Genomic DNA, 57,671 nt, shown 5'->3' on the forward strand with positions numbered 1-57,671 from the left:
GAAAGCAACGGAGAACCCGCCCGAAGGCGGCCGGATCAGCGCTCCTGCTGACGGATGGCGTTGTCCGAACGCCTTTGCGGCCTGGGCGCCGGTTCCGAACGTTCCATCCGGGACGGCGCGGACCGTTCCATGCGCTGCGGGCGCTCGGCCGTCCGCGGCGCCGATGGCGACGGCGCCACGCGCGGCTGCCGGTATCCACCCTCGCCCACGCGCGGCTGGCCCGGGGCGGGTACGCCCTGCGGGGACTGCTGCGGGATCTGCGGGTGCGAACCCCTTTCATGCCAGCGCCCCGTCGGGTCGCGCCACGGCGGCGGACGATTGCCACCGCCACCGCCGGGCGGCTTGGGCGTGTCGGGACGCGGCGGGCGCGGATGGGAGGGATAGTAGGGGTAGTACGGGCCGCGGTACCCGTAGTACGGATAGCTCGAGTAGCCGCCGTAGCGATAAGGGCCGTAGTAGCCGTAGCCGCTGTAGACGCCCCCGCCCCCGTAATAGCCGCCGTACGGGTCGTAGTACTGGGTACTCGGTCGGCCGTGGTAGTAACCGCCCGGCGCGGTGTCGCCTACGTAGTCGTAGGTCGCGCAGCCGCCCAGCGCCAGGCTGGCGAAAGCGACTGCGGTCAGATAGATGCGCTTCATGGCGGAACCCCCGTTACTCTGTGATCGCAGCATCGGCCCGCCGCTTTGAATCCGTGCTTAACCCTGCCTGTCGCCGTCGCCACGGCTCAGCCCCCGGAAAGCTTGGCCGGCCTGCCCGCCGGGGTCGTCGCCGACCTGATGCGTTAACCTTTCCCCATGCCGATGCCCCCGCCTACCTTCGACGACATCCTCGCCGCCGCCGCCCGCATCGCGCCCCACGCCCACCCCACCCCCGTGCTGCGATCGAACACCCTCGATGCCCTGGCCGGCTGCCGGCTGTATTTCAAGGCCGAACCGCTGCAGCGGGGGGGTGCGTTCAAGTTTCGGGGCGCCTGCAACGCCGTCTGGGCTCTGGATGAAGCCGAGGCCGCCCGGGGCGTGGTCACGCATTCCTCCGGCAACCACGGTGCGGCGCTCGCATTGGCCGCGCGTACCCGCGGTATCCCGTGCCACGTGGTCGTGCCCGAGGGGGCCAACGCCGCGAAGCTGGCCAACATCGCCCGCTATGGCGCCCAGATCCACACCTGCGCCCCCACGATCGCGGCGCGCGAGGCCACCGCCGACCGCGTGCAGGCCGATACCGGCGCCGTCCTCATCCATCCCTACACCCATCCGCACGTGATCGCGGGCCAAGGGACGGCGGCGCTGGAGCTGCTCAACGCCCACCGCCACATCGAAGCCGTCGTGGCGCCGGTGGGCGGCGGTGGCTTGCTGTCCGGTACGGCGATCGCGGCCGCGGCGTCCACACCGGGATGCCGCGTCCATGGCGCCGAGCCCACCGGCGCCGCCGACACCGCCGCGTCGCTGGCAGCCGGCACGCGCAAGATCGATTTCGTACCCGACACGGTGTGCGACGGGCTCCGCGGCACGCTGGGCGAACCCAACTTCGCGGTGTTGCAGGCTCATGGCGTGACCGTGCATACGGTTCCCGACGATGAGACCCTGGCGGCCATGCGGCTGATATGGCAATGCCTGAAACTGCTGGTGGAACCGTCGTCGGCGATCGCGCTGGCGGCGATCCTGCGCCATCGCGCGCTGTTCGCGGGCCAGGATGTCGGTGTGGTGCTCTCGGGCGGCAACGTCGACCTGGATGCGCTGCCTTGGGCGGTGGCCGCATGAACGCGCGTCGCGGGAAATCCAGGCGTGGCGTGCTGGGCTGGGCATGGCGCCTGCTGCTGCTGGTGCTGGTGTGGCTGGCCGGCGTCGCCGCCTACATCATCTGGGTGGGGCAGCGCGACGACGCCGAGCGCGCGGACGCGATCATCGTGCTGGGCGCGGCGGCCTACGACGCGAAACCGTCCCCGGTGTTCGAGGAACGCATCCGCCACGGCATCGATCTGTACAACCGGGGCCTGGCGCCGAAGCTGATCTTCACCGGCGGTTATGGCGGCAAGGGAGCGCGCTTCTCGGAATCCCAGGTGGCCCGCCGCTATGCGTTGCGCCAGGGCGTGCCGGACAAGGCGATCCTCATCGAATCGCTGTCGCGCAACACGCACGACAACCTGCGCCAGGCATCGCAGGTGATGCAGCAGCACAACCTGCACAAGGTCATCGTCGTCAGCGATCCGCTGCACATGGCGCGCGCGCTCCGCATCAGCAAGGAACTCGGCATCCGCGCGGTGGGTTCGCCCACGCCGACCAGCCGCTTCCGCACGTTCGCGACGCGCTGGCGCTTCCTGCTGCAGGAAGTCTATTTCTTCCATCGCGACCGCCTGCCGCGCTGAACGCGTGGCGTATGATGGCCGCGTTCGCCCTGTCACCCCGGACTCCCCCATGAAGATCGACGGCACGCGCAAGCAGGACCGCGCCACCGAACTGGTGCTGACCTACTACGCCGCGTTCAACCGGGGAGACTGGGAAGGCATGCTGGCCATGCTCACCGACGACGTGGTGCACGACCTCAACCAGGGCGCGCGCGAAACCGGCAAGGAGGCGTTCGCGGCATTCCTCGGCCGGATGAACGCGAGCTACCGCGAACAGCTGCGCAACATCGTGGTGCTGGCCACCCAGGACGGTAATCGCGCCGCCGCCGAGTACATCGTGCATGGCGAGTACCTGCATACCGACGAAGGCCTGCCGCCCGCGAGCGGCCAGACCTATGCATTGCCGGGCGGCGCGTTCTTCGACATCCGCGACGACGGGATCGCCCGCGTCACCAACTACTACAACCTGCAGGACTGGATCGCGCAGATTTCGCGCTGATCGAGCCGGTTCACTCGCCCCGTCGACGGATGGGAATCCGCGACAGCGGTACCGCCGCGATGTCCTCGCCCTGCCCGCGGATCGGTGCGCCGGGCGGCGGCGCCCACGCGTGGGCATACAGCACTTCCCAGGTACTCGGCAGCGTGCCGTCGTCCCGACGCAGCGGTTCGTAGGCGGCCGCGGCCGCGGCGAAGCGCGAGCGTCCGGTCAGCGTGTGCCGACGACGATGCAACGCATTCGTCGCGCCCATCGCGCGCAGCTCGCGCATCAGGCTGGGCAGGTCGTCGTAGGTCAGGGTGAAGCGGTCGCGGTCCAGTACGGGATCGCGGAACCCCGCCATCACCAGCGCGTCGCCGAACTGGGCGATGGGCGGGAACGGGCTCACGTGCGGCGAGGCGTCGCCCTGCGCGAACGCGTCGCGCAGTTCCTGCAGGGTTTCCGGGCCGAAGGTGGAACACACCAGCAGCCCGCCGGGCTTCAACACACGGCGGAAGTTGGCGAACGCCGCCGGCAGGTCGTCGACCCACTGCAGGCTCAGGTTGCAGAACAGCACGTCGACGCTCGCCTCCGCGATCGGCAGCGCGCGCAGGTCCGCGCAGACGCGCGCGAAGGGCTTCCACCACCCGGCCTGCTTCTTCGCCTCGCGCAGCATCGGCAGGGCCAGGTCCAGCGCGATCACCCGCGCCTTGGGCCAACGCTTGCGCATCGCAGCGGCGGCATGCGCAGGCCCACAGCCGACATCCAGCACGACGGCGGGTTCGGCGCCCTCCGGACCCGTGCGCAGCGCGAAGTAATCCAGCGATTCCATCAATCGCTTTTCCACTTCGTGCTGCAGGGCCGCCGCCGCGTCGTAACCGGCCGCAGAGCGCGAGAACGCGCGGCGGATGTGGCGTTGATCGAATGTACTCACGCGGCCGCCTCCAGCTCGGGCAGGAAGGCCTCCAGCGCATCGACAACGAGATCGGCGTGACCGAGGAACGGCGCGTGGCCACCGCCGGCGATCTCGACGTAGCGTCCGCCGGGCGTCAGTGCCGATGCGGCACGCATGGCCTTCGCCGGGACCAGCAGGTCGCGACGGCCGGCGATCCACACGCTGGGCACGCGGATCGCGGGCAGGTTCGCGCGCAGGTCGCTCTGCTCCAGCAGGCGCAGGCCTGCCTGCAGGGCCGATGGCGTGGGTTCGCCACGCGCGTACAGGTCGCGCTTGAGGCTGCGCAGTTCGCTGCGTGCGTGCTCCGAGCCCATCGTGTCCAGCGCCAGGAAACGTTCCAGCGTGCCGGCATAGTCGTTGCGCAGGTCGTCGCCGAACTGGGCGAACACATGCGCCTCGACCGCGTGCGGCCAGTCGTCGGCGCGCACGAAGCGCGGCGTGGCCGCGATCATCGCCAGGCCGCGCATCTGCGACGAACGCGCGGCCGCCTCCAGCGCGAACAGCCCGCCCAGCGACCAGGCCAGCCAGGCGGCGGGCGGCGTGCGTGCGAGCACCGCATCGACGGTCGCATCGAGCGATAGCGCGACATCGCTGTCGCGGCTATGGCCATGGCCCGGCAGGTCGACCAGATGCAAGGTGTAGCGGGAGGACAGGCGTTGCACCAGCGGCGCGAACACGCCGCCATGCAGGGCCCAGCCATGCAGCAGCACCAGGGAGGGGCCGCTGCCGGTGGTTTCGATATGCATGCGCGTATTGTCGCCGATCACGCACGGCGAGGCGCATCCCGGGCGGGAGACGCGCGCGCTAGGCGACGGCGCCGTGCACGCGCTGCACGGCGTCCCACGACCGCGCCAGCGTGGCGACCAGCGCGTCCACATCCTGCGGCGAATGGAGCGCGGACAGGGTGACGCGCAGGCGCGCCTTGCCGTCCGGCACTGTCGGCGGGCGGATCGCCGGCACCAGGTAGCCGGCGCTGTCCAACGCGGCGGACAGGGCCAGCGCATTGCCGTCGCTGCCGCACAGGACCGGCTGGATCGGCGATTCGGAGGCCATCAGCTGCAGGCCGGCACGTTGCGCGCCGATGCGGAACCGGTCGACCAGCATCTGCAGCTTCTCGCGGCGCCATTGGTCCTTGCGCGCGTGCCTGACCGCGACCCGCGTCGCGGCCGCCAGCGCGGGCGGCATCGCGGTGGTGTAGATGTACGGCCGCGCGGTTTCCGCGAGGTGCTGGATGAGCGTCTCTTCGCCCACGACCACTGCGCCGTACCCGCCGAGCGCCTTGCCCAGCGTGACCAGCTGCAAGGGCACGTCGGCCACGCCCATGCGCGCCTCGGCCACGCTGCCACGGCCCTCCGGCCCGCGCACGCCCACGCCATGGGCGTCATCGACGAAGAACAGCGCCTGCTGCATGCGTGCGACCAGACTCAGTGCGCGCAAGGGCGCGGTGTCGCCGTCCATGCTGAAGACACCGTCCGTGGCCAGCATCGCGGCGCCATCCGGTTGCAGTTTCAGCTGACGGAGTGCGCCTTCCGGATCGAGGTGCGGGTACCGGCGCAGCTTCGCGCCCGCCAGCCGAGTCGCATCGAGCAGGCTGGCGTGGTTCAGGCGGTCCTGGACGCACACGTCGCCGTCCTCGAGCAGGGCCTGCTGCACGGCCAGGTTCGCGAGGAAGCCGCTGCCGAACAACAGCGCGCGGGGGTAGCCGAGCCAATCGGCGATCTCGCGCTCCAGGCCTTCGTGCGCCGCATGGTGGCCGCTGACCAGGTGGGAAGCGCCCGCCCCCGCCCCGTCCCGGCCTGCCGCGTCCTGCAGGGCGGTGGTGACTTCGAACTGCTGGGCCAGGCCGAGGTAATCGTTGCTGCTGAATTCGGTGAGCCAGCGGCCGTCGACCTCCACCCGCACGCCGTCGCGGCGGTGGATGGTGCGCCGCGCGCGCTGGCGCGACAGCGCGACGCGTTGCTGGCGCTGGGCGAGGATGCGGTCGTGCAGGTCGAGACGGGTCATGGGGTCGGCACCGGAACTGGGGAACGTCGATGGACGCCCCCGGGACGCGGCGACGGCGACGCGCCGGGACGCGATGCCCGCGCCGGCGTGATGGCCTTCGTCCTGCCCCCTGGTGCGCCCCGACTACGCCGCCTGGCCGCAGGACGGCGCAGGACGGGTGATGTCGGCATGCACCGTACCGCTGCCGGCGGCTTCCATTCTGTGATGGTCGTGCACGTTTTCCACCTGCACCGCCATCGGCCGCAGGCCCAGCCGGGCGAACAGGGCCTGGTCGCGCTCGGTGTCCGGGTTGCCGGTGGTCAGCAGCTTCTCGCCGTAGAAGATCGAATTGGCGCCGGCCATGAAGCACAGCGCCTGCAGCTCGTCGCTCATCGCCTCCCGGCCCGCCGACAGCCGCACCATCGAGGCCGGCATGGTGATGCGCGCGACGGCGATCGTGCGGACGAATTCGAACGGATCCAGCGCGACCGTGCCGTGCAGCGGCGTGCCGGCCACCTGCACCAGCTGGTTGATCGGCACCGAGTCGGGGTGCGCCGGCAGGTTGGCCAACGCCTGCAGCAGGCCCGCGCGCTGATCGCGCGACTCGCCCATGCCGACGATGCCGCCGCAGCAGGTCTTCATGCCGGCATCGCGCACGTGCGCCAGCGTGTCCAGGCGGTCCTGGTACTCGCGGGTGTGGATGATGTCACCGTAGAACTCGGGCGCCGTATCCAGGTTGTGGTTGTAGTAGTCCAGGCCGGCATCCCTCAGCGCATGCGCTTGGTCGCCGCTCAGCATGCCCAGCGTCGCGCAGGTCTCCAGGCCCAACGCCTTCACGCCGCGGATCATCTCGGCGACCTTCGGGATGTCGCGGTCCTTCGGCGACCGCCACGCCGCGCCCATGCAGAAGCGCGAGGCGCCCGCCGCCTTGGCCTGTGCGGCCTTCGCCAGCACCTGCTCCGTGTCCATCAGCTTCTGGGCCGTCACGCCGGTGTCGTAGCGCTGCGCCTGCGGGCAGTAGGCGCAGTCCTCGGGACAGCCGCCGGTCTTCACCGACAGCAGCGTGGACACCTGCACTTCGGCCGGATCGAAATGGGCCCGGTGCACGCCGGCGGCCCGATGCAGCAGCTCGGGAAACGGCAGGTCGAACAGGGCCAGCAGCTCGTCGCGCCGCCAGTCGTGACGCAGACTGGGGGGCGGACTGGAAATGTGCAAAGACATCGCGGACTCGCGCGGATAGAGTCGGGGAAGTCTGGAAACCACGGACGGAGCTGTCAACCGCATGGATGCCGGTTTAGTTGACAGGTGGCGCATGGCCTGCCGATGGCTGCTGCCACCCCTGTAGGATCCGGGAAAAGGTGAGACTCGTTGGTGCAAAAAGCGAGACCGTTTCGCCGAAAAGACGAGATTTTTCGGGAGCTTTCAGCTGCGCAAACGTGCGCAAAATAGCCGGAGTTATGCACATTAGGCGTCTATTTCGCCGATCTTGACTCACTAGGCACCCTCCCCGCCACCTGAATCGACGTGTTGCTGGCAAGGCCGCTACCCGTGCTGCCAAAGCAGGGCATCGGGCTGGTTACATGGGCGGCCACCAAAGCCCATGCATACAGGCCGCAGCCAATACGCCCCCTACGAGCGAGCGCGCCGGACCGCTCGCGCGCCGACTTGCCGCGGGGGCCAGGGCGCTCAGCGGGTACGCTCCTCCCACGGCTGCCAGGCACTCATGCCGCGCGGCAATACCAGCAGAGTTAGCGTCGTGTCGTACTCAGTCGCGGAAATTTTCATCTCACGAACTGACAGCTGTTTCGGTGCGTGAGGAAACCATGTCGCCGCCGCAACCTCCATGCCAGCACGGTCATCGCTGATGGAGTCGTTAGCGGCTAAAGATCCTGCGGGGACTTCAACCAATTGCTTACGAGACCGGAAAAATGCTCCATTCCTTGCTGCCGCGGTGCTCGAGAATGCCCACTTCATAAAGCCATCGCGATGGACAATGAGAACGGCAGCCAAGTCCGTATGCTTCAACCATCGCAGCGTGACCGCTGTTAGCGAAACGCCGTACCTTGCGGCGCACGCACCCAATCCCTGGAAATCCGCGCACCCGCTCATCTGCTCGCGAAAATCGTTGAGCGGCATCAGCAACGTTGCTGCAAATGCATCTGCCTGTGCCTCAACCGTGACCTCGTCTGTGTCACGGTTTACAACATCGTCCTCTGCACAGCTGAACTGATCACGCTGCTGGCGATGAAGAACGTAGTGCCCCAGCTCGTGAGCTTGAGTGAACCGAATTCGGCCGGGCGACCTGATAGCTTCGTTGTATAGCAAACACCACTTGCTCTTTTCATCGTTAGCGAAAAGAGCGCCCTCAAACCCCGGTATGCGAGCCGCTTTCACCTCAGTGATAGGGTCCTTCCAACCCAACTGGTTGGCAGCGTCCTGAGCCAGCTCGCCCACATCCACAGGAAATCTCCGTGTGCCGTGGAACTGGGCAAACAGATCAAGAACATGAGTGAACTTGTATGCCGCCTTTGACGGCGTCAGCTCCACAGTCATCAAGGGCTCTTCTTGAACGACTCCATGATCTGGCGCATTACAGCTTTGCCGCTTGCATCAAGATCCTTGTAGTTACGAAAGAAGGCTTCGTCCACATGCGCTTCTGCAGGCGTTGTCACTTCGTCTTCAAGAAAGTAGGCGACCGGTTGGCCAAGGATCTTAGCGAGCGCATCGAGCTTCTCCGCAGAGGGCTTAGGAGCGGGACGATTTTCCAGCTCCCATAGGTAGCTCTTGCTCATTCCGGCCCCTGAGGCCAGCTCATCTAACGTCAACCCTCGCTCCTTTCGAAGCGCGCGGATCTTGTCGCCCAGTTTCGTGCTCATAACATTGTTAATATTTCGTTACATTCCCCGGTACCACTATACCGAACTTTCTGTTTGACAACACCGAACCAGCGGGGCACACTCAATCCCGTTCGTCAGACCGAACAAAAGTTGCCGGGGTCATGTTAGAAATCTGGCACTCCGTCACGCAGAGTGCTAGGCTGTTAAGCAAACGATAAGGGCCCGGCACTGTGGCCGAGCCCCTGATATAGAAGTTCACGCTCTTTCAAAACACAAGATCTTGAGGCCGACTCGTAATCGGCCGAATCCCAAAATCACACCTGCAAGGTATTCAGCTTGGTGTGGTCTTGCGGGGAAGAGCGGCTACCCGCCAGGGCAGACGAAGAATTATGTTTGCTCAAATCCTAGTCTGTCAACAGCCGCGCTAATTCCCTGTGAGTTCCTGGTTGGATACCTCCTGCCATGAGGATTCACGACGATGTCTTCCCAGACACCGACAACTCCCCATCGCCCTGGTTACAGGCTGATCTACCGGCCTGTCATTACCCTGAAGAACGGCAAGAAATTGCATGCCGCTTCCAAGGGTTTGAAGGCCTGGCCGATCTGGGTGCGCGATGACGGCAAGTAAGGCCGTTTAGTGCAATGGCTGGGTAGCAGCAATGCTACCCAGCCAGCGAGGTGAGGTGCCGACACTCGTCATGACTCCATACACTCTTCATCACCACAAGGAACCGCAATGGCTACTAATCCGCCGAAGGGAGACGGGCACCGCAACGGCGCTGTCCGCGAACGCTCCCAAACCCAGACTCCGTCTGGTCACTTCGTGAAACGCGACACCAACTCCGGGCGCTTCATGGACGTCAAATCAGATGGAAAGCCCTTCAAGGGTGTGCGCAAAGAAAAATAGCTGAGTGCTAGCTATGAGGAGGGGGCCATGCGGCCCCCTCTTTTTTTGCGCCGCAATAGCGCTCGTGGCTGCAGCCACTCATCTGCCCCGCAGGAGCATAGGCGCAGATCATGCTTCCGGAACGGAACCTACCCATCGAGCGCTCGAGTGCGCACTTATCGCGTAGTTGGCTAACATCAAATGCTGTTACTCGCATTGCTTCCAAGATAGGTGTGATCTTCGCAGCTGTTGCATTGTCTGCAGGACTTGCTAGATTTGGTCATGTGAACACTTCTTACCGCCCGCTCCGAATACCTGGCTGATCAGCAACTGATCAGCCCCTGTAGCTCAATGGTTAGAGCAGCGGTTTTATAACCCGTCAGCGCCAGATAAGCGGCTTGTGCCGGTTCGAGTCCGGCCAGGGGCACCATATCTGTTACCCCTGCCCCATAGTTCGGGCAGAACAGGTGATGTGGCCGAAGAAGTACGAGCCAAGCTGACGTCATGACCTATCTCTTCCTAGACACCGAATGGGCGGACCCGACAGGGTCCGAGCTAGTGAGCTTGGCGCTCGTCAGCGAGGACGGCATCCATAGGTTCTACGCCGAGCGTGATCCCCTGCCGGATGTGGCAACCGACTTTGTGCGGTCGGTGGTCTATCCCCTGCTGGAACGGGGTCAGTGGTGCATGCCCGACCAAGCGATGACAACGGGACTACGCGCCTTCTTGGCGGCTGTTGCCGACCCCATTGTGGTGGCTGACTACCCCAACGACTTGGCACTTCTGCAGTACGTGGTAGCGGGCTTCGATCTCCCAGACGATCAAGCTGCAGCATGTGGACCGATCCCTAAGCCCGTGATAACGAGAATGCTCAAGGAAGGTGCCATGGGCATGCTGATTGAAGACTACTTCGCAGGTCACCCCGATGCTGCGGCTCGGCGCCATCATGCACTCATTGATGCAGAGGCCCTGCGCATGGCCTGGCTGGTCGTTACGGGGCGTGTTTCTACACCGCCTTGGGCGACGACCATGCTCCGCCATAAGGCCCAACCTTAGATGATCCGGCTCTTCCTCGACTCCGAATGGGCCAACGACGCGCTGCGTGAACTCGTCAGCCTGGCTCTAGTCAGTGAGGACGGCGAGCATGTCTTCTACGCGGAGCGAGATCCGCTACCTGGCATGCCTTCCAGCTTCGTACGCGAGAGTGTTTACCCGCTCCTCGACCGTGGGGAAGCGGCGATGAAGGACAGCGCCATGACGCACGCGCTTCGGAGCTTTCTGGAACCCCTAGGTGACTGCGAGGTCTTCGCAGACGCACCGCTCGACTTCTCGATGCTCAGCCGGGTATGGAAGGGACGTGACCGGACATCGCCCGAACCGCCATTCCGCACGAGGCTTGCACGCGAAGGGAACCTGATGCCGAGCGTCGAGCGCTATTTTGAGCTCAATCCCGACCATAGGGCGCTTCGACACCATGCTCTCGTAGACGCCATGGCACTTCGATCAGCTTGGATCGTGGAGAACTACAGCCTTGATGGCGATGTGGGCAGCGCCACCTCATATGACCCCTGCTATGACGAATGGCTCCTCGCAAAGGTCGGGGCGGCGCGGGCAGATCCGCGGTCGTCCATCCCTCACGAGACCGTCATGGAGAAGCTCAGAAAGCGCCTCGAGGCCATGAAAGCTGAGCGAGATGACCACTAGCCAAAGATATGTCTGCTATCGACCCATAGCGGACATTCGGTGAGATAGGAGTTCGCACTGCCTGAAAAGGGTTGTCACGAATCAGCTCAACAAGTTGCGTCCAACATCACCGCGACTGGATAGAGCCTAAGTGGCGCCATGTCCGCCCTGAATGACCCTAAGCTAGCATTGAGGTCAATGTGAAGAAGTACCCGTTGGCATCCAGCATGTCGCGTAGCTTCTGCTCAGCCGGAATTCGGCTAATGGCCTGTCCCGCCCAAAGGCCGTAGCACGGACGGATGCCGTAGCCAGCATTGTCCTGGGCACGACGGCTTACGCTGACATCAGGCGAATCACAAGCCGTGGCCCATATCGCTGTCAATGCCGTTGGTCCAATGGACTGGCCAACGCCCAAACGAAGAACGAAGACCTGCCGTCTTTCGTTCCGAGCTTCTGTCCGATAGTAGCGCAGTGGCATTAGTTCTGATCGCTTAGATGGCGACTAATGGAAGTTTCCCGGCCAACGAGAATGGTGCGTAGATGCATACCATTGCTGAGCGCGGGAAAGAGCCTCCGGCTTAGTAAGATCGGCATTGGCGAAGAAGAGCCAGCAAACGTCACCTTCGAAGTTTTTCTGCTCATGAACAAGGCGAAATGAATTCAATCGCGAGTCCATCTCCGGATCAAGACGACTGTCGATGCACTCAACGCTTTGCGACGAAATAACTAACGAGATGCTATTCATGGCTGCGATACCGTGCACCCGAGGTCACAAGCGCCAACCCGCGTCGCGTGCTCGGTCCTACGCGACGAAGTTCCGTGGTTCTTCCTGACCAGAAGGACGTCTCCTCTTCGGCATACTTATCCCTTTGCTGCACGACGCACTGAACAAGATTGGACTTGGCTATCGCCAAGTAAGGTTCGACCGCATCTCTAAGGACGGGCCATCCCTCATTCTCGGCACACTGCAGCGCACGCTCTCTTAGGGCATGAGTGATGTTCTGAAACGGGGAATCGGTCGAAACGACACGGTGTCGTTTGATAGTCATGGCAGCTCCGGCAAATTGTGCGAGCCGGCACACTGCGGGCGCGAAAGCTAACCAAGCATCGGAATTCCGCGTTGTACGAAGCTACCACGTTACGGGCGGAATAGAACGTGATCTTGCGGATAGCGTCACACCAGACTAACAACCAAAGGCGCAGGGTGCGGGTGTTGCGGTGCAATACCGTATCGGCTGCTCAGCCGCGCTCCACCCCTCCTACTCTCCGCATTGAGCTCGCGCCTGGCATTTCGCCCGGCCACGGCTTTGGCCGTCCGCTTGACCCTGATACGGGTCTACTTCGTAGGAAATTCCCATGGAAATGCAACAGAAAGAAGGCCTCGCCCAGCAGAATCTGTTGGGTACGCTGAAGACCAACAAGTCCTTCTCGACCTTCATCAATGCCATCGACAAGGCGGGCCTTACGGCCTCACTGGCGGGGGATGAGCAGTTCACGCTTTTTGCCCCAACTGACGAGGCATTCTCCGGTCTACCGACAGGTGCGCTCGATCGGTTGCTCGAGCCTGCCAATAAGGATGAACTGACTTCAGTGATCAACTATCACTTGGTCAGTGGCCGCAAGACGACGACCGATGTCGGGAAGTGGCAATCGGCGCGCACGGTGCACGGCCAGCATGCGCCGATCAAGGTCACTGAAGGCAAGCTCAGCATCGGTGCCGCTCGTGTGACGCTCCCGGACATCCTTGCCAAGAATGGCGTGATCCACGGCATCGACAAGGTCAACCTCCCGGAATCCAAACCTAACTAAGGTGCGGATGCAAAGGACTGCCAGCGGCGGGGAGGAATTCCCGCCGCATCACTTCCTTCGGTGGTTGAACTCCCATGGGCCCATCTATCAAACACCACGTATCGGTCTCAATCGGCGCTGGGACGGACCGCGCTAAGACCGCTACCGCTCTTATGAACAAGATCGCCTATCAGCTGAGGCCAGCCAGTAAGACGACGATGTCGCCCTGCGCACGATGCTGCAGGCCCAGTCCGTGCGGTCAGCCTTGCGCAAAGTGTCTGACAGACGAGTTGGGCAGCCTCATTGAGAATTATGGTGCAGCGGCACGTTGGCTTGAGTCGACCAAACAAGCCACTCAAGACGAAGGCACGGTGCTCCGGTATGCAGGGCTCGCAACCGTAGGTTGAACGCTTCCAGTACCTCATAAGCGAAGAGCCCCTGTCTGGGGCTCTCTATGCTCAGCGCTTCTTCTGCTCTTGACCGCGTTTCTGGTCCTGCTGCGGCTTCGCCTGTTTGCCAGTCTCGTCTTTTGATTTCTGTTGGCCTTTCTCGCCGGGCTTACCCTGCGAATCGCGCTGCCCAATGTTGCTGCTCATCGGAACGTCTCCTACTCGGCGGAATGCCGAGCACCACGAGGCTGCGCCGCCCGATGTGATCGGGGTGTGCTCAACGGATATGGGGCGAAAATTATGCCGACGTGCCGCCCGGACGTGGAATGCCTTTCAGCGAGATGCAGGCAGGCTTTGCCAGCGAGTACCGGGGCCGGTAGAGAGTGACTACTATTTGGTGATAATGATGAGAACAGCATCAGAGCTCAGCGCTTGTCTACGAGAGAGCATGGCGAGGCTGCGCGACGAACAAGTCGGTTGTGACGCTCGGGGTTTCGTCAGAGCACTACGTGCACAGTTGCTGGCTGATGCGCCCGAAGAGATGCGATTTTCCATCTGGGTGCGCCTGGCTGCAATGGACAAGGTACTGGACCAGAGAGAAGCGGCCTTTCGAAGCTTTGCGAGGAGGACGGTTGCGCTAGACAATGCTGACGCTGATGCGGGCTGATCATCCGTTGGCGCCCGAACGGCCTTGGTGCGATTTTGGAGTGCTGCGTGATTCCAGTTCTGCGCGACATGCTGTCCGCTTATGGCCGGAAGCAGCGTTCGGACCACCTTTTTTGACCAGGGCAACGCCATGGGGGCTGGCAGCACAACATCACGCCATGCCTGTCGTGGCCTTACTTCAGACGCTTGAGCAATTCCTGCGCGACGCCAACCGCAGATGCCGGATTCTGGCCGGTGATCAACTCGCGATCGACGACGACGTTGGCCATCCACCGCTCGACGTTGCTGCGGTACTGGACCCCGGCCTGCTGCAGCGCGGTCTGCGGATAGAACTTCATCTCGCCGCCGCCGAGTTGCGGCTTGGCCTGTTCTTCTTCCTGGTTGCTGATCACAGTGACCTGGTAGCCGCTGTAGATCCATAGCGGCGCACGTTTGGCCTGACCTGATTCCAGTGCGGCAACGAAGCCACTGGCGTCCGGCAGCGTCGACAGCAACGCGATCGGGCCATGGCAGACCAGTGCGGTCGTCTTGTTGCGGCCATGGAAGTCGGCGAGCAGGCGCCCCAGTGCCGGACTCTTCAGCAGATCCTGCATCGGCGCGTGGCCGCCGGGAATATAGACCGCATCGAAACGGCCGTAGCCCATCTGTTCAATGCGCGCCAGGCTCACTACCGGGGACTTTTCCTTAGAGGTCAACGCCAGTTGGTTGAGCAGGTCCTGGTGCGCCCGCAAGTCCGCGGCGCTGTTGCCGAAGTACATAGGGCTAATCGACTTCGCGTCGACCGTCGGGGCCTGCCCCGTCGGCGTTGCGAAGGTGACCTGATGGCCGGCATCGAGCAGCATTTTGACCGGCTGCATCAGTTCGTTGAGATAAAAGCCAGTCGGGAAGACCCTCCCGTCTTTCAGGTCCAGATGATCGGCATCGGACAGCACGACCAGCACTTCACCGGCCTGGGCGGTGGTGGCCGCGAGGGTCATGACGATCGCGGCGGCGAGTGTTTGCATCAGCTTCATTGCAGTGGACTCCTTGCGGGATATCAGTTCGTTGGGGCGTTTGCGATCACTGGGCCAGGAGCGCTTCGCGCATCGCGGCGCCGACGCCGCTAGCCGACTGCGGGTTCTGCCCCGTGATCAGGCGGCCATCAATGACGACCTTGGCGGTCCAGTCCGGTGCGGCGTGGTGGTGGGCGCCACGCTGCTCCAGCGTGGAAGCCAGCAGGAACGGCACAACGTCATCCAGTTGCACGGCGCGCTCCTCGCTGTCGGTGAACGCACTGACGTTCTTGCCGGTCACCAGGTGAGCGCCATTGCTCAGCGTGATGTCCACCAGCGCGGCAGGGCCGTGACAGACTGCGCCCACCAGTCCGCCGGCCTCATAGATCTCGCGAGTGACGCGCTGTACGTCGGCGTTGCCCGGGAAGTCCCACATCGCACCGTGACCGCCTGCGAAGAAGATGCCGGCGTATCGCGAGGCATCCACATCGCCCAGGCGCTGGGTATGCCGCACCGCATCGCGGAAGCTGGCGTCGTTCCAATAGCGCGCATTGGTGGCGTCTTCCAGGTTCAGGTCATCGACCGGCGGCTCGCCGCCTTGGATCGAAGCGAATTCGACCGGGATGCCGGCTTCCTGCAATTCGGCTAACGGGTGGGTGACCTCGCCCAGGTAGTAGCCGGTCGGTTGGCCGGTACGGCCCTTGGTGCCATGGCTGGTCAGCACAAACAGCACGGGTTTGGTGGCGGGAGCGGAAGTGCGCTTGTTCATGGCAGTCACCCTGTGATGAGGAATGGCGCCACTGTATTCAGTCCTTTTGTGGCGATAAACTGGCCATCGAGAAAAACATTTGTTCCCACGAGGATAAGATGAGCCGCAAGTTCGACTACCTCGGCGATGTGGAGGCCTTCATGGCCGTGGTCGAGCACGGCTCGTTCACCGCGGGGGCGGTGGCGTTATCGACGACGCCCTCTGTGCTGAGTCGCGCCGTAGCACGGCTGGAGGCACGCCTGGGGCGGCAGTTGTTGCAGCGAACCACGCGCCGTCTCGGCTTGACCGAAACCGGGCGGCTGTATCTCGAGCAGGCCCGCTCGGCCTTCTCCCAACTCGACGAGGCCGAACGCGAGGCGCAGGGCCAGGAAGGCGAACTGGCCGGGCGCGTGCGAATGAGCGTGCCGACTACCTATGGCCATTACCGGTTGCCGCCGTTGCTTGCGCGCTTTACCCAGCTATACCCGCGCGTCCACGTGGAATTGAACATCACCAACCGCAACGTCGACCTTGTGGCAGAGGGATTCGATCTCGCCATTCGCCTGGGCCACCTGCCCGACAGTGGCCTGGTGGCGCGCAAGCTCGAAGACGCCGCGCTGCTGCTGGTCGCATCCCCCGATTACATCCAGCGGATGGGGACGCCGCAATCGCTGGATGACTTGCGGCAACACGTGTGCCTGCCCTTCGTGATGCCACGCACCGGCCGCCTCGCACCCTGGGTATTCCGCGATGGCGAGCGTGATGTCGATTGGCTGCCCGCGTCGTCCCTCGAAATCTCGGATGACGTCCTAGGCGTGGTGTCGTTGGCCGAGCAAGGTATCGGTATTTGCCAAAGCTACGAATTCATCGTCCGTGACCGGATGGAACGTGGTCGGTTGGTGGAGGTGCTGCCGCAGTTGCGAGGACGGTCGCGACCGTTCTCCGTAGTGTACGCGCCGCACCAACGCCAATCTTCAGCTGCGCGGGCAATGATTGATCTGCTAACCGCAAATGCGACTTCTCTTGAAGAGTAAGCTGAAGCCACCTCACGTTCGCGCGCCCTCTGGGTAAAACCTTGCAATCAATCGCAGAGTTTGAGCTAAGGCTTAGTGCGCCGCGTTCAACCCAAATACGGATGAGTGGGTATTGCTGATAGTTGGGTGAAGCGAGCCTCAACGCACCGGTCGCGGTTTCCATTTCATCTCGCCCTGTTGCGGCGGCGCAGCGACGGGCGTGCCACTAGGCTGGGCCGGAGCGCCACCTTTCAAGACGAAGTCGGCAATTTCATCGGCATGTCCCCGCAGCAGGCCACCAGCCGAGCCGACCGCAGTAGTATTGCCAGACTCCACGTTCAGTCGCCCCAGCTCCTGACCGGTAGCCGGGTCGAGGACCTGCACGGTGCTCAGTACTGTGTCCTTGCCCGCCATGATGCCAACTAGCGCGCGCGCCGCGCCGTGGCGCATGCGGTAGGCCGTGATCGTCACCTTGACGTGCACCGCATCGGGGCTGCCCTCGTCTGCTCTCACGCTCGCAAAGCGCTCGTCAAGACGCGAACGTAGCACTGCCATTCCCTCTGCCGTCATGCCTCCGGGGTTGTCGACGGTGTACCAAAGCTTCGCTCCTACGGCCGAGGCGTTCGGCCTAGCCACTTTGCTGGACGTGCCTATGCAACCAGTAAGAAGGATGCAACAAACGGCTACCGCGACCACCCACCCAGACTTGATCATGTCGCCCCCTTTTTCTGCTTAAGCCAGATTCTCCCGTATTCCACTTGCCGGTTGTCGGTCTGGCCGATGGCAAGGCTCAACCGACATCATGCCCTTACTAAGGCCGGTGCGTTTTCTTCATAACTCTTGCGCGACAAAGTATCAGCGCTCTATGTGACTGCGTAGGATTGTCTTGAGAACCTGATACTTGTCCGCGGATGCGCGAAAAGCGAGCAAATGCGGAATGTCTCGCTGCAGATGCCCATGAAAAGCAAGAATCTGGTCCTCGGTCCGCTGCCCGGCTGGTTGCTGTCGCAGCCACTCTTGCACGATCAAGGGCTCTAGATCACATCGCTTCGCCATGACGCCTCCCCAAGAGTTCTAATGTCTGAACTAAGCCGACCCACGGAGAGGGTTCGGCTTAAATGAACTGTTAAGACGCACCCGACGCAGCCTCGAGGCGCTCAAATTTGCGTAACTTCGAAACCAGTACTCTTGCACCGCTTTCATCAACGAAGTCCTCATAGAAGGTTGTACTTTCTTTGAAATGCAGGTTCAGACGGTTCATGATCGCGCGGAGCGCCGAGAGCATGGTCTCGACCCGCTCCCGACTGATGCCGCTCAGTGAGTTTGCCGCCCTATCAGTGGCGTATCCATGGTCTTGATGAGCGATACGCTTGTTTCGATGCTCTCTCGCGAAGGCGGCTTGAGCTAGCGCAGCACTACAGAGATCCTGCAGCTCCTTTCTTAACGCAGGATCGTCGACAAGGGGGGGCAGGGAATGAATCGTAAGGTTCTTCTTGCCGCGAGTCTCAGGAGGATCAGTCATCCGGGAAATGCCAAGGAGAACGCTGTCCCAGATTTCGTCTTGAACGATCTTGAAGAAGAGGCCGGCAGTTCGATTAAGCAGCGCCACCGTCTCATCGTCCAGCCCGAACAGTTGCCGGTATTGCTGCCACAACATATGTAGCTCGATAAGCTTTCCATGAAGAGTGGAGAACGCTAGACCAAGCTCGTCACCCTTCAGTGCCACGTAGTTTGCGTGCACCTCTTCCATGGACTGCGTGGAGGTCATTTAGTGCTCCCTAAAGCCTAAGTTAGGTCGCGCCGCGACCCGGGCTCTTATTGATGAACCGTCAACCATCAACCCCATGCGCCTTGTAAGAGTAGGTCGACGGTTGCACCTTAAACAAAACTCCAGCAAGGTCCATCTGCAGCGAAATCCGCTCCTTGCCAAGGCTGACTCGCATTTCGTCGCACAGGCTGCGGAAGGCCAGAATCTCCTGTTCCTTCTCTAGAGTGCCGCCTTGCAGCCAGAAGCGTTCTAGACTCTTGAGAACGGAGGTATCAGCCGACAGCAGAATGCGGGTTTTAGCGTCATTGAGGCGGGCTAGCTCTTCAATCTCATCTTCTGTGCGCCCCGCCCGCCTCGCTGTGAAAAGCAGTGACGTGGATCGCACGAAGTCCACGTAAGCCGTCATCCGCATTGCAGCCAGCTCATCTAGTCGCGCTCGTTTGGCGCTAAGGATGTGTCCTAGCGCAACGCCGAGAAGCGCCGCTACGCCGGACAGCATTGCAATGAGTAGTGCAGAAGGCATCGGCCGGGTCCTTGATCCGAAATTGCGATCGATTGCCCATCAAACGGCGGGCTATCCCCTTGATACGGTTTGATATTAGGGTCGCCAGGTCCGGCGAACAAGCCGACATATAGGCGGGCCCACATAGGCTGTGTCCAAAGGCGTTACCTGGGGCGCTGCCCGCTTCGAACCCAGTCAACCAAGACCTGGAACGCCTCGGCAATCTGCTTGGACGAGAATCCGCAATGCCCGTCACCGGCAGCGGGTAGTGTGAGTGGTCTTGTCGTCCCTCCCGCGTTGGAAAGGTCCGCGAAGATGGACTGGAAGTGCGGGGTGATCGTGGGGTCCGCGCGGTTGTACTGGAGTACCAAAGGCCGGGTTGGTTGGCCCGTCAACGCGGGTGCGGAGGCAACGTATCGTATAGCCTTCGCGTCGCCGGCGTAACGACGCACGCCGGCATTGAAGGCCTTGTCATCGTCGAAGCCACGATAGACGGTCGCCCGGTTGTCGACCGGCATCCCGCCGGCGCGCTGCGCGATGTCCTGGAAAACGAGGTAGTGCAGGCTGACGACGCCGGGCAATGCGTCGGAGGGCACCTGCAGCGCCCGGGCAAGCTGGTTGGTGACCTCAGGTTTGCCGGCGAGCGCACCGGCGATGGCCGACATGACCTCACCCTGGTTGGATGCGGCCTGAGGCGTCGACAGTCCACCTCCCTTGCCCGTTGCGTCGGGAAGGAAGTAGTCGAAGGACACCAGGGTGGTCAGCAGTTCCTGTGCGAGGCGCGCGCCGGGCACATTGGCGCCGCACAGGGACAGGGCGCCTTGGTAGTCGCCGGCGTGCTGTTCCAGGCTGGCCGCCGCGATCCCCCCTCCCATGGAGAAGCCTACGAGATAGGTGCGGCGGGCGGCCCCGTACTGTCGGATGAAATGCTGTCGCAGCCGTTCGATGTCGGCGATCGCGTCGCGCACAGCCCATCCCTGAGAGGAATAGCCACTCTGCGCCACGGCATAACCCCGCGACAGGAAGACGGATGTTGCTTCATTGGGTGGCATTGGCAGGGTGCGTGGTATTCCCACCGGCTCGAAACCGCGCGCGAGGATGACGAGTTCGCCGTTCCAGCGCTCGGGAATGTCGATCAGATAGGGCGCTTCGCCCAGCATGCCCGCCAGCTCGACCGGAGCCACAGTGCGGTGCATGGCAGGTTCCGCGGCGGATGCCTGGAACACCAATGCGCAGGCCATCGCGAGGCAGACTGATTTCCGCGGGTTCGACATGGCTCTTCCTGAGCTGGCAGATGGCCCACGTTACCAGAGACTGCACCAAGAACATGGCGGCGTCCCTGCTCCGGGGACCGCGCGAGAGGCCGAGGTGAGCCGACCGGAACGCACGGTCGAGTCCACCGTCCTGAGGCACGACACCTCTTTAACGACGGTGGGACAGTCCCACCGTCACAGCAAGCCATAGATAGCGAGGCCAGCGGTGAAGTACGTCGCCGAGAACATGCCCTCTTCAGGCGCGTTCCGAAGCCGCTCAATAGCCTCGCCAAGAACTCCATCCGGCAGGCTATTTGAAAGTATCGACCTGACCTGTTCTCGCCGCATCGTCGGAAGACGACCAATTGCGCTCGAAAGTGCGGCAAATGGCGCGAGCCCATTGCGCAATCCATCTCCAGTAAGATGGGACAGCACGAAGCTTGCGGTGTCGGAGATCTTCCACGCCCCTGCGAAAGCCACGGCGCGGCGATTGAGCAGGAACATGCCTGGGATGCTTACGGAGTCCGGCGTCCGGAAAGTCGTTTGAAAGTTCCGGTTGGACCTGGACCCCGAGTAACAAGCATTAAGAATCACCAGACCAAGCTTCAGAGAGGGAGCAGCCCGCTGGATCGCCTCAATGCTAATCAGATTCCGACCGTCAGGGCCTCCAAGCCGTGCAAAGTAGGCATCAGTGAATCTGCCTAGAGAGAACCCGTGCGTTGAAACCATCAGAGCGTCGGCATCCGCCAACAGAACACCCAGGTCCTCCCGAGCATTCGCCTGAACGATGCGAGTCAACTCCAAGCCTGCTGCGGCAGTAAATGCAGAACCTTCGTGAGGAGCTAGAAGCAACCCCTCTGCACTGTCGATCACAGACACCGTCTTCTCGATGTCACTAGGACTGCCCAGACTAGAGGCTATTGCAGGCACGATGCGCACATGAAAATCTCCGAATCGCATCCGCTCCAACAAGACCGCATTTCGCATCACGAACGGATTCAGCGGCAAATCACCACGGAAATCCTCCATGTAGCACACAGAGGCGCATTCTTCCTGCTCGATCTTCTTAAAGACCGAATCCATGGAAGGCGAGATCACTTCCACAAACCCAAGTATTTCTCGATCAAAGGTAGCCCTATTGATTGAGCCCTCAGAGAACCTATGCTGGGCCTCCATCCACTTCACAAGCCCTTGGACTGGAATAGCAACACGCTGGTACAGATCCCCGATGAACACCCATAGCTGCGCATTCTCGCCGGCGTAAGTCATGAACATCATGCAATGACCATCCCTTAGCTTGGACATGCACAGAGACGCCTGCGATCCACTGGTGGCCAGGGCCAAAGGCAGCGGCAGCCCCATATCTCTAAGTTGTGCACACAGCTCAGAGAGATCGTCCCAGGCCGAGCCTTCGATGTTTGGACTCCAAGGGTCGTCGTACTTCTCCCTGAATCCATACAAGTGTGGCGCACCCATCTCTCGGATCCTCGAGAGGATGGCATCCAAACGAGACAGTAATTGCGCCGGCAAGGAACTCTCCGCCTCAAGCCCCGCCCTCCAACTCAGGATGGCAAGCCAATCGCCCATGGCGTTCCCGTGGGTGCACACTAGGGGCTGCAGAACATCTGAAGCTCTCCCTTCGCCTGGAAGTGCCTGTAGAAGCCCTTCGATAGTCCTGATGTAGTGCTCTCGAATACCTCGCCTGTGGTGCAGCCTGAGCACCTGACCAAGAACGCCGTCCAGCCTCTCCGAAATAGCTTGTAACTGCTCCTGTAGACGTTTAACGTCAGAGCTTGCTATCGCGAGCTTTGCCGCAGAGATCGCGATCGCCATTTCCACTTCATGATCTTTCTCATCTGCTATCGCGGCCAGGGCCAGATTCAGGGCCATGTCAGCGTCCTCTAGTCGGCCACTCTTCCGGTAGCAGCTAGCTAGATTCAACTGGGCTGCGGACATCTCCTTCGACGCATCGTCGCTTTTCTCGACCACCTTCTGGAAGAAATCAATGGCAGACTCTAGATCACCGGAGTTCATGTGCGCATACCCGAGATTGCACAACAACCCGCTTGGCGGGCTTAGATCACAGTCCGCATATGCACTCATCGCTTTAGCTCCAACGTCTATTGCCCAAGAAAAGTCGGGCTCTCGACAAGAGACCTCCACAGCAGTGGCATAGCAATGAGCCAGCAACGGAATGGACCTGACCTCATGGGCGATAACCTCGGCATCATGAAGGATCCGGTATGCCGCCTGACTCGCTCCATGCGATGAGTAGATGGTGGCGCACAGAAGGTATGACCTCGCGATCTCCTCCTTCATCTGATAGCGAAGGTAGATGGCTTCAACCCTACTTATCGTGCGCGGCAGATGATCAATCCCGATACCAAATGACGCGGGTGACTCAAGCATGTCGCTGGCAATATCGAGCGCAATCGACTTGGCGGCAACAGAGTCGATCTCGATCATCTTCTCAACCGTTGCCAGCGCGCTATCCACGTCACCTGCCTGGAGAAATGATCTGGCAAGCAACTCCCGGAAGAGCAGTGCTTCCTGCTGGCTGTCCGCCTCCGTGAACACCTGAACTAACGTTTCTGCGATCCCTGCAACCAAAAGAGGACGCTCCTTGGCCACACCTACCAGCTCGTTATAGAGCTTCAGTGGGTCAAAGCTGCAACTTGAATCCAACTCTTGATTCAGCTTCTCCTTGAGTTCGGAAGCAGGAAGATCAATCCATTGATGAATGTCCATTGGGTATCTGCTATGCGCTTTTGGGTTAGTCGGCGATCTGCGCAGCGGCCGCCTTTTCGCTGATTGCTTCTTCCATTTTCGCCGTGATGACGCGCTTACATACTGCAGGGCTCTACGGGGCTGGTTTGACGATCTATTGGGTCGAGGCGCTCCATTGCACTGAGAGCACCTCCTCGTTAGGCAGAAGAACACGCATACTTCCCTTGTCGCCTAAGGTATTCGGTGCTGAAAGCAAGGTATCGGCCCCAACCCTTGTCCAGATATCCACAGCTCCAGTTGAACGCAGCCCTTCGGTGGATTTTGGATCCTTGCATCGAACATTGGCGGCCGCAGCAGCGCTTAGAATCGCGCAACCCTTTTCAGTGACGATCAGTTCCGCATTTCGCATCATGCCAAACTGAAAGAATGTACTGATTCGCTCGCTATAGAAGTTGGATAGCGAACTTGCCACGAGCAGCATCAGTGCCAAGCACCCCACCATTGCGGCGCGCACTTTCAGCGGTTCGCCTTGACTGAAATAGACGGCACACTGAACCAATAGCACTATCACCAGAATGATGCTGATGTTGAGCAAACTTCCCGCTTGCTGCCCAACATTCCCCAAGGCATACAGGAAGGTGAAAGACATGGTGCCAAAAAGCAGAAAACTGATGAAGAAGTGGAAGCAACTCCACCATCGTGCCTGCTTCAGTACGCCAAATCCAAACACTTCTGCGAGCATCCAGACCAGCAACCACACAACCATTGATGCCCATATCACCCCCGAGACCAACCAATCGGGGGGGTCACTTAGGACCAGTGTCGACATCGCAACGACAGCCGCGAAACTACCGATCGCCCAGTTGATCAGCAACGTCTTGCGCTTCTCCAGTACTGCCGTTCGATCCTCGGAATCTGCAGGCACGCGCCTTGGCATCTTCTCGATTATTCCCGCTTCGTCACTAAGCTGGAGCACAAGACCAGGGAGCACGAGGAGCATCGACATGACCATGAGAAACAGGAATCCAAGGCCGGCAACGCCCGCAATTGTTCCCATCAAGCTGGCAAGATCAAAGCGAGGGAGGTAGCCGATCTTGTAGAAGTGCGCCAACAGTAGCCCACCTCCAAACAATGCTCCCCACCAGCAAATCGCTTGGGCTGCAGCCGTGGCACGAGTGACAAATCCCGACTCCATGTCTGCTCCCCGAATCTTGTCTTTCGATCGAATCTCAGAATGTTGAGGTTCCTCGTCCAAAGCCTACTCCCTCACTGTGTCCAACGTTTTCGTGGCCTCTCTGAATGCAGCTTCAGCCTCGTTCATCTCGGCCATGGCCAGCACCTGTTCTGGAAACCACTCCCTCAGAAACCGCTCCGTGATGCTGTCTGGGACCGCAAAGATGGGCCTGAGTCGACCGCCGATCCCCTCGACATCCCAGATCTTCTTGGCCACCTCCTCTTGGAGTGTGCGCCAACTCACCAGCAGCTGCGGTTGGTTCATGGCAGCGAACATGAATTCCTGCCTTGTAATATCGGCTGCGTGCCTAGCTACCTTGGGCTTGCGCGCACGTTTTGCGATGAAGTAGCACGCCATAGCGAACACGAATCGATCCTGCGCTCTCAGTTCGCTGAAGTGCGGATCAGAGAAGGCCTCTTCGATGACACCCGTATCCTGGTAGATCTCGATGTTGGGATTGCCCGAGCCCGGTTCACTGCCGCTGTGCGCCCAAGGCCAGAAGCGCTCCCGCACGCGCCCCCATACCGAATCCACCGCATAGGTCATGACCGCACCGAATCTGGCGTCATGCTCGGTGCAATCGAGCATGTGGAAGATCGGGTGGTTCCCCCAGTAGATAGCGTCTATGTCCGGGCGGCCCTGCTCGATACTGGACACCGTGATCCAGCTGGGACCATGGCCGTTGCGTAGATTGCGCATCGTGCCGTTGGTGGGATGGGTCCCGCCCGCTGCTTTGCGTAGCACCAGGTCCAGCCGGTCCGGCTCCCACACGCCCACTTTCATGGCGGCTTCGCAGAAGACCGCCTTACCTACGCATGGGCGCACCCCCTCTCCCCAACGCTTCTTGCCCTTGAGCGCCTGGGGCAACGGGAGGGGCGTTACCACATAGCACGGGGCGTCTTCCCGATAAATTCTGTACAAGTTTCGGCCCCGCGCGCGGACGACTTAGCTATCGTCTCAGTACCGCACGATTCCGGACAGTAGGTTGTTTCCTGACAATGACATTGCCGCGCGCGGCCAGGAACTGGAGCGCTGGCTGCTGACAGAGTTCGGACCGGTTCTGAGTGGCCTGCCCCTGAGCAAGCTGCTCGGCCATCCCTCTCCTGGAGCATTCAGGCAGGCGGTGCGCCGCCATGGCGCCCCCGTTGCCTTGTTCCAACAGGGCGGCCGGAAGGGCTGGTGTGCCGCTACCAAAGAGGTCGCCTTCTGGATTGCCCGTACCGAGGCCGCCGCCCAGGCGCTCTCCACTCAAACCCCACCGGAGAAGACCCCATGAACTGACCCACATAGAGGCTTACACACTCTCCGGGCCAGAAACGCAGAAAGCCAGACTCACGTCTGGCTTTCCGGAATTGCAAACAAAAGCTTTGGCCGGCTTTGTTGCGATTCTGGACTGCGCGGCCGCCCCCTGTCAACGGGGTGAGCCCTCGTGCCCGGATCTTTCCTTTACCTGTGCCGCCATGCGGCACTAAGGATGATCCGATGTCCCTGTTTACCCCTGACTTGGGCGTACCGCGCCCCAGCTTTCCGATGGTCCTGCCCCGCTGGCCGGCCCCCGATCTTCACGATGCCCTGATCACCTGGTGGTGGCCCCCCGCTGGGGAGGTGCGGGCACGCAACGTGCTCAGCCGTGGCGCCATGCGGGCCATCTACCGCTTCAGCAGCTGGAAGCTGGCTCGAAGCGTTCACTTCGAATCTGCCCTTGAGGAGCAAGTCGCGCTGCAGCTGGATGCCTGTCCCACCGTGCGCGCCTACGCCGAGCAGCCAGTGCTCATGGAGTATGCGACGCCTTACGGCGGCTGGGCTCGCCACTATCCGGACTTCGCGGTGCTTCACCGCGGGTTGCGAGCCTTTGTCGAAGTTAAGTTCGCGCGTGACGTGGATGCGTCGGTTCTGGAGCGCACTCAGCACTTGAGCATGCTGCTGGCGCCCCTGGGCATCGCGTATCGGCTGGTGACCGAGGTCGACCTGCCGTCTCCTGCTCGTCTGGCCAATGCTTGGTCCCTGTTGTCTCGTGGACGTACTGCCATCACGGACCTCCAGGCCCTGCTGGTCCATCAACAGGCGCTAGACGGCGTATCGCTGGCTGATCTGGGCTGGGGACGAGTCGCTAACGCACGGTCACTGGCTCGCCAGATCATGGAGGGGCGCATCAGTGTGGACCTGTCCCGGCCGATCGGCTTGGACACCATGGCCTACACCTCCGAGCATAAGGAGGGTTGGCTGTGGGCATAGGACTCTTCAAGGCCGGCCAGCATTTTGATCTGGACGGCAAACGACAAAAGATCACCCGGCTGCTCGATAAAGAGCGTATCGAGTTCGAAGATCCGCAGTCGTCTCGCCGGCAAGAACTGACACGGAGTGAAGCGCTGGATCTGTACACCAGCGGTAACTTCGTCTTTCGGCCCATCATCAATGTCGAACCGGACAAGCGCGCCCGTTCGCGGGTCATGAGCAACACCCTGCTCGCCTCTGTGCCACCCCTGCTGCGGGACCTGGCCAAGCTGCGACTGCACTTTGTTACAAAGCTTGCCCACTTCCCGACCACGCGAGCTCGTCTGACGCCGCTAGTGCAAGCCTTGTGGGAAAAGCTCAAGCCAGCAGACCTTGCACTGATGCCTGAGTGTCCGCATGCCAGCAGTGTGGCGCGCTGGATGAAGCAGTACCGCGACGCGGAGAACAACATTGTCGCCCTGCTCGATCAGCATGCACTGAAGGGCCATCGCGATCGCATCCCGCAGAAGGTGCTGGACCTCATGGAGGACTGCGTTCGGGATGGCTATCTCACCCCTCATCGCAGAAACATCACATCTGTACTAAGCGACATCAATGGTCTGATCGATGACACCAATCTGATGCTCACCCCATCAGAGCAACTGTCCCCGATCAGCTACGAGCAGCTCCGCAAGTACATCAGCAAGCTTCCCGCCTATGAGGTCTATGCGGCCCGCTACGGCGAGCAAGCGGCGGACATGAAGTTTCGCAACACGGGCAAAGGGGCGTCGGCCGCCCTGCCCTTGCAGCGCGCTGAGATGGATCACTGCAGACTCGATCTGTTCGTGGTCGACATGGAAACGGGTCTGCCACTGGGTCGACCCTGGCTGACGGTGATCATCGATGCGTGCACCCGCATGATCCTGGGCTTCTCTCTGAGCTTCGATGCGCCCAGTAGCTTGACGGTCATGCGAGCCCTGCGGCATGCGGTACTACCGAAGACAGACCTGGACGATGTCACCCAGCCTTGGCCGACCTGGGGAATCATGCGCACCTTGGTGGTGGACAACGGCGTCGAGTTCCACGGCTCCAGCTTGGACTACGCCGCCGGCCAATTCGGTATCACGATTCAGACGTGCCCTCGGCGCCAGCCCTGGTTCAAAGGCAGGATTGAGCGGTTCTTCCGCACACTTCAGACCGATCTGATCTCTCTGATCCCGGGGCGAACGTTCTCTTCCATTATCGAACGCGGCGATTACGACAGCTCCAAGCACGCCGCGATCACCTTAGAGACACTGAATCGGGTGATCAACCTCTGGATTGCGGATATCTATCACCAGAGCACCCACTCCTCCATCAGACAAACACCCGCCCAGAAGTGGGAAAGCCTCATCGATAAGGTGGACCGCCACCTTCCCGACTCGGCCCAGTGGGTGGATGCGGCATTCGGGAAGCCGGAGACGCGCGTTGCTGGCCACGAAGGCATCTTGAAGGATTCGCTTTACTACAACTGCGCCGAGCTCGGCGTCATGCGGCAACAACTGGGCGAAAGGATCACGGTCGACATCATTACCAACGATGAGGACGTGGGCTATCTGTATGTCGTACATCCCGAGACTGGCGACTACATCAAAGTGCCGGCGATTGATGAGGACTACGCGAGCGGCCTGACCCGCTGGCAACACACCAAGTGCAAGGAGTACGCCAGGTACCTGTCGGAGAAGGGCGAGGATCGCGTCAGCCTGCGCGACGCGAAGCTGAAGATCGTCGAGATGATTGAAGAGGACATGGTGGTGAATCGCCGCAAGAGCCGCGCAGCGCAAAGCCGAGCCCGCAGCATGAGGAAGCAGAACTCTTCCAAGCCCGCTACCACTTCCGCACGGCCAACCTCGTCAGCTAAGCGAAAGGGAGGAGCCTCAGCGCGGCCTGCGGAACAGGACGCCATGCACTCGCCTCGCAACCCTTCAGTCGCTCGTGATGACGATCTTCTCGACCTCACCGTCACCGTTGCCGTGCCCTACACACAGGAGGCCGCCGCATGAACCACGTTCTTACTGTTCCGCCACAGCCCAACACTGACCTCACGCTCCACCTGAGCAAGATGGCTATGTTGAGGGTCGAGACACCGATATTCGTCGAATCACACGACATCTTGGATCGAGTGCTGAAAGAAGTTGGCACTACGTGTACACCCGCCTTCAAGCATTTTGTCGGTCATTCAAAAGCTGGCAAGTCCTACATATTCCGGCAATTCGAGATGAGGTTCCCAGCCGAACGAACTCCAACCGGAATACGCAAGGAGGTGATCTACGTCCAGGTTCCTTCACAGGGCACCATCACCGGCGTCGTTGAAGCGTTGCTTGAGGCGCTCGGAGACCCCAAGTACGCCGAGGGGCCAGTCAACAAGAAGACGGCAAGACTCAATAAGCTGCTCGTCAAGGTCGGCTGCAAGATGGTGATTCTTGACGAGTTCCAGGAACTCGTGGACAAGAACCAGAACAGGTCGCTCAGTCTCACCACTAACTGGCTCAAAGAGCTTGCTGAGATGGGCACCTTGAGCGTCGTATGTGTCGGCTTGCCAAGCTCCAGTCGGATTGTTCGGCATTGGGAACAACTGCGCACGCGATTCAGCCGCACCATCGAGATCCCCGTACACGACTGGACCGATGCACGATCCAGGAAGGTCTTCCGCTCTGTGCTTCGCGGCGTCTACAGCTCCATGGCACCTTTCAGTGTCCCAGACCTGACTTCAGAAGAGCTCTCGCTTCGCTTTTTCATTGCATGCGGCGGTCGCCTCGGTTTGCTGTGGCGCATCCTCGACCAAGCAGTGAAAGATGCAATCTGGGAGAGCCGGACCGAGATCTCGCTGGCGCACCTCGACGCGGCTTTCCAAGAGGCCATCTGGTATGCGGGCGAAATCCCCATGGAAGGCGGACCGTTCTATGGCTCCCTTTCTCCTGACCAGCAGCAGCGGCTATGCGGCGTCGCCATGTACTTGGCGCAAAGGCCACCCAAAGATCAGGAGGACGAAGAGCTGCATCTGGGATCCATGCAGAGGGATAAGGAAGAGGCCCCAGCCAAACCCTTGAGTAAGAAGCAGCTGAAGGCCGAGTTGAATCGGGCTCTGACATGAGCTTGCTCTCGGAGATTCAGGCAACCGATCCGGTTCGCCCCCTAGTGGTCACGCCGCTTCCCGATCCCCGGGAGGCGGCTATCGGCTACGCCCTACGGTTGTGCGATGAGAACTCCTACGACTCACCCACCATGTTTCTGGGTGGTGTAGGCCTAGACCTCACAAGTCAGGCGCTGGGTGGAACGGCGCCAGTCCTCTCCGCTTTGACTGTCAAAGATGAAGCCACGTATGAGCGGATCGTTATCCGCAAGGCAGAGGATCATTCCTATTTCCTGAAGGAGCAGCGTCTATCGGGACGACATGTGAACTTCCATCATCACAAGATCTGCCCGGTCTGCGTACACACTTATGGCGTCCACGATGCGAGCTGGCATCTCTCGCTGATTACACACTGTCCGGCACATAGAGTGGCACTAGCTAACGAATGTCGGCAGTGTGGCTCGGGCTATCGGATGAACCGGCCGGGTACTAATCGCTGCAAATGTGGGGCTCCGGTTTCCGAGCACCCTTCTGCGCAGCCGTGCAGCACCGAGGTTGCAACTCTCTTCGCCACTATGAGAGCGAAGCTTTTCAATGACACGTGTATCGCAACGCCGCCTCGCGAGCTTTCCGCGTTTGAGGATGCAAGTCTCAATGAGTTCCTGAACCTCATCAATGCTATGCACAAGTTCGTAGTCCAGCACTGCCGAAACCTGGTCGGGGATAAGCTTCTGACCCGTGAGCAGAGGGCCATGCATGTTGTCGCCACCGCGCTACTCCAGCTAGAACAGGGGGTTGACGTATTTCATGGAACATTGAGGGGCAGGCCTGTTGCATCGGATGAGTACGTGCCTGCAGCAGCCTTCCGTTGGTTCAAGGTGCACCATGCGGGGCTGATCAAGACGGCTGGACTTTCGTTCCTGGCAGGAAGGATTGATGCCTTCCTTGCCGAGCGACGCGTGCTCAGACCCAAGAGCGAAGCCCAGCGCGGGCCGAGATCCCCAGAGGCGGCGCTGCGGCGGGAGGAAGCACTGCGAGACTCAGAGGCCTTCAACAGAAAGTGGGTGCTAGCCGACAAAGCAGGCTCTCTGACAGACTGTGACGACGACTATGTCAGATGGGCAGCGCGCCTGAAGCTCTTCACTTGGGCGAAGGGCATTGGCAATCGCATGGTCGTGGCACGAGAGGAGATCTTGCGGCTGCGGCTCTCTGCCTCCATCGGATTGCAGCCCGAGGAGGCTTCCGCTCTCGCGGACATCCCCGTCCAACTGTTCAATCGCCTGGCGCGATCTAGGATACATGTCGCGCAGTTCATCCCTTCGACGGGGGGGCCGCACTCAAAAGAGGATGTACTACGCCTTAAAGGTTCTATCGATGACGCACGTCACGTCGTCATTGAGGGGCTTGGGCAGACCGTCCAGCAGTTCCTCAATCGAACCCCGAAGTCGATGCTGAACTCCACAAAACCTTTAGTGGAGACAATGGCCAAGCATAGACGCAGCACTCAGTAGGAGCTACGAGCTAGCTCTTTCGACTCAAGCGCCTCCCGAGCCGTAGACAGCGAGTTTTAACTCGAGATATTGCCTTTCGACAGTACTGAAGTCCGCGCTATCTAGCCACCGTCTGAAGTCGGTTCCCGGATCTGAGCTTGCTTCCCTCTCGACCTCCTTGACCAACCTAGGATCTCCGAACACGACAGAGAATCTGTTGGTTGAATCCTTGAACAGGAACAATTCAGCTGAAGCTTCGAGAACTACTGCCGCGTATGAGAACTCCGACAGATATGCCGTCAGAGCCAACTCGTTGGACTCCAGTGTCTCGACTGATATGAAATCCAGGCCATTGACGGCGAAAGCTTTAACGAGTTCGCCCCGTGTACAGCAAGATCGGACTAGGTCGTCGGAAGGGAAGTCGGGGAATATCGCGCTGCTCCAGCGCCTTGCTGAGATGACATCAACAGAAGGCTGCCCCTTCGCATCCATTAGCGCTGGATGCCCGCCTACCTTAATCATCATTCCCTCAGGTCAACACGGCCTATAAAGGCACACGCCCCACCTACCGTTCAAGCGACCACACTCCCATGGAGACCGCGATAACAACGATGGTTGCGACAACTACCCACAGAAGCAGTGTCGGTAAAGAACCAAATACGACGCCAACAAAGTCGCGATGCAAAGCTCCGACGAGCTCACTAGCGTCGTTGTTATACTTCTCTCGGAAGTAGCGCCACCTGTAGACAGAGTACAGCGTCGTCATCGCCCATGCGGCGGTTAGTCCGGCTGTTGCCGGACGCGAGCCATCTTGACTAAGGATTGCCACTACCACAACTAACGGGCCCATCGCCATCAAATACATTAGGGCGAACCGACCCCAACTCAAGCTAAATGCGCTGTCCGACATATCGTCATCTCACCATTGAAGTAGGTGGTCGGCGCAGCGCGCCGACCACCGAGAAGAATAGCGTCTATTTATTGCATGGGCACGGATCAGCGGCGTAGCGATCATTCAATGCCTTTCCTCCTTTGATAGCGTCCGCCGCATCTGACTCGTTGCCGATGCGCGACAGTATTCTCCGAACCCCTCGGAGCTTGCCACCCATCGTCATGCCGAATGACAGGACTTCTCCAGCCTCGGCGCCATGTGCGCCAAGGAGCGCACCGCCGACTACGGCGTATGCAGAGTCTCTGGGCTGATGGTCGATAGCGGTCATAATTCCAGTGACACCATCGTAGGTTGTCATTCCACCGTTTGCGATAACCAAGCCTCCTGCGCCGACGACGAGAGGATTCAGAGCCGCTGCGCCCATAACTGAGGCGTCGGCACCCACTCCCATCTCTGCGATCCCGCCAGCCACGTCGATGACACCCACGGCCAAGCCAAGATAGTCGATGCACAAGCCCGTTGGGTCAGTGTTCCACAGAGGGTTTCCTAGCGCGTACGCATAAGAATTCAATCCGCCACCGATGCCCACCGGATCACTCTGCAGGTACCGCCCGAGGCGGGCATCATAGTAGCGCTGGTTGTTGTACCAAAGATCGCTTTCTTGATCGTAGTACTGCCCGGGCAAACCGATATTCAAGCCACCAATCGCATCCAAGGTAACCCGTCTGTCGAACGGATAGTTGGCGGCTCGCCAAACCACGGCTCTTGCCGTGTTGGTGACTACTTCGGGCCTGCCCAAAGCATCGTTGTGAACATAGTAAACGCTGGCGGCACGAACCAGGCCGATAAGCTGGCCATCAAACCAAAGGTAGTTTGACCAAGCGCCGCTGTTGTCCGACCTTTCGGCCAACAAGTTTCCTTGGGCACCGTAGACAAATCGCGACCCTTGACCATTCGCCGCAACTTTCCTGACGCGCCTACTCAATGCGTCGTTGGTATAGGTACTAACCCCGCCTACGAGGCTAACATTCGCGTAGTTTGGCTGCGTGAAGCTTACCGCTTGACCACGGCTAATGCTCGCCAATCCATTGAAAGCATCATATGCATAAGCTGCACTTGAACCAGACCATGAATGAGATGCGACATTGCCCCTTGCATCGCTCGAGTACCCGTGACTACCCATACCGGAAACCCGATTGCTCTGGGCATCGTGTTGCAGGTATTCATCAAAGTTCCATATATGGCGAGTCTTGTTGCCATTGACATCCCAAACGAACTGCTGATTTCCTGAAGGGGATGAGAACGACGCAAGGCGGCTTTGAACGTCATACGTATATGTCTGACTTAAGGAAGAGTCAGTTGCGCTAGCGATTCCTGAAACGCGCGCATTAGCGTCGTAACTATACGTGAGACCTTGGACTACCTGGGCCCCATAGGCAACCTGAACACCTGTAAGGCGGCCATCCTGATCGGTGCCGAGAGTTCGAGTCAATCCATTACCAAGCGACATCTCCGCGATGCCGCCAAATGGCTCATACAGACTTCCAGCGACGATATTCGTAATCGTGCCACCCACGTTGACTGTCATCGTCGTGAGTTTGTCAGAGGCATATCCGTAGCCCACCGCAATGCCACTCGGATATGAAATAGCATTCAACCGGCCGAACTGATCATATTGGTAGCCCGTCCAGAACTCGCTACCTCCGGCAGAAGTGATATCGCGCTGCACGGCCATACGCCCGTCACTGAGGTATCCGAATATCGACGATGTCACCTCCACGCCGTTGGAAAACGACGCCACCCCACAGAGAAGTCCTTTCCCTGAGTTACACCAATCATAGCTAAGCGTCCTACTCTCGGCGCCCCCAGACGCCTGAACAAGCCGCCCGATTGAATCGTAGGAGTACGAGAGCGAACTCCCATCTGCGCGCGCCATTACACTCACGCGGCCGACGGCATCTCTCTGGTATGACGTGGCCCCCGTCTCTGCTGTGTATCGAGCCCACAGGCCACCAAAACCGTCATACACATAGGTCTGAACCCGGCCCAGTGGATCCGTCAGCTTGGTCAGCTTGTCGTTCTCGTTGTACTCGAACTGAATCACGCCTCCATCTGCATAGAGCGCGCTCTTCAACCGATTTAGCTCGTCATACGTGAAGCTCACGGCGTTGGAACCAGCAGAATTCCTGATGGTTTGTATGTTGCCATTCGGGTCATACGTGTATCGTATGTTCATGCCATAGCTTCCGCGGATGCCTCTTGGCCTGCTGAGCTCGTCGTAGTCCAACGAAGCTATCTTCTTCTGCACGTAACCCGGAATCCACTGCTCCTCCCAGAATGGCTCCATGCACTCCTCTTCCGGAGCGCCTACCGGCCCCATGCAGGTGAAGACGAATGTCTGAACTGTTTCGACGGATACGTCTTGGCTGAACTTCAGGTTGCCCGCTGAATCGTAGGTGTAGGACTGTTCTTCGTCCGTCGCAAAGTTGACCAGTGTTCCGCCCGACGCCCTTCTTGTCCTGAAAAGCCGCAGCGAAGACGTATAGTCGTAGTTGGTGGTAACTCCAGATGGCGACGTCACAGAAGCCAATGTCCCGTTCGGTCCGTACACATAAAGCGTATCCGCAGGATTGCTTCCATCCGGATATCTACGGAACCGTGTAACGCGGCCTTGAGCGTCATAGATGTAGTCGGTATGCGCGCCATTGACGCCCGTATGGCGCCCGGGGAGGCCAAGACCATTGTGGTTACTGTAGGTCTCGATGTGTCCGAGCGAGTTTGCACGCGACGTCAGATTTCCCAAGCTATCGTACGTGACCACGATGTTGTCACCGAGTCCCGCCATCGGCCCATCAACTTGTGCGGAGGCGAGCATGCCGCCTGCGAGCGCGCCACCGGATCCACCCCCGTAGTAGCTGTACGTGAAGTTGGTGGTCCTCACCTGGTTGGCAACACCATTCGCGGAGATGTTCTTCTCCGATACGGAAGATAACGTTCCAAGCGGGTGGTAGTAGTACGTAGTTTCCAGCTGTCCGACGACCGTCTTCTTGAAAACTTTGTCTTGAAGGTTGCCGCCATACCACTCGTAAGTAGTGGTACGCTGCCTCGGAGTTCCGTAGGCCTCGATCATCACTAGCAACTGACCTTTATCGCTGTATTGATAGGCTGTCTTGTTGCCATTGTGATCCTCCTGCATGGCCGGATGTCCATTCACGTCGTACTCGGTAAGCGCATATGTAGCGACCGGGCAGTTCGGACTTGCATGCCCCACCGTGCTGATGTGGCGACCGTTTTCAAACGCGAAGGTGGTTTGCTTCCCTAGCGGGTTAGTTTGCACCACGGACATTGCACCATTGGCGCCCGTTGTGTACTGAAAGGTGAACTTATCAAGCCCGTTGTGTTCGCTGCTCGTCGCACGGCGAGATGCGTCGTAGGTAAACTTTGAGTACCGTACGCCGTTGAAACTCTTACCAGTTAGCGCGGTGTTATCCGCTATTTCATAGTGGTAGGTAATTGTTGACGCTGGTACTCCCGGCTTTGCTGTAGCGACCAACCTGTTGTATCCGGCGCCAAATGTGTTCTCGTTGTAAGAGTAGCCATAGTAGTTGCCAGCGGGATCCCTAACAGCCGTCAGACGGTTTCCGGTCCAGCTAAATTCGACGTACCGCCCGGAAGTATGGGTGACTCGATAGGGGTAAGTCCCGTTGGTGTACGTGAATGTCCAGCCAACGTTAAACCTGTTGTACCTGGATTGAATGTAGCCAGCGGACGAGTAGACCTCCGTTTCACCATCTTCAGTGAAGAGAATAAAGCTTCCGTTCGGCTGCTGTTCAATTCGAGCGATCGGTCCCGGTCGATCCTCGTAGAAGATTCCGTTAGCGTCACGATCAAACTTTAGCGTCCTTCCATCAGGGCGCCATGCATAGATCGTGGTTTCAGCGCCGATGCCACAAGCACCGCCTCCTGGGCGTGGGTGACATGAGTCCAGCGCGATTGTCCCAAATGTTAGCTTGTAATCGAAGTTGCTTATCCAGTGCTTGCCGAAGAGGCCAACACCCGTCCAGTAGTGGTTGTATGTTCTAGCCAGACTTAGGCTCATGTCGCCACTGGTGGAGAAGTCCAGCTCCGGTTCGATCTTGTTCCCCGTCGAAATCACGATCGGATTTCCACCGCATGGAGCTAGCGCCGCGGCGACAGTCTCACCTATCGATCTAAGTAGATCTGGAAGATCATCTATTGGTGACATCGACTCCGATTCAACTAGGTCAGCTCGACTTCCTCCACCCGAGCTACCTAGCCCGCCCGCACCAGGGACACCAACGAAGCTGCACTCCTCCCTTACACCAACGACATTTCCCTGGTCATCTCGTACGGTTACGTAAGTCTTGACGTAGCCGACAGGGCATGCCGAAGCAACGAAGCTAGTACCAAGGATCATTAGCCCCGCCAATGCTGCGGCCCAGCGTCGTCTCATAGGACGTCCGCCAACCAGAATTCTGCGCCGCACGAATCCACCGACAGTCAGATCTGACGCCACTTCCATATAGATTTACCCCTGGTCGCCTAAGCGAGCGCGTCACCCCTGACGCGCTTCGACTTCAGGCTAAACCCATTCGCTCAGTACACGCATTTATCAAGGCACGCTGAGGTTTGGGGCGCACTGGCTACGCTTGAATGGCGATCGAGTTGAAGTTCCAGTGATTCTACGCATGCTTAGGATGAGCCGAACTGATCGCAGCCCGCCCCTTGGCATCGCATTGCTTACTTCGGCGGCGCATGCTGACACGAGATGCTGGGGCGCACTTGGGGAGGTTAGCTAACTTCGCACTTAGGTATCGGATACAAAGGAACAATGGGCGGCCGTCGGCTTGCGAGAGGGAACGCTTTCCTTCCCGTACCGCCGGCGGGAATCCGAGAGCACTATCCCGCTCGAATCTCCACTGGCGGTTCGATCCGCTGGCGTATCTCTTGATACAGTGGAATTTCGGAGTTGATTGCTACCTCCAACGACACGCATATGCAGAAGCGGATGGGCTCTGAGAAGCCTCCGGCATCCTCAGCGCAGTTAACTTTGCAAGTGAATTTTGCCCCATCAACGTAGGCGAGAGCACGCTCGCCCTCGAAGATCTGATGCTGCACTGTGCCTCGACGTGCAGCGTTATGCTCTGCTGAGTTCTCTCTTTCAACGCCAACTTCCGTACCGACGCCAGTCATCCATAGCCGGGCGCAGCGATAGCTTTGATGTGCGTGATTTGTTGGCGAGATCCAAGCAAGTGTCGCAGTCATTCGTCGCCACTCTGTTGTCCCAGCCAAACTGGGCGGTAATGGTGCTGAGAACTCGAATGCATTGTCGGCGCTCAATGCGCCCACACCGATAATCGTTGCTCGCTGAGCTGTGGAAGCGAGTGACCGCTCAGGGTTCAAAGCGCCGTAACCCAGCCACCTCGCTAGGAAGTCTTTCTCCTTCCTACGCCTTGCAGCTGTGTCCTGGATCTCCGCTATATCGGCTCGGAGCGCCAAGAGTGCGTTTTGAAGGTCACCCCATGAAGTGCCATGCACTAGCAGCGCCTTGATCAACACCGCGTCGTATTGAGGCCCCGGGGCAGATGGGATGGTTCGCCTCAAATCCTCAAGGCCCTCGTAAATCTGTACTGCGAGCCGGCTCGTTAATGCCGCAGCGTTGCTGGTTCCACGAGTGTATCCCGTGGGATCTGCGGCATCTGAGAGAGGCGGTACGGCAACTCGCTGACCTGGTGACCGGCGAACGGAAACGGGCACTGCACGAGTGATGTTCGCATCTCCACCAAACCCCTCAGCGTGCAGACATCTACCTCCAGGAGCTAGTAGGTCTGGCTTGATTGATCGCTTGTAGCCATGGCCTATTCTAGAAAGTGGACTTATACCCGGCGTGCTGAACAGATCGATGCGATCGACCACAGGAGTGATGTTTGCGGCATCGGAGTGGAGTGCTCCTATGGTCAGTGCATTCATCGCCTCTGCGGGCGATATAAAGCCTGCGACGATCCGCTTGCTGGAGCAGAGTAGCCAATGCGAGATCACGCCTCTGCGTTTCGAGCATGCCGGACAAGCTTCCCCGAGGCACTGGCATCTCTAGCTCGCTAGCATCGTTCCCCGCACTCACTATGAAGAGCACGTTATAGCGATGCGAAAGCCAGTCGATCAGCCGAGCCCACGGAGAAATGTCTCGTGAGAAGACTCTGTTCGAGTCGCCGAGAGAAAGATTGATGATCTTTATGCTTGGCGCGATCGGGCCGCTACCGGACTCTCCTTGGCATATCCTCTTTACTGCTCGGTGAACCAGGTCGATAAGCAGCACATCATTAGGTACGGATTCTGCACGTCGCTCGTGGTAGTTGTCTTCGGGATCTGGCCTAAGGACGGGACGAGCATAGATCTTTCTCGACAGAGGGACTTCATTCGCGTCTAGCTCTCCGTGAAAGATCAGCGACGCCATTGCCGTTCCATGTACGCGATCCTTGGCCTCGTAGGCGGATTCCCAGCCGTCTGGGTCATCTATGATGAGCGCGCTCCTCAACAGAGCGTGATTTGCCATCGGCAGGCCGTCGAGTAGAGCAAGAACAGGGGGGGAACTTTCCTCTACCCGAGTCTCTGCTAAGACTTGTTCACTCTCCTCTATTTCTCCTCCCTCCACACATTGTGGCCGTGGCCGGAAGTACATGATTCGGTCAGACAGGACCAGATCATTCACTTCTCCACTCAGGATCTTCTCGATTGCATGCCGTGGGAGCTCCACCAGAACTCCTTGGTAGGCGATCTCATGGATGTGAGCCTCGCTTATGACTGTGCCATTGAGGTCGCCTATCTGGCGCCTTATCTGCGCGACGGTTGCTGCATTCTTGTCAAAAGAGTTGAAGTACCACGCCTCAATCTCGAAACGAATAAGTTCCTTTCCGCTATCTAACTCATCTTGCCAGTATGCAAGAACATCCGTATTTAGTCGGTCCTGCACATCCCAATAGCGGATGGCTTTCAGGTGTTTGAAGACGTACTTGAAGGATGCATACCCATGGTCGAATGGTGCCTGCGGGTCGCGCTCGTAACGCTGCCAAAGCGCAATGAGCTGGTCCAGCGCTTCCTTGTTCGATCCAACGAGGAAGATGCGCCCTGTTAGATTCGACATTGGAGCATCTGGAACGAAGAAGTCTTCATCAGGCGCGACTTGTTCCTCCATCAGCTCAAATAGCCACTCCAGGCCTTGAACTCGCCCAACAGCATTGGCAAATTGTTCGGTCGAGCCCATGACCTCCATCACGAGCACCAGCTCTGGATTGTCTACAGGCGAGTCGCCTTGAATTCTCAGGCGCCTACCATCCATCGCGCCCTGCAGAACAGAAAACTGTGGCGCGATGCGCTCGCGCTGTCGCTCAATTGGCGGGGTATGTATAGAGGGAGGGCGGCCGCTTAGATCATTGCGCGCCAGAGCCGCACGCTCGGGAAAGAACAGTAGCGGAAAGTCACCTTGCGACATCCATGTCTCCCAGTGATTAGGCTTGCGCGACTACGCTAAACCTCGATTGCCACTGCTTCAGGCGCTCTTGGAGAATCGCCTTCAAATTGGCATTTGGCAAAGAAAGTACATACCTTCGTTGAACGTCTTCGCAGAACTGTTCGAGATCAGAGAAGTTGCCGACGTTAAGCTTTGCTGCAAGCGACTTGGGTGTAATTCCGAGTGGCGCCTCCAATTTTTCCTGAAGGCGACGGAACCAGTCTTCTTTCTGCTCAAGCGTGGGTGCGGGCATCTCTAGACGCAACTGAAATCTGCGCCAAACGGCGCGATCTAGCAGCTCCGCATGATTAGTAGCTGTAATGACGACAACATGACTCGGAAGCGCATCGATCTGGAGAAGCAGCGAACTTACGACACGCTTAATCTCGCCAGTCTCATGGGTATCACCACGTTCTTTTCCGAGAGTATCGAACTCATCGAAGAAAAGGACACATTGATGAGTTCGAACGAAATCGAATAGCCGCTTAAGGCGACTACTTGTTTCACCAAGGAAGCTACCAATCACCGCCTCGTAGCGCACCACAAAGAGTGGCGCCATAAGCTCGTGCGCTACAGCTTCTGCAAGTGAAGTTTTGCCGTTTCCAGGAGCCCCGGAAAGCAGCATGCGGTGACGCGGCTCCAGCCCGTAAGACCGCAGCAGATCGCGCCTCTGCTGCTCTTCAATCAACTCTCGACAGGCAGCCCGGACTCCCTCGCTGAGCAGCATCGAGTCGAGCGAGCGCGCCGGGTCAATTTCGTACAGCAATCCACCGTGGCCGCCGTCATGCGCCCGAATGACTTCTGCCGTCCGCCCACGCGGTGTTGCCGACTTCAGGTTCTGAACCAGTCGGTCCGCCAATTGGTGATGCTGTTTGGCCCGCTCTTCGGCCGCCATCGCTTCGACGGTGGTCCGAAAGAGCTGTTGGTCGCCCTCACTACCAGCCTTCACCAAGTTAACGATTAGGTCTGCTCGGGACATGTACCCACCTGACGTTGCTCATGTTCGTCCATGCCGTGTACGGCTGTCCACGCACGGCCATTGAAGTCCATTGAAGTCCGGCTCCGTCTCGTCGCCTGTGACAATATTGATATTATCATAAATATGATATGTTTTATGTATGTCTAGCTTGGAACGACTCAGCCTTTGCCTTGCTGAGGATGAAATCGAGGCGTTGGAGAGCCTGCGCCGGAGGCTGGGGCTACAGGGCGCGCTCCTCAATAGGAGTGAGGTTATCCGTGCCGCCATTCGCCACCTGGCTGGGCGGGACGAAGCCGAGCTTCTACTCGCAGTAGAGGAAGTGCCCCGATTTAAGCCTGGGAGGCGCGCTAAGCGAGACGAATAGGCGGGCGGCGCAAAGGGGATTCCGAAAAATCTCGCTTTTTGCTGGACCGCTCCCCGGAAAATCTCGCCTTTCGGCCCACTTTCGATCTCGCACGAAGTGCAACGATCCCGCCTAAGTGGCTGATTACTAAAGGGGACAGGTCTCACCTTTTGGCCCCCTCTACAACCCCGATGCCTGATCTGCCGCGAATCGGGTGCCTATGGCCTCGATCTGTGCCTCAACTGCACGCAATCGTTGCCTTGGAATCACGCGGCCTGCATGCGCTGCGGCCTGCCCTTGCCTGTTCCCGGCGAATGCGGCGCGTGCCTGACGGACCCGCCACCGGTCGCGGCCACCACCGCCGTGTTCGTCTACGGGTTTCCCCTCGATCGCCTGGTGCCGCGCTTCAAGTTCCACCAGGATCTGGCGGCCGGGCGCCTGCTCGCGGAGATGGCGGCGGGTCCGCTGGGGAAGGCCCCGCGACCGGACGCCCTCATCCCGATCCCCCTGCATGCGCATCGCCTGCGCGAACGGGGATACGACCAGGCCCTGGAACTGGCGCGCCCACTCGCCCGGACACTCTCGCTTCCGCTGCATGCGGATCGCCTGGTACGCCATCGTGCGACGGCGGCGCAATCGGAACTGCATGCGGACGCCCGGAAACGCAACGTCGCCCGCGCGTTCGGCATCGCCGGCACCGCGTCGCTGCCCGGACACGTGGCCTTGTTGGACGATGTGATGACGACAGGCGCGACCCTGCATGCCGCCGCCCGCACGCTGCACGCTGCAGGCGTCCGCCGCGTCGATGCCTGGGTCATCGCCCGCGTACCCTGAACGCGCTCAGCGCACCAGGTCGAGCCAGAGCCCGGCGAACACCACCAGGCCTATCCAGTTGTTGTGCAGGAACGCCTTGAAGCACCCGCCCCGCTCCCGCTGCCAGGCGAGCCTGAACTGCCAGCAGATCAGCAGGGCGGAGACGGCCAGCGCACCCCCGTAATAGACGCCGAGACCCGCCTGGCGGCCGACGAGCCCCAGCGCCACCAGCACGAGCGCATACAGCACGCCCTGGATGACGAGATCCAGGTCGCCGAACAGGATGGCCGTCGACTTGGACCCGGCCCGGATGTCGTCTTCGCGATCGACCATCGCGTACCAGGTGTCGTAGGCCGTGGCCCACAGGATGTTGGCGCCGTACAGCACCCACGCCACCGGCGGCACCTCGCCCCGGATCGCCGCGAACGCCATCGGGATGCCCCAGCCGAAGGCCAGGCCCAGATAGACCTGCGGCAGGTAGGTATAGCGCTTCAGATACGGATAGCTGGCCGCCAGGAACAGGCCGACCACGCTCAGCAAGACCGTGAGCCGGTTCATCGTCAGCACCAGGCCGAACGCCACCAGCATCAGCACCGCGAACACTGCCAGCGCCTCGCGCCCGCTGACCGCGCCCGTCGCCAGCGGACGTTCGCGTGTGCGCTCGACCTGCGGGTCAAGCCAGCGATCGGCGTAGTCGTTGATCACGCAGCCCGCCGAGCGCGTCAGCCAGACGCCTGCGGTGAACACGAACAGCGTCCACCACGACGGCACGCCATCCGCGGCCAGCCAGAGCGCCCACCACGTCGGCCACAGCAGCAGCAGCACGCCGATCGGGCGGTCGCCGCGCACCAGCTTCCAGTACTGCCCCAGCCGCTCGCGCCAGCGCGGCCCGGCGGCATGCTCGAAACGTTCGTATCCCATGCGGGAAGGGTATCAGGCCCGCCCGCAGCCCCGACGCGCGGCGCCGCCGCTGCGCGAAGTGGGCCAATGCGTCGGTTTGCGGCTAGAATGCCCGTCCCGTGCGCCCGTAGCTCAGCCGGATAGAGTAGTGGCTTCCGAAGCCATTGGTCGGGGGTTCGAATCCCTCCGGGCGCGCCATCCTCCTGCGGACATGCTTACCCCTCGCCGAGCGCGCTACGCTCGCGCCATGGGATGCATGTCCGCTCGCGCCTCCAGGCCCCGAACATTCCCCGTGCCGACACGAAGGGCGGCATCACGGGTCATTCCTGCGCCTCGGATCGCGCGCGGCCTTCCCCTCTCGCCTGATGCCCGCCGATGTCCGATCTAGAGGCCCGCGCGCTCGCCCTGTTCGACGACTACGTCGATCTTCCCCCGCCGCGTCGCGCGGCCGCGCTCGCGCGGCTGGCCGCCCAGGACGCGCCGCTCCATGCGGCGCTCGATCGCCTGCTGGTCGCCGATGCCGCCGACCATCCCCTCGACAACGTCGGCTTCAGTGATCTGCTGGGATTGCCGGGCACGAGCGAGGATCCCGCCGGATCCGATGGCGATGGCGATGGCGAAGCCGCATCGGACCGCATCGGCAATCGGCTGGGACCATGGCGCATCGATCGCGTGCTGGGCACGGGCGGCATGGGAACCGTGTACGAAGCCAGCCGCGCCGATGGCCAGTACGAGAAACGGGTGGCGCTCAAATGCATCCGTACCGAGATGTCGTCGCCCTCGCTCATCGATGCCTTCATGCGCGAGCGAAACCACCTCGCGCAGCTCGAGCACCCGCATATCGCCCCGCTACTCGACGGTGGCATCGAAGCGGACGGACATCCCTGGTTCGCGATGCAGCTGCTGCATGGGACGTCGATCGACCTGTGGGCCGACCAACAAGCGCTGAACCTCACCGAACGCATCCGGCTGCTGCTGCAGGCCTGCGACGCGCTGCACTACGCCCACAGCCAGGGCGTGCTGCACCAGGACATCAAGCCCGGCAACGTGCTGGTGGCGCAGGACGGTCGCGTCTACCTCGTCGACTTCGGCTTGTCGGCCGTCATGGGCGGCACGGAAGGTGGCGCCTCACCGCGTATCGCCGTATCCCATGGTTACGCCGCGCCGGAAATACTGGCAGGCGAGGCTTCTTCGGTCGCCAGCGAGATCTATGCGCTGGGGGTGATGCTCTACCAATTGCTCGTGGCGAACTGGCCGCGCCCGCTCTTGCCGCTGCACGCCAGCCTCAGCCGCCTGCCCCCGGGCAAACCGCATCCGCCCTCCGTGCTGGCCGATGCGGCCTGGGCTGGGGTCGCCTCGCAACGCCGATGCCGGGACAACGCGCAGCTGCGCAAACAGGTGCGGGGCGACCTGGATGCGATCGCACTCAAATGCGTCGCCGCCGCACCCGGCGACCGCTATGCGAGCGTCGGCGCATTGATCGCCGACCTGCATCATTGGCTCGCGCGCGAGCCCGTGGCCGCGCGCGATGGCGGACGCCTGTACGTGGCGCGCCGCTTCGTGCAGCGCCACGCCGTGGCAAGCGCGCTTGCGGCCGGCACGCTGTTGTTCGCCCTGGTCGCCGCGGGCGCATTCGCGTGGTACCACCTGCGTGACCAGCAGGAGAGTCGCGACATGCAAGCGGTGTCCACGCTGTTCGAGGAAACGCTGGGCGCCGCCACGTTGTCGGGGCTGGCGGAAACCCGCCCCTCGTCGCGTCAGTTGCTCGAGCAGACCGAAGCGCATCTGCGGCGTCTTCCCTTGGCGTCCAGCCCTGCGCTCAAGGCGCGCGCGCTGGTCTCGCTGGCCCGCAGCTACGCGGTACTGGGCGATTACCCGCATGCGCTGGTTCTGGCGGATGAAGCCAACGGCTTGCTCGCCGATGATCCGGTCTTGCGCCCGGAAACCCACGCCACGCTCGCGACCCTGTTGAACCTGCAGGCGCGGCACGCGGAAGCGCGCGACGTCGCGCTGGCCGGCCTGCAGCAGATCACGACCTCACGACACAAGGCCGACACGACGTCGCTCGGGCTGCTGACCGAGCTGGCGCGCGCGCACTGGGGGCTGTCGGATCATGCCGCCGCCTTCGAAACCCTCGCCTTCGTCGATGGCACCGCCGACGGCCTGCCCGCCCCGCTTGCTCGCACGACGCGTATCGACCTGCTGACGTTGCGAGGCCAGTGGCATGCGCAGCTCCTGAACCTGGGCGACGCCCACCGCGATCTGCGCGACGCGATCGCACTGGCGGGCGCGGACCGGTCCCCTGCCGCCGACACTGCGCGCGAACTGCTCTCGACACTGCTCGTGCGCGAAGGGCATCCGCAGGACGCGCTGCGCATCGCCGGCGACCTGCTCGCCTCTCGCCAGCAGCGGCTCGGCCCGACGCATCCTGATACTTCGCGCAGCCTGCGCCTGAAACTGGAGGCCGCGCTGGCGGCGGCGCCCGCTTCCGTCGATGACGCGGCCTTGCGACACGCCCACGAAGCGATCGTGGCCAGCTTCGGCACCCATCATCCTGAGTACGCGCGCCAGCGCCTGCTGGAAGCGCGCGTATCGGCGAGAACGGATCTCGCGCAAGGCATCGGCTACGCACGCGAGGCGGCAACGCTGTTGGAAAGCACGCTCGGACCCCGGCACGAAGCGACACTGGCCGCCAAGGAGACGCTGGCCACCCTGCTGCTCGCATCGCCGACGGGCGCGATACCCGCACCCCCGCATATCGAAGACGCCATCGGGTTGCTGCAGGAAGTGATCCAGGCGGCACATCAGGGACGATGGCCTGCCCCCGTCGCCCGCCTGGCCCTTGCGCAGGCGCTTCGCTTGCGGGCACGTCCCCAGGAACGCGACACCCCCTCCGACGATGCGTCAGCGGAACGGCTGCTGCAGGATGCGCTGGTGGAGGCGCGTCGCCACCTCGGAGCCGATCACGCGATCACGCGCCAGATCCGGTACAGCCTGATGGCGCGTCCCCCCGTGCGCGAACGATCCGCCGTGCCCGACGACGGGAACCGCGCCAGCACGCCTCCTCAGCAAGGCCTATAGACCGCTGGCGGTCACGGTGCACTGCATCGTGACATCGACCTGGCCGCCCACCGGCAGTGTTGGAATCGAGATGCCACTCCCGAGCAGGCTGCTTACCGGCACCGTTGGCGATGGGCAGCTCGCCCCCCCGGTCGCGGTACAGGTCGCCGTCGTCGAAGGCGACATGCAGTTCTGCCCGCCGCTCGCCGCATCCGTCAACAGCACGTTGTTCGCCTGGCTGGGACCGTTGTTGGTGACCGTCAGTGTGTAGGTGATGTCATTGCCGCTGGTCACGGTACCCGGACTCGCGGCTTTGACCACCTGGATATCGGCCTGCTGCAAGGTATTCGTGAATGTGCAGATGATATCGCTGCCCGCAGCCGTCGCAGCGGCATTCAGCGTCACCGACCGATTGGCGAGGTCGGGTGTGGCGCTGCCGCCGACACCGAGACCGGAGCAGGCGATGTCGCTGACGCGGTATGTCACGGGGCTCGTGCTCTCTGTCACTGTGGTGGCGGTATCGGTCGCGGCCAGTGTCTGGCTGGCGCCACTGATCGGCGTCCCCGCGACGGTCGTGGTGAGCGTCTGTGTCACGATGCCGTTCGTACCGGTGAAACCGAAGCTGTCCACCCCCCCGATGCTGATCTTGCGCAGCGTCATCCGCGTGAGCGCGCCATCGGTGTCCGTCGCCGAATTGTTGCCCGGTGTCGCATCCGTGTACCCCGACGGAACGGCCACCATCGCCGTGTTGGCGACCGGCGACACGCCAGTGGCCACCGTCGCGGTCACGGTGAACGTCATTGTGCTGTTGGGAGGCAACGTCGGGATGGCGATGCCCGGGACACTTTCGATCGCTGCCACCGTGACGGCGCCGGCGAGCGGGCAGACGGCACCCGCGGTGACTGCGGTACAGCTGACCCCTGTCTTCGTCAGGCCACTGGTGGCAGGATCCGTCAGCATCGCGCCATCCACATAGTTGATGGACGTGTTGGAGATCACCAGCGTGTAGGTCGTCGCGTTCCCCGGCAGCACGCCATCGTTCGTCTGATCCACGTTGCCATTGACGCCAGGCGTGTTGGTCTTGGTGATCGAAAGGTCGACCAGTGCCCGCGTCAGCGTGAACTTCGCCGCCATGCCACCCGATGTGGACTGGGAAGATGTCAGTGCACCGTTCTGCGACTGCAGAGTGACGTTTGCCGTCGGCGTTCCATTGGCGAACTGGAAGGAGCTACTGAAGCCGTCCGACTCGGTTCCCGCAAGGAAGTGCGCGCCTGTCGCGCCGGTCGTCCCGGGATCGGTGTTGGTTACCGACGGATTCAGCACTTCGGAGAACCCCGCTACCGTCGCGAAGTCCAGGGGGCCGCTTCGTGCGTAACCATTAAATCCGACCAGCAGCACTCCGTCGCCCGCGTTGACGGGCGCTTGCCCGGCGTCGTAACCGTTGAGGCATAAGGACCAGTTACCGGGTGCGTTGACGCCCGCCGCGAATGGCAGACCGGTGTTGCAATTCGTCCGCGTCGTTTCGATGGCGGAGCGGACGATCCCCGTTCCTGCCCCACCCGTCGTTACCTGGTTCACGTGATTGAACTGGATGGCCGACAGGATGGCCTCGTCTCCGTTCCGGTGGGGCGCTTGCGCGTCGGGCAGCGTGACAGTGATCGTTCCGCTGGCAGCGCCGCCCAGGAGCGTACGCAACTGGGCTTCGTAAAGGACGAAGAAGTACATCTCCTGCGAGTAGCTGGCTCGGCTGGCCCCCGAGAGCCCCGTAGCCACCGAGTAGATGTTGCCGAAACGCAAGTCTCCGGCCGGTTGCGCGAGCGGGTTGGCCGCCGTGATCGACCCTCCTGGCCCTGTCGCGGTGAACTGGATCTGCACGTTCGCGCCATCGTTGGCGACGAAAACCGGCGAGGCGAAGTTGCTGTTCGCGGCAGTCTCGTCGATGCAGGTCGCCAGCGTTTCGGTCGTATCGGTCGTGCAATGGTCGCGTTCGAACGCCGCGGTGATGAACACGGCCCGATTCTGTCCAGCGGATACGGTGAAACTGAGCGATGGCGTCCCTGCGGAGCCGGCGCCGGTCGCCGTGGCGAACGCGCCATGATCCACCGTGACCGTCTGCGCCCGCGCAGGCGTGCCCGTCGCCGTGAGCAGCAATACGGCCACAGCCACCATGGCGGCTTGAAGTTCCTTCCTCACGCGAACCCCTGTCGTGTCCTTCCTGTGGATGTCGGACGTCAACGCGCGGCATCTCGAGGCGTGTTCCTTGTGGAAACGAACAAGCGCCGCACCGTCTCGCGCCGATGCCCCGCGGCGCGATAGTCAGCCGTTCCCGCCCCCACCTGCATCGCCGCACTCTCCGCTGCCGATCAGGGCGTTGTTCCAATCGTCCAGCACGCGCGACAGCGCGATCAGCTCTTCGCGTACCGCGCTGTTCTTGGGTATCGCGGCAACCTGCTGGGGCGTGTACTGCCCCATCACCTGGTTGGCCCTGGCCAACGCATCGGAGACGAGGGAAGGCGTCTGCGCGCCGAGTGCGTAATTCGCTTGGGCCGCGACCAGCTGATGTGCCAGGACCCAGTACGCGTTGCCCTTGGGCGGCACCAGGAGGACTTGCTGGTAGCTCAGACCGGAGAGATAGAACGCCTGGTCGCGCACCGACAACCAGACTTCAGTCGTCAGATCGTTGGCGTTCTGGGCGCGATTCTGCCAGTAGCCCTGGGTAAACTGGCATTGGCCTTCCGCACGCGCGCCCATCGGTGCAACTGACGAGGCGATCATCATCGCCAGCAGGCCGCACACCGCATATCGAGACTGCATCATTTCATGACCTCAGGTTTGGAGGGGGTCAGGCGTCATGGCACGCACGACGCCCGTCGCTTGAGACAGCAATCGCCCCACCGTCCTGTTCCCGACCACATCCCGCTTCGGCTTTGCTGCGTCACCCGATATGTTTCGCGACGCACGTCCCGAAGCGGACACACGAGATCATTCCACCCGTGCGGCAAGAATCGCGCCGCTGACGATGGCGTGCGCAACCGGCTGGCGGCACGCGGGATATGCGCATCCGCTACAGCCCAGTCGCGTTGACCGTGCATTGCAGCGTGACTGTGACACGCCCGCCGACAGGCAAGACGGGAATGGTCATGCCGGCGCCCAGCAAGGTAGTGACGGGCACGGTCGCGGACGGGCAACTTGCGCCGCCGGTGGCAGTGCATGTGGCCGTCGTGCTCGGAGCCGTGCAGGTCTGCCCGGTGGACGGCGCGTCGCTCAGTACGGCGTTCGTCACCGCGTTCGCGCCGTTGTTGCTTACCACCAACGTGTACGTCACTACATCGCGCGATACCACCGGACTGGGCGTGGCGGTCTTGACCACCTGGATGTCTGCCTGTTGCAGCGTATTGGTGAACGTGCAGATGATGTCGTTGCCTGCCGCCGTGGCCGCGGCATCGAGCGTCACGGTCCGATTCACGAGGTCGGGCGTTGCGCTGCCACCGCTGCCCATGCCGGTACAGGTGATGTCCGTCACCCGATAGGTCGCCGGCGAGGTGCTTTCGGTGATCGTGGTGGCGGTCGCTGCCGCAGACAGCGCCTGTGTTGCCCCACTCACCGCGGCACCTGCCGTCGTGGTGGTCAGCGTCTGGGTCTGCACGCCATTCGTGCCCGTGAACCCGAACCCGCCCACGCCGCCCACGCTGATCTTGCGGAGCGTCAGCCGCGGATTGCGTACCTGCAAGGTCGCATTCGGTGGGGGCACCAGGCCGGTCGTCGTCACGTTGCTGGCGCCGTTGGTGTAGGCGCCCTCCGTCGTGGCGACCACATTGACCGACACGGTGCATGACGTTTGTCCTGCGGCCAGGTCGCCACCCGTTATCGTGATCGTGTTGGTCCCGGGGGTCGCCGAGATCACGCCATTTCCGCACCCGTTGTTGACGGCGCTGGCGGGATTCGCTACGAGCACTCCCGTCGGCAGGGTGTCCAGGAATGCCCAGTTCGGCTTGGCGGCAAGCTCCGTAGTATTGACGATGGTGAACGTCAGCGTCACGGGTTGATTGGTGCCCGCGGGATTGGGTGCGAACGCCTTGTACAACGACGGCGTGACATCGAGCACGCGGATGTTGTCGAACGCGGCGTCGTTGCCGGTGCCCGATCCGTTGAGATTAGTCATCCGGATGCCGAGCGAGTTTCCATTGAACAGGATAGGCGTCGCCGAGCTGACGGTTCTTGCATAGTAGTCGGCTGGATTGGAGACACCGCTTGCAGGGCAACCATTCAAGCCAGGCGTGCATTGCACGCCCGGAACACCGATGATGTTCGAAACCGAAGCGCTCGTGCACAGCGCACCGGTCGTGCCTGCTGAGATCGCTGTCCCGGTGGATGTGATCAGATTGAAGTCATAGTTGGGCGCGCTGTTGGACCAACAGGAGGTCGCGGCAGCGTCAACACTGAAACTTATGAAGCGACTCGTTGTCGTCGCGGGCAGGGGAATCTGGTTGACCGTTGCGATCTCGATGTTGACACCAGGATTGGCCCCATCGGTGTAAGCCGTCACCGCGCGGTTGGTGGTCTGGTTCCACGTCATTGACGTGGTGTCGCTGCCGTTGAGTACGCCAAGGGTCCAGGCCAGTTGGCGAACGACGTTGAATGCATCCTGGTCCTGCACCGCCGTCTTGAGCGTGCAGTTGCTCAATGGCTGCTGGGACTGCAGCGTTGAACCGGCCACGATCTGGCCGTTGCAAGCCGCCAACCAGTTGGGATGGGCCGTGTAGGTGACGCCTGTCGCGGACGCGTACGCGGTCAGTAGCTGGATGTTCGTATCCGGACCGTTCTCGAAATCCTCCGCGTAGAGCACGGTCGGAGCCTGCGGCGTTTGAGCGAGGGCGCTGCCCACCATGCCCAACATAGCGAGGGCGACCGCGGTCACCCACTGCAGACACTGACGGAATCGCAGCGCTCGCATGTTCTTTGAATCTGCGGCGGTGGCCGGCGACGTGCGCACTTGCGATCCCGCTGCGACCGACGATGGTGCGACTCTAGGACTGCGCGCAGCTCCAGCGCGATCCTTCGAGCGGTATGTAATGCTCATTATTTTCCTGCAGGAACTTTTCCTACAGACGAGCGTCGTTCTTGCGGGCGGATGCAGGACATCGCCCGTCCCTTCAGAGAAAGGTCCCCATGCGCGCTCATAGGGACGATATGGCGGCACGCGCACCGCACCGCACCGCGACCGATCTATGGCGCGAATGCTGCGAAGATGCTTCGGCACAGGGCGGCGCGCCATCGCCACCGCACCGCAAGAACCGACGCCGGCTTCCCAGCAGGTATTTGCGCTATTGCAGTGTCAGTACGTGCCGACCAGGTTGAGGAACCAGCCCTCGTGGTCGTAGTCGAAGTCGGTCAGGTCATCGCTGAAATCGGTAAAGTTGTAGCCCACACCGATGCGGAAGTTCTTGTTGAGGTCGCGGTCGAGACCGAGCAGCACGCCTTGCTTGGTGCCGCCATCCTCGACGTCCAGCCATCGGTACTCGGCCAGCGCATGCCACTGCGTACGCAGGTCGTAGCGGACCTGGGCGGCGGCGAATGTGGTGGCCGAATCCAGCCACACGCCGGTACCGCGTCCCATGCGGACCTTACCCTCGCGGCGTGCCAGCTTGCCGGCGAACTCCCAGTGCTGATCGAGCTTGTAGACGCCTTCGAACGAGAGGATCTGAGATTTCTGGTCGTAGTCGGCGCCACCCACCTGACCCAGCGTCGCCAAGTCGTACAGATAGGTGTACCGGCCGAACAGACCCCATCGCTGGTTGTCCCAAGGGCGGTAGGCGAAGCCGACGTTGCCCTCGATGAACTTCGCGCTGGCCAGCGGGTTGAGCTGGTCGTCGGTGTCGGCGTAGTTCACGCGTGCGGCGATCCGCCAGCTCTCGTTGATCTTGTGCGTGAGCCGGTTGGTGCTGACCCATTGCTCGCGCTGCTCGGCGCCACGATCCTCGCGCCATTCCAGTTTGCTCTGCCAATCTGTATCCGGCGACGTGCGGCCACCCGACACGCTAATGGCGCGACGGTCGACATTGCCACCGGCGGTGTTGGTCAGCTCGCCATCCGACAGAGTGAAGCCCATGTTCCAGCCCTGCGCAGGATAAAAATCCATGCCGAAGGTATGCGCCAGGCCGGACTGGTTGGGCTCCTTCAGGAACTGGCTCTCGTTGTAGAGGTTGACCTGGTTGGACAAACGCCAGCGCTGGCCCAGCGTCCAGCCGTTCTGCGCGTTGCGTGTGAACAGCGAGTCGTAGGCAGTCGTGTCGGTGGAGTAGGTGTAGGCGCCGTAGACCGAGTGCTCGGCGGTCAGGCGATGCTCGGCGTTGACGGTCGCCGCTTCGCCGCGATCGCCGGTGGTCAGCTCGGCACCCACGGAGGAATTGTCGCCGTAGAGGTACTTTCCGCCCGCCGTGAACGCGTCGTTGTCCGCGTACTGGCCACCGTCGTCGTCCAGCGTGAGCTGCGCGAGGCCGTAAAGCTCCAGCGAACTGCCGAAGCGGTGCAGGTACTTCAGCGCGCCGAGCGTACCGACCGCGTCGGTCGACGTGCCCTCGGTGTCGACGCGGCGGACTTCGGCGCTGAGCGTGCTCGTATCGTCAATCCGCCATTCCAGCGTGGCCTGCGCTTGGGTCAGCGACTCGGCACCGCTTTCAGCACGCGTGTAGCGTGCATATACGCCCAGGTTCGGCGTGAACTGGCCCAACAGCTCGGCCCCGTACTCCGTCACCGGGCGGCCGGTGTCATAGCGCGAGATCGAGTAGCCCGCGGTGGTGTTGCGCCACCACGCGCCTGCGCTCCACTCCTGCGTCGTCCAGCCAAGTTCCTTGAAGTTGGCGCGCGCCTCGAGCGATTTCGCCTCGCCTTCCCGGTACAGGGACGTGTCGTTCTGCTGGATGAAGCTCAGGCCACCGTTGTCGGAGAAGAACACCGGAGAACCGAAGGATTCGGTCTGCGCGTACTCCCCCTTGAGGTAGGTACCCTTGCCCGCCTGCAGCGTCAGATCGCCCGCCGCCAGGGTGTAGTCCTCACCCGCGCGGTTCTCCTGCACGTAGGTCGCGCCCACGCCCACGTGGTTGCCGAACCAGTGCTTGCCGCGGAAGCCGGCGCTGACGTCATCGGCATCGAAGCCCGACGGCACCCATTCGTAGTCCACCAGCAGGCGCTGTTCGAAACCGTCCAGCGGCGCATCTCGGGTCAGCGTGGGGATGTTCTCGCGGGTGATCTGCGCCAGCGGGCGGGTCAGCAGGATGCGACCCTGGAGTTCGTCGATCTCGTAGTCCGCGCCACGCTGCAGGACGATGCGGTTCTCGACGCGGCCCGTGGTCAGGTCGCGGATTTCCAGGGTGACGACATCCGAGCCGGGCAGCAGGTCGGTATGGCGCAGGTAATAGAGGCTGCCGCCGGTACCGATGAATTCGTTGTGGCCGGGTGCGGTTTCGGCCTGCGCGCCGAACACGCGCAGTTCCGTTCCCGGATCGCCCCAGCGGTTGGTGGCGAGCGAGCGCCAGTTCAGCGCGGCGCCGTACAGCGAGCGCTGGTACTGGGCGTACTCGGTGCCGGTGATGCCGGTGGAATAGTTGCCCCACAGGGCCTGGTTCTTGTCCCAGTCCACGCGCAGGTAGAACCGCCCCATGGTGTCCACGTCGCGATACGTCGTGGAATCATCGCCGTACACCGGGTAGTAGAGGTCCGGATCCAACCGGCGGAACACATCCTGCGGATCGGCCTGGGTGAAGCCGTTGAACAACCGGTCCAGGTCGCGCTGGGTGGTGTCCGCCTGCGCGGTCACCAGGTACTTGCCCCGCAGCTTCGCCTTGCCGTAAAACGCCAGGCGACCATCGCTGATCACGTCGTCCTGGTAGTTCACGTCGTTGGCGAACGGCGCGGCCGAGCCGCTGGCCTTGTTCTGCGCAATCGTCACGTCGGCCAGGCCGACGCCGAAAAAATAGCGACCGGTGACGTCGATATCGAGCGTATGCGCGGCTTTGGTCGCGCCTTCGCCGCCCTGCCCGCCCAGGCCGATGTCGAACCTGTGGTGGCCCACCGGCACTAGGTACTCGGCGACGAACTTGCGTTCCTGGTCGACCGGGTAGTCTTCACCGTTGATCTTCAGCGCGACGTCGAGCGGAAGATTGCGACCCTGGATGCGGATGCGCGACCCGTACATCGGGATGTTCTGCTGGCGCAGCCCGTTCTCGGCGAATGCCGTGTCGATCAGGCTCTGACTCTCCGCCTGGGCCGTCGTCAGCGCGCTGCCCAGCGTGCGCTCGACGGTGCTGCGCAGCAGGTCTGCGCCGCGCTCGGCTTCCTCTGGCGACACCAGCTGCAGGGTCCGCGGACGGGTCTCGTCGAAACGCGAGTCGCCGTCGTAGGCACGCAGCACGTACACCAGTTCGTCGCCCTTCCGGAACGGATAGCGCGACGGCAGCGCGCCATCCCAGTCGGCGCGGGTGACGCCGGCCACGTCCAGGGGAATCGCCGCGATCGGTTCGATCAGATCCCCATCACTGCTGCGGTACAGGGTGACTTCCAGGCGCTTGATGAAGGCCGGGTAGTTGCCACGCACGTAGAACGAGACCGGCTTGGTGATGCGCTGGCCATCGAAGGGCACGATCGAGGGCGCCGACACCGACAGTTCCGGCTGACCCAGCGTGGGGTCTTCGGTCGCCCAGATCACGCCACCGCCTGGCAGGTCGATGGAGAACTTGCCCATCGCCGTCGCCTTGCCCGGCTGCTCCATCGCCACGGTCACCCGGCGGTCGGGTTGCAGGACCTCGGAGGACGAAGCCTGGCTCGTCCCCTGTGTCACCGGCTTGTCGTAGCTGCGCGTGCGCAGGCGGAACAACAGACCTTCTTCACCGGTGCAGCGCTCACCATCGCAGGCGACCGGCGCAGCGGTGCCCTCGGCGCGATCCTGCTGCGCCTGGGGGGAAGGCGCCGCGGTCTGCGCGGCGGCCATTGGCGCACCGCCCGCGAGCAGGCCGATCAGCGTGTAGTCCAGCAGCTTCATCTTCATCCGCTTCTTCATGATCCGCCCCTTACTTCCGTACGCCGACAGGGGCTGTCGGATCGTTGCTGGTTTCCACGCGGACCTTGGCACGCACCTCCGGACTCAGACGTTTGGCGAGCGCTTCGTAGACCGCCTTGGCACGACGCATGCCCAGGGCGACGTTGTAGGCATGGGACGCGCGCACGTCGGTGTGACCGACGATGGCGATGCTGCCCCCACCCCTCTTCTCCAGTGCCGTCGCCACCTTGTCGAGCAGGGGCTCGAACGCGGGCTTGATCGCGGACTTGTCGGTATCGAACAGCACGGTGCCCAGGAGCGCGCCGCCTTCGTCCACACCGACGATCATGGAACTCGGGTCGTCGACCGTGCCGCGTACGCTGACCACCAGTCCCTTGGCCGAAGCGGCATCCAGCGTGCTCAGCAGGGCGGCCTTGACCGCATTCGCGCGGTCGAATGCCAGACCCTCGCTGTCGCCGTTGGCGTGGATGACGACTTCGCCGCCCTGGTACTCGCGCACCTTGGCCGCCATCGCTTCGATCACCGGCAGGTACTTCTCCCGCACTTCGGCGCTACCGGGGGCGAAGAAGACTTCGCCCATCTCCAGCTCAACCTGCTTGGAGCCGCCCTCGATCACCTGTTCCGGCAGCTTGACGCCCCAGTCGAACCGGACCGGCACACCCGGCGTGATCCGGCGCAGGAGCGGGTTGTCGGTGGTGAACTCGGCGCCGGCCGGCAGCGTGGACGGGTCGACCTTCAGGATGAAGTTGCGCCCGCGCTCCCACGCGCCACCCGGCACGCCCGCCAAGTGGTAGCGGCCGAACTGGTCGGTTTCGATCAGCAGGCCTTCCACCGACGCGATGCGCACGCCCGGGATGCCGCGTTCGTCGATGCCGGCGTTGCGGATGACGTAGTCGACCACATAGCCACCGTCGCCCTGGGCCACGCGTCGCTCCACCGTCGGCGCCGCCGCCGTCAGGCCCTTGGCGGCATCGCCATTGGTCTGCACGGTGGTGTTGCCCGCCGCGTCCATGCGAACGGTGACGCCCTCGGCGCTCGTCAGGACGAAGTCGTCTGTGAAGGCGGGTTCGCTCAGGTGCTGACGGATGACCACCGCGTGCTGTTCGACAGGATCGGTCACGGACTGGCGACCGGTGATGGCGCCCACGGCGATCCCGTGCAGCAGCGGCGAACTGGCGTCCGCCTCAGGCTGCAGTCCTGCGCCGCGGTCTACGGTCGTGGAGTTCGCGATGTAGGCCGTCGGTGCGAAACCGCCCTGGACCTTCACACCGCTGAGTGCAGCGCTGTCCTGCCAGCCGTCGCCGTCGCGGTCGTTGAAGACCGTGCCGAAGAGCAGGCTGTCATTCAGCAGCGGATCCGCCGTCAGTTGCACCTCTGCCGTGGCGATATTCGACACCGGATCGTCCGTCGCCGAACGCACCTGCGCCTGGTTGACGTGGGTGCCCGGACGCACGCCCGCGCCCACCCGCATCACGTACACCAGCGTCGCCGTCTGCCCCGCGGCGACATCCACGCCACTGAAGCGCAGCGGACTGCCACCCGATACCGTCGCCATACCGTCGGCGTCGTTCGCAACCAGCGAACCTTCGACATAGCTGAAGCCTGCCGCCGGCGTGTCTACGATGCTGCCGCCCACCAAGTCCATCGCGCCCACGTTCTCGATCGCCAGGGTGTAGCGGACCAGGTCGCCGATGCGAACCTCGCGCGAGCCGGCCGTCTTGCTCACACGGATTTCCGGCGCGTCCAGCTGATGTTCGGTGCTGCACGCGGTACACACCGGCGTCTCGCCGCCGCCACCGGTCGCCACCACCTGGTTGCCCACGACGGTACCGGCATTGGCGTTCACGACCGCGTCGTAGCTCAACGCATGCAGACCCGTGGTGGTGCCGGCAGGCAAGCGGCAGGTCAGCACGGTCCCATCGAACGAACAGCCTGCGGGCAGCGCGCCCAACGTCAGGCCACGGTCCGGTGTATCCACCAGGACCACCTCGCCCGTCAGCGCGGAGACGCCGACATCGACCGACAGTGTGTAGCGCACCGTCTGTCCGACCTGCACCTGGGTACCGGTCGCAGGATTGGAGGACTTGGAGACCGTCACGCGGGGCTCCGCAACCGGCGACGACGTGCCACAGTTGCCCGCACAGGTCGGCGCGTCGTTACCGGTGCCGACGACCGCGTTGTTCACAGTGCCACGCGCCGCCGGATTCACGATCGCGGTATAGCTCACGATGTACGTGCCCGGAGTGGTACCGGCCGGCAACGTGAAGCGCAGCACGGGGGCGCCGCTGGTGTTGGCCGCGTAGGCGCCGGCATTGGTCACCGTGCCGAAGGTCAGGCCCGCACCGAGGGTGTCGGTCAGGACCACGTCGGCCGTCGTCACGGCATTGATGACGTTCGTCGTCAGCGTGTAGGTGACGCTGTCGCCCACGGCCACTTCCGACCGTCCGGTCGGAAGGACGGCGCTCTTGGCGTACGTCACCAGGGGCGGCAGCGGTTCGGTCACCGGCGTCTCGGTACGGCACGTGCCCGCGCAGGTCGGCGCATCATCGCCGGTGCCCACGACGGTGTTCCTCACGGTGCCGGTCGCCTGATCGTTGACGATGGCCGTATAGCTGACCGAATAAGTGCCCGGCGCAGTGCCTGCAGGCAATGTGCACACCAGCGGGTTCGAGGTGCCGCACGAGAAGCTGCCGGCAGACACGGTCGCCAGCGTCAGGCCGGCTCCCAGGGTGTCGGTCAAGGTTACGACGGAGGTGGTCGCCGCGGCCGAGACCTGCACGTTCAAGGTGTAGGTGAGGGTGTCGCCCGTCGAGACTTCCGTCTGTCCGATCGGGAGCGCGACCGCCTTGGCATAGGTCACAACCGGGTTGATGACCGGAGTGTCGATCGTCGTCGTGCACGCCGGAGCGGTGCTGCCCACCGGGCAGACCGGACTGGTTACCACCGCCGTGTTGCGGATGTTGCCCGCATCGGCGTCGGCCTGGGTCACCGTGTACGTACCCACCAGCTGGCAGGTCGCACCCGGCGCCACATTCGGGCAGGTGA

Annotated in this window: 42 protein-coding genes and 2 tRNA genes (1 of these 44 cut by a window edge); 17 read left to right on the forward strand and 27 right to left on the reverse strand. The window is 61.8% G+C overall.

Translation table 11 applies throughout. The features are described 5' to 3' along the window. Positions 1 to 35: 35 nt before the first annotated feature. Positions 36 to 638: a hypothetical protein gene (locus tag BLT45_RS00265; RefSeq protein WP_254771752.1), complete on the reverse strand. Its 603-nt coding sequence runs from the start codon at positions 636 to 638 to the stop codon at positions 36 to 38. A 156-nt stretch (positions 639 to 794) separates the two neighbouring features. Between BLT45_RS00265 and BLT45_RS00270 the strand changes: the two genes are divergently transcribed. Genes BLT45_RS00270 through BLT45_RS00280 form a run of 3 tightly spaced genes read left to right on the forward strand, consistent with a single transcriptional unit; the run spans position 795 to position 2,840 of the window. Beyond that, entirely contained in the window at positions 795 to 1,757 is a 963-nt protein-coding gene (locus BLT45_RS00270) for a pyridoxal-phosphate dependent enzyme (protein ID WP_093293611.1), read from the forward strand. Beyond that, positions 1,754 to 2,362 (forward strand): YdcF family protein, encoded by a 609-nt coding sequence (locus tag BLT45_RS00275; protein WP_093293614.1) that lies wholly within the window; start codon positions 1,754 to 1,756, stop codon positions 2,360 to 2,362. Before BLT45_RS00270 ends, BLT45_RS00275 begins: the two co-directional genes overlap by 4 nt. Before the next feature lie 49 nt (positions 2,363 to 2,411). Next, on the forward strand, positions 2,412 to 2,840 hold the full coding sequence (locus tag BLT45_RS00280; protein ID WP_093293617.1) for a ketosteroid isomerase-related protein: 429 nt from the start codon (positions 2,412 to 2,414) through the stop codon (positions 2,838 to 2,840). A gap of 10 nt (positions 2,841 to 2,850) precedes the next feature. Here the strand turns inward: BLT45_RS00280 and bioC are convergent, their stop codons facing one another. From bioC to BLT45_RS00310, 6 genes are all read right to left on the reverse strand, one after another. Further along, complete coding sequence (gene bioC, locus BLT45_RS00285) at positions 2,851 to 3,750, reverse strand: malonyl-ACP O-methyltransferase BioC (protein WP_093293621.1); 900 nt, start codon at positions 3,748 to 3,750, stop codon at positions 2,851 to 2,853. Continuing rightward, positions 3,747 to 4,517, reverse strand: a complete 771-nt coding sequence (bioH, locus tag BLT45_RS00290; protein WP_093298278.1) for a pimeloyl-ACP methyl ester esterase BioH — start codon at positions 4,515 to 4,517, stop codon at positions 3,747 to 3,749. The genes bioC and bioH overlap by 4 nt, the downstream gene beginning before the upstream one ends. Positions 4,518 to 4,575: 58 nt before the next feature. Beyond that, complete coding sequence (gene bioF / locus BLT45_RS00295) at positions 4,576 to 5,775, reverse strand: 8-amino-7-oxononanoate synthase (protein WP_093293624.1); 1,200 nt, start codon at positions 5,773 to 5,775, stop codon at positions 4,576 to 4,578. A gap of 123 nt (positions 5,776 to 5,898) precedes the next feature. Next, positions 5,899 to 6,975 carry a biotin synthase BioB gene (bioB, locus tag BLT45_RS00300; protein WP_093293627.1) on the reverse strand — a complete coding sequence of 359 codons (1,077 nt, stop codon included), beginning with the start codon at positions 6,973 to 6,975 and terminating at the stop codon, positions 5,899 to 5,901. Between the two features lie 465 nt (positions 6,976 to 7,440). After that, positions 7,441 to 8,307, reverse strand: a complete 867-nt coding sequence (locus BLT45_RS00305; RefSeq protein WP_093293630.1) for an ImmA/IrrE family metallo-endopeptidase — start codon at positions 8,305 to 8,307, stop codon at positions 7,441 to 7,443. Then, positions 8,307 to 8,630: a helix-turn-helix domain-containing protein gene (locus BLT45_RS00310; protein WP_093293633.1), complete on the reverse strand. Its 324-nt coding sequence runs from the start codon at positions 8,628 to 8,630 to the stop codon at positions 8,307 to 8,309. Before BLT45_RS00310 ends, BLT45_RS00305 begins: the two co-directional genes overlap by 1 nt. 439 nt (positions 8,631 to 9,069) lie before the next feature. On the opposite strand from BLT45_RS00310, the gene BLT45_RS18230 reads away from it, so the two are divergent. The 5 genes from BLT45_RS18230 to BLT45_RS00330 all read left to right on the forward strand — a co-directional run bounded on the left by BLT45_RS18230 (position 9,070) and on the right by BLT45_RS00330 (position 12,969). Next, on the forward strand, positions 9,070 to 9,219 hold the full coding sequence (locus BLT45_RS18230) for a hypothetical protein (protein ID WP_175455662.1): 150 nt from the start codon (positions 9,070 to 9,072) through the stop codon (positions 9,217 to 9,219). Positions 9,220 to 9,814: 595 nt separating this feature from the next. Next, positions 9,815 to 9,907: transfer RNA gene (locus BLT45_RS00315), tRNA-Ile, on the forward strand. A 74-nt stretch (positions 9,908 to 9,981) separates the two neighbouring features. Then, positions 9,982 to 10,533 carry a 3'-5' exoribonuclease gene (locus BLT45_RS00320; RefSeq protein ID WP_093293636.1) on the forward strand — a complete coding sequence of 184 codons (552 nt, stop codon included), beginning with the start codon at positions 9,982 to 9,984 and terminating at the stop codon, positions 10,531 to 10,533. Next, positions 10,534 to 11,181 (forward strand): antitoxin PaaA2 family protein, encoded by a 648-nt coding sequence (locus BLT45_RS00325; RefSeq protein WP_093293639.1) that lies wholly within the window; start codon positions 10,534 to 10,536, stop codon positions 11,179 to 11,181. Between the two features lie 1,335 nt (positions 11,182 to 12,516). Beyond that, entirely contained in the window at positions 12,517 to 12,969 is a 453-nt protein-coding gene (locus BLT45_RS00330) for a fasciclin domain-containing protein (protein ID WP_254771753.1), read from the forward strand. A 437-nt stretch (positions 12,970 to 13,406) separates the two neighbouring features. On the opposite strand, the gene BLT45_RS18240 is transcribed toward BLT45_RS00330, so the two are convergent. The 3 genes from BLT45_RS18240 to BLT45_RS00345 all read right to left on the reverse strand — a co-directional run bounded on the left by BLT45_RS18240 (position 13,407) and on the right by BLT45_RS00345 (position 15,764). Beyond that, entirely contained in the window at positions 13,407 to 13,544 is a 138-nt protein-coding gene (locus tag BLT45_RS18240; RefSeq protein WP_175455663.1) for a hypothetical protein, read from the reverse strand. A 632-nt stretch (positions 13,545 to 14,176) separates the two neighbouring features. Next, complete coding sequence (locus BLT45_RS00340; RefSeq protein WP_093293642.1) at positions 14,177 to 15,016, reverse strand: type 1 glutamine amidotransferase domain-containing protein; 840 nt, start codon at positions 15,014 to 15,016, stop codon at positions 14,177 to 14,179. A 46-nt stretch (positions 15,017 to 15,062) separates the two neighbouring features. Beyond that, complete coding sequence (locus BLT45_RS00345) at positions 15,063 to 15,764, reverse strand: type 1 glutamine amidotransferase domain-containing protein (protein WP_093293646.1); 702 nt, start codon at positions 15,762 to 15,764, stop codon at positions 15,063 to 15,065. Positions 15,765 to 15,862: 98 nt separating this feature from the next. Here BLT45_RS00345 and BLT45_RS00350 point away from each other — a divergent pair, with 98 nt between their 5' ends. After that, positions 15,863 to 16,777 (forward strand): LysR family transcriptional regulator, encoded by a 915-nt coding sequence (locus BLT45_RS00350; protein ID WP_093293650.1) that lies wholly within the window; start codon positions 15,863 to 15,865, stop codon positions 16,775 to 16,777. 138 nt (positions 16,778 to 16,915) lie between these two features. Here the strand turns inward: BLT45_RS00350 and BLT45_RS00355 are convergent, their stop codons facing one another. From BLT45_RS00355 to BLT45_RS00385, 7 genes are all read right to left on the reverse strand, one after another. Further along, complete coding sequence (locus tag BLT45_RS00355) at positions 16,916 to 17,311, reverse strand: DUF4410 domain-containing protein (RefSeq protein WP_175455664.1); 396 nt, start codon at positions 17,309 to 17,311, stop codon at positions 16,916 to 16,918. Positions 17,312 to 17,882: 571 nt separating this feature from the next. Continuing rightward, on the reverse strand, positions 17,883 to 18,524 hold the full coding sequence (locus BLT45_RS00360) for an AbiU2 domain-containing protein (RefSeq protein WP_093293657.1): 642 nt from the start codon (positions 18,522 to 18,524) through the stop codon (positions 17,883 to 17,885). Positions 18,525 to 18,585: 61 nt separating this feature from the next. Next, positions 18,586 to 19,047: a solute carrier organic anion transporter gene (locus BLT45_RS00365; RefSeq protein WP_139187821.1), complete on the reverse strand. Its 462-nt coding sequence runs from the start codon at positions 19,045 to 19,047 to the stop codon at positions 18,586 to 18,588. 143 nt (positions 19,048 to 19,190) lie between these two features. After that, on the reverse strand, positions 19,191 to 20,300 hold the full coding sequence (locus tag BLT45_RS00370) for an alpha/beta hydrolase family protein (RefSeq protein WP_254771754.1): 1,110 nt from the start codon (positions 20,298 to 20,300) through the stop codon (positions 19,191 to 19,193). 174 nt (positions 20,301 to 20,474) lie between these two features. Then, complete coding sequence (locus BLT45_RS00375; protein WP_093293663.1) at positions 20,475 to 23,027, reverse strand: tetratricopeptide repeat protein; 2,553 nt, start codon at positions 23,025 to 23,027, stop codon at positions 20,475 to 20,477. Between the two features lie 133 nt (positions 23,028 to 23,160). Continuing rightward, on the reverse strand, positions 23,161 to 24,261 hold the full coding sequence (locus tag BLT45_RS00380; RefSeq protein WP_139187823.1) for a hypothetical protein: 1,101 nt from the start codon (positions 24,259 to 24,261) through the stop codon (positions 23,161 to 23,163). A gap of 3 nt (positions 24,262 to 24,264) precedes the next feature. Next, the gene (locus tag BLT45_RS00385; protein WP_093293669.1) at positions 24,265 to 25,023 is read right to left on the reverse strand and encodes a hypothetical protein; all 759 of its coding nucleotides are present in this window, start codon (positions 25,021 to 25,023) and stop codon (positions 24,265 to 24,267) included. Positions 25,024 to 25,225: 202 nt separating this feature from the next. Between BLT45_RS00385 and BLT45_RS18005 the strand changes: the two genes are divergently transcribed. The 5 genes from BLT45_RS18005 (at position 25,226) to BLT45_RS00405 (ending at position 31,077) form a co-directional block, all read left to right on the forward strand. After that, entirely contained in the window at positions 25,226 to 25,516 is a 291-nt protein-coding gene (locus BLT45_RS18005) for a hypothetical protein (RefSeq protein ID WP_139187825.1), read from the forward strand. Between the two features lie 206 nt (positions 25,517 to 25,722). Continuing rightward, entirely contained in the window at positions 25,723 to 26,475 is a 753-nt protein-coding gene (locus BLT45_RS00390; protein ID WP_139187827.1) for a TnsA endonuclease N-terminal domain-containing protein, read from the forward strand. Next, the gene (locus BLT45_RS00395) at positions 26,466 to 28,496 is read left to right on the forward strand and encodes a DDE-type integrase/transposase/recombinase (RefSeq protein WP_093293675.1); all 2,031 of its coding nucleotides are present in this window, start codon (positions 26,466 to 26,468) and stop codon (positions 28,494 to 28,496) included. Before BLT45_RS00390 ends, BLT45_RS00395 begins: the two co-directional genes overlap by 10 nt. Further along, a complete protein-coding gene (locus BLT45_RS00400; RefSeq protein ID WP_093293679.1) occupies positions 28,493 to 29,587 on the forward strand; it encodes a TniB family NTP-binding protein in 1,095 nt (364 codons plus the stop codon). The genes BLT45_RS00395 and BLT45_RS00400 overlap by 4 nt, the downstream gene beginning before the upstream one ends. Further along, positions 29,584 to 31,077 carry a TniQ family protein gene (locus BLT45_RS00405; protein ID WP_093293682.1) on the forward strand — a complete coding sequence of 498 codons (1,494 nt, stop codon included), beginning with the start codon at positions 29,584 to 29,586 and terminating at the stop codon, positions 31,075 to 31,077. The genes BLT45_RS00400 and BLT45_RS00405 overlap by 4 nt, the downstream gene beginning before the upstream one ends. 24 nt (positions 31,078 to 31,101) lie before the next feature. Here the strand turns inward: BLT45_RS00405 and BLT45_RS18010 are convergent, their stop codons facing one another. From BLT45_RS18010 to BLT45_RS00420, 4 genes are all read right to left on the reverse strand, one after another. Then, positions 31,102 to 31,578: a hypothetical protein gene (locus tag BLT45_RS18010; RefSeq protein ID WP_139187829.1), complete on the reverse strand. Its 477-nt coding sequence runs from the start codon at positions 31,576 to 31,578 to the stop codon at positions 31,102 to 31,104. A gap of 452 nt (positions 31,579 to 32,030) precedes the next feature. Further along, positions 32,031 to 36,104, reverse strand: a complete 4,074-nt coding sequence (locus BLT45_RS00410) for an RHS repeat-associated core domain-containing protein (protein ID WP_175455665.1) — start codon at positions 36,102 to 36,104, stop codon at positions 32,031 to 32,033. A 1,728-nt stretch (positions 36,105 to 37,832) separates the two neighbouring features. Next, positions 37,833 to 39,458 carry a S8 family peptidase gene (locus BLT45_RS18020; protein WP_139187833.1) on the reverse strand — a complete coding sequence of 542 codons (1,626 nt, stop codon included), beginning with the start codon at positions 39,456 to 39,458 and terminating at the stop codon, positions 37,833 to 37,835. A gap of 16 nt (positions 39,459 to 39,474) precedes the next feature. Next, positions 39,475 to 40,455 carry an AAA family ATPase gene (locus BLT45_RS00420; RefSeq protein ID WP_093293699.1) on the reverse strand — a complete coding sequence of 327 codons (981 nt, stop codon included), beginning with the start codon at positions 40,453 to 40,455 and terminating at the stop codon, positions 39,475 to 39,477. 541 nt (positions 40,456 to 40,996) lie between these two features. On the opposite strand from BLT45_RS00420, the gene BLT45_RS00425 reads away from it, so the two are divergent. Then, entirely contained in the window at positions 40,997 to 41,632 is a 636-nt protein-coding gene (locus tag BLT45_RS00425; RefSeq protein WP_343123873.1) for a ComF family protein, read from the forward strand. A 6-nt stretch (positions 41,633 to 41,638) separates the two neighbouring features. Here the strand turns inward: BLT45_RS00425 and ubiA are convergent, their stop codons facing one another. Beyond that, on the reverse strand, positions 41,639 to 42,532 hold the full coding sequence (gene ubiA / locus BLT45_RS00430; RefSeq protein WP_093293705.1) for a 4-hydroxybenzoate octaprenyltransferase: 894 nt from the start codon (positions 42,530 to 42,532) through the stop codon (positions 41,639 to 41,641). A 100-nt stretch (positions 42,533 to 42,632) separates the two neighbouring features. On the opposite strand from ubiA, the gene BLT45_RS00435 reads away from it, so the two are divergent. Both BLT45_RS00435 and BLT45_RS00440 read left to right on the forward strand, forming a co-directional pair. Then, positions 42,633 to 42,709, forward strand: a tRNA-Arg gene (locus tag BLT45_RS00435). 177 nt (positions 42,710 to 42,886) lie between these two features. After that, the gene (locus BLT45_RS00440; protein ID WP_093293708.1) at positions 42,887 to 45,592 is read left to right on the forward strand and encodes a serine/threonine-protein kinase; all 2,706 of its coding nucleotides are present in this window, start codon (positions 42,887 to 42,889) and stop codon (positions 45,590 to 45,592) included. On the opposite strand, the gene BLT45_RS00445 is transcribed toward BLT45_RS00440, so the two are convergent. The 5 genes from BLT45_RS00445 to BLT45_RS00465 form a co-directional block, all read right to left on the reverse strand. Further along, positions 45,587 to 47,806, reverse strand: a complete 2,220-nt coding sequence (locus BLT45_RS00445) for a prealbumin-like fold domain-containing protein (protein WP_139187835.1) — start codon at positions 47,804 to 47,806, stop codon at positions 45,587 to 45,589. The genes BLT45_RS00440 and BLT45_RS00445 overlap by 6 nt on opposite strands. An 81-nt stretch (positions 47,807 to 47,887) precedes the next feature. After that, positions 47,888 to 48,385, reverse strand: coding sequence for a hypothetical protein (locus BLT45_RS00450; RefSeq protein WP_175455666.1), 498 nt, complete (start codon positions 48,383 to 48,385; stop codon positions 47,888 to 47,890). 250 nt (positions 48,386 to 48,635) lie between these two features. Next, the gene (locus BLT45_RS00455; RefSeq protein ID WP_175455667.1) at positions 48,636 to 50,564 is read right to left on the reverse strand and encodes a prealbumin-like fold domain-containing protein; all 1,929 of its coding nucleotides are present in this window, start codon (positions 50,562 to 50,564) and stop codon (positions 48,636 to 48,638) included. Positions 50,565 to 50,906: 342 nt separating this feature from the next. Beyond that, complete coding sequence (locus BLT45_RS00460) at positions 50,907 to 54,626, reverse strand: hypothetical protein (protein ID WP_217629519.1); 3,720 nt, start codon at positions 54,624 to 54,626, stop codon at positions 50,907 to 50,909. A 10-nt stretch (positions 54,627 to 54,636) separates the two neighbouring features. Further along, positions 54,637 to 57,671 carry the 3' portion of a DUF7507 domain-containing protein gene (locus BLT45_RS00465; protein ID WP_139187839.1) on the reverse strand. The gene runs 2,713 nt beyond the window's last position, so 3,035 of the gene's 5,748 nt are visible here — the last part of the coding sequence; its start codon lies off the right edge, out of view — the gene reads right to left on this strand; it ends in the stop codon at positions 54,637 to 54,639.

The sequence above is a fragment of the Pseudoxanthomonas sp. CF385 genome (assembly GCF_900104255.1).
In the GTDB taxonomy this organism is placed as follows: domain Bacteria; phylum Pseudomonadota; class Gammaproteobacteria; order Xanthomonadales; family Xanthomonadaceae; genus Pseudoxanthomonas_A.

Coding starts and splice junctions, on each gene's coding strand:
- BLT45_RS00460 (WP_217629519.1), bottom strand. CDS start 54,626: ATGAAGAAGCGGATGAAGATGAAGCTGCTGGACTACACGCTGATCGGC.
- BLT45_RS00320 (WP_093293636.1), top strand. CDS start 9,982: ATGACCTATCTCTTCCTAGACACCGAATGGGCGGACCCGACAGGGTCC.
- BLT45_RS18010 (WP_139187829.1), bottom strand. CDS start 31,578: ATGATTAAGGTAGGCGGGCATCCAGCGCTAATGGATGCGAAGGGGCAG.
- BLT45_RS00365 (WP_139187821.1), bottom strand. CDS start 19,047: ATGCCTTCTGCACTACTCATTGCAATGCTGTCCGGCGTAGCGGCGCTT.
- BLT45_RS18240 (WP_175455663.1), bottom strand. CDS start 13,544: ATGAGCAGCAACATTGGGCAGCGCGATTCGCAGGGTAAGCCCGGCGAG.
- bioF (WP_093293624.1), bottom strand. CDS start 5,775: ATGACCCGTCTCGACCTGCACGACCGCATCCTCGCCCAGCGCCAGCAA.
- BLT45_RS00360 (WP_093293657.1), bottom strand. CDS start 18,524: ATGACCTCCACGCAGTCCATGGAAGAGGTGCACGCAAACTACGTGGCA.
- BLT45_RS00305 (WP_093293630.1), bottom strand. CDS start 8,307: ATGACTGTGGAGCTGACGCCGTCAAAGGCGGCATACAAGTTCACTCAT.
- BLT45_RS00280 (WP_093293617.1), top strand. CDS start 2,412: ATGAAGATCGACGGCACGCGCAAGCAGGACCGCGCCACCGAACTGGTG.
- BLT45_RS00265 (WP_254771752.1), bottom strand. CDS start 638: ATGAAGCGCATCTATCTGACCGCAGTCGCTTTCGCCAGCCTGGCGCTG.
- BLT45_RS00330 (WP_254771753.1), top strand. CDS start 12,517: ATGGAAATGCAACAGAAAGAAGGCCTCGCCCAGCAGAATCTGTTGGGT.
- BLT45_RS00375 (WP_093293663.1), bottom strand. CDS start 23,027: ATGGACATTCATCAATGGATTGATCTTCCTGCTTCCGAACTCAAGGAG.
- BLT45_RS00370 (WP_254771754.1), bottom strand. CDS start 20,300: ATGTCGAACCCGCGGAAATCAGTCTGCCTCGCGATGGCCTGCGCATTG.
- BLT45_RS00350 (WP_093293650.1), top strand. CDS start 15,863: ATGAGCCGCAAGTTCGACTACCTCGGCGATGTGGAGGCCTTCATGGCC.
- BLT45_RS00420 (WP_093293699.1), bottom strand. CDS start 40,455: ATGTCCCGAGCAGACCTAATCGTTAACTTGGTGAAGGCTGGTAGTGAG.
- BLT45_RS00390 (WP_139187827.1), top strand. CDS start 25,723: ATGTCCCTGTTTACCCCTGACTTGGGCGTACCGCGCCCCAGCTTTCCG.
- BLT45_RS00345 (WP_093293646.1), bottom strand. CDS start 15,764: ATGAACAAGCGCACTTCCGCTCCCGCCACCAAACCCGTGCTGTTTGTG.
- ubiA (WP_093293705.1), bottom strand. CDS start 42,532: ATGGGATACGAACGTTTCGAGCATGCCGCCGGGCCGCGCTGGCGCGAG.
- bioB (WP_093293627.1), bottom strand. CDS start 6,975: ATGTCTTTGCACATTTCCAGTCCGCCCCCCAGTCTGCGTCACGACTGG.
- BLT45_RS00450 (WP_175455666.1), bottom strand. CDS start 48,385: ATGCAGTCTCGATATGCGGTGTGCGGCCTGCTGGCGATGATGATCGCC.
- BLT45_RS00400 (WP_093293679.1), top strand. CDS start 28,493: ATGAACCACGTTCTTACTGTTCCGCCACAGCCCAACACTGACCTCACG.
- BLT45_RS00385 (WP_093293669.1), bottom strand. CDS start 25,023: ATGAAAGTGGGCGTGTGGGAGCCGGACCGGCTGGACCTGGTGCTACGC.
- BLT45_RS00340 (WP_093293642.1), bottom strand. CDS start 15,016: ATGAAGCTGATGCAAACACTCGCCGCCGCGATCGTCATGACCCTCGCG.
- BLT45_RS00325 (WP_093293639.1), top strand. CDS start 10,534: ATGATCCGGCTCTTCCTCGACTCCGAATGGGCCAACGACGCGCTGCGT.
- BLT45_RS18020 (WP_139187833.1), bottom strand. CDS start 39,458: ATGTCGCAAGGTGACTTTCCGCTACTGTTCTTTCCCGAGCGTGCGGCT.
- BLT45_RS00355 (WP_175455664.1), bottom strand. CDS start 17,311: ATGGCAGTGCTACGTTCGCGTCTTGACGAGCGCTTTGCGAGCGTGAGA.
- bioH (WP_093298278.1), bottom strand. CDS start 4,517: ATGCATATCGAAACCACCGGCAGCGGCCCCTCCCTGGTGCTGCTGCAT.
- BLT45_RS00310 (WP_093293633.1), bottom strand. CDS start 8,630: ATGAGCACGAAACTGGGCGACAAGATCCGCGCGCTTCGAAAGGAGCGA.
- BLT45_RS18230 (WP_175455662.1), top strand. CDS start 9,070: ATGTCTTCCCAGACACCGACAACTCCCCATCGCCCTGGTTACAGGCTG.
- BLT45_RS00405 (WP_093293682.1), top strand. CDS start 29,584: ATGAGCTTGCTCTCGGAGATTCAGGCAACCGATCCGGTTCGCCCCCTA.
- BLT45_RS00275 (WP_093293614.1), top strand. CDS start 1,754: ATGAACGCGCGTCGCGGGAAATCCAGGCGTGGCGTGCTGGGCTGGGCA.
- BLT45_RS00270 (WP_093293611.1), top strand. CDS start 795: ATGCCGATGCCCCCGCCTACCTTCGACGACATCCTCGCCGCCGCCGCC.
- BLT45_RS00440 (WP_093293708.1), top strand. CDS start 42,887: ATGTCCGATCTAGAGGCCCGCGCGCTCGCCCTGTTCGACGACTACGTC.